This is a genomic window from Geodermatophilus sabuli, from assembly GCF_010686765.1.
Taxonomy (GTDB): Bacteria; Actinomycetota; Actinomycetes; order Mycobacteriales; family Geodermatophilaceae; genus Geodermatophilus; species Geodermatophilus sabuli_A.
Genome location: NZ_JAAGWF010000012.1, coordinates 1 through 56,785 on the forward strand (window position 1 = coordinate 1; position 56,785 = coordinate 56,785).

Below are 56,785 nucleotides of genomic sequence, written 5' to 3' on the forward strand. Positions count from 1 at the left end.
CCGTGGCCGCTGCACCGGAGGCACCTCCGGCGGTCGCCGGCACGGTGGACGACGACGGCACCGCCGACCAGGGCAGCGGGGACGCACCGGCAGTCCCGGACGACACCGCCGTCCCCGGCGCGGTGGACGACGACGGCACCGCCGACCAGGGCAGCGGGGACGCACCAGCGGTCCCCGACGACAGCACTCCTCCGGCGTCGGAGGACGGGGCCGCGGCGGGCGCCCTGCCGGCTGACCGCTCGACCGGCGACATCGCCGGCAACGACATCTGCGACGGGTACACCGGCGGCATCTCGGCGATCGAGCGGCCGTGGCGCACCGGGGACGGCGAGGCCGAGCGCGTCGTCGACCGGCTCTACTCCGTGGAGAGCGCCGAGGGCACCGTCGGCTCCGACGGCGTCGCGGCGACGGGCTTCCCCGGCGTCTACCTCATCGCCCAGGGCGAGGGCACGCCGGACGCGCTCGCGGCCCCCGGTGTGGAGCCCGAGCCCGAGACCCAGGAGCACCTGCTCATCAGCGTCGACGGCGAGGTCTACCCCTGGGTCGACCTCGGTGCCGCAGAGACGGACGAGGACCCCGACGAGAACGGGGTCGCCGACAGCAACCCGAACGCGGTGATCGTCGTCGACCCGACGCCGTGGAGCGAGCCGGGTGACGACGAGTACGCCCTCGTCGCCGACGCCGGAGCCAACACCGTGTGGAAGGTCGACCCGGACTTCGCCGAGATGGACGAGGACGGCCTGCCCGGGTACGAGGTCTCCGTCTTCGCCGCCTTCCCGACCACGGAGGGAGAGCCCCAGTTCGTGCCCAGTTCCCTCGCCGTCGACCACCGCGGCCACGTCTACGTCGGCGGGGTCGGCGGCCTGGCCCCCGGCGGCGCCTCGGTGGCGCGCTTCGACCCCGAGGGTGGCGAGCCGACCGCGCAGTGGGACGGCTTCACCGGGATCAACGGCCTGGCCGTCGAGCCGGACGGCTCGCACGTGTACGTCTCGCAGATCTTCGGGAGCGAGGGTCCGCCCGCCGGCACCGGCAACGTGGTGCGGGTCGACACCGAGGAGGAGACCTGGACCTCCGTCGACGTGCCCTTCCCCTCGGGGCTGGCGCTGGGCAAGTACGGATCGGTCTACGTGTCCGCGTTCAGCCTGCTCCCGGCCGACGCCGACGACCCGACCACGACGGACGTGGTGGAGGGCGGCCAGGTGTGGCGCTTCTCCTTCGCCGAGGACGCCGAGGAGACCCCGCTCCCGGTGACCGAGGCGACGGCACCCGAGACCCCGGCGGCACCCGAGACCCCGGCGGCACCCGAGACCCCGGCGGCACCTGAGGTGCCGGCCGCGCCGGAGGGCGGGACGGGCACCGACGCCGGGACGACCGATCCCGGGACGGTCGCGCCGGCCCCCGCTGCAGGCGACGGCGGCACGGGAGCCGCTCCGCCTGCGCTGGCGCCCTCGGCCTGACCGGCCCGGCGCCGGCAGCACGGACCGGTCGTGCGGTGCCGCGGGAAGCCCCCGCCCGCGGCACCGCACGACCACGTGCGGACCACTCAGCCCCCGCGGAGCTCCTGCAGGATCGGCTGGGCCACCTTGAACGCGTGGTTCGCCGACGGCACCCCCGCGTAGACGGCGGCGTGCTGGATCACCTCCGCGATCTCGTCGTCGGTCAGCCCGTTGTTCACCGCGGCCCGCACGTGCAGGGCGAACTCGTCCCAGTGCCGCAGCGCGATGGTGATCGACAGCGTCATCAGACTGCGGTCGCGGCGGGCGAGGCCCGGCCGCTGCCAGACGTCGCCCCAGGCCACCCGGGTGATGAAGTCCTGGAAGTCGGCGGTGAACGGCGTCGTGCCGGCCACCGCGCGGTCGACCCAGGCGTCGCCGAGCACCTGCCGGCGGGTGGTCATGCCGGCGTCGCGGCGTTCCTGGTCGGTCGAGGGGAGATCGGTCATCGGGCGCCTCCGGCGTGATCGAGGTGGGGAGGAGCGGTCACGCCGTCCCCTCGGTGAGGCGGGCGTGCTCGGCGAGAGCCGCGTCCACCTGGGCGCCGGCCTCTCCCAGGTCCGGTGTCGCGGCGGCGAGGACGGCCGACGGATCGACGTCGGTCCGCGCGGCCACCAGCTCGGTGAGCGGGCGGCCGGTCTCCCGGGCCTCCCGCACCACCGCCGCCGCGGCGTCGTGCGCGGCCCCCTTGCCCAGTGCCGGGACGAGCGCCTCGGCCAGGGCACCGGCCAGCGGGCCCTCGGCGGCGGCCGCCGCGGTGGCCGCCATGCGGGCGACGTCGGGCCGCAGCCCGCGCAGGCTCTCCGCCAGCCAGGCGGCGGCCGAGCCGACGGTGCTCAGCAGCTCGGTCAGCGTCGGCCACTCGCTGTGCCAGGCGCCGGCGGCCCGCTCGTGCTCCTGCTCCATGGCGGCGAACAGCGTGCCCACCAGCCCGGGCGCACGCCGAGCGCAGGCCCGGGCCGAGATCGCGGCGACCGGGTTGCGTTTGTGCGGCATCGCCGACGAGCCGCCCCGCCCCTCGCCGACCTCGGCCACCTCGGCGACCTCGGACTGGGCCAGCAGGACGACGTCGACCGCGACCGTGGCCACCGCCCCGGCGGCGGCACCGAGCGCGCCGGCGAGGTCGGCGACCGGCAGCCGGACGGTGTGCCACGGGACGGCGGTGGTCACGAGACCCAGCTCGTCGGCCAGCGCGTCCCGCAGCGCCGCCCCGGCACCAGAGCTGGCCGCCAGGGTGCCGACCGCGCCGCCGTACTGCACCGGCAGCGCGGCCACGACCTCGGCCAGCCGCAGCCGCGCGCCGTCCAGGCCCGCCAGCCAGCCGGCCGCCTTGAGCCCGAACGTCGTCGGCAGCGCCTGCTGCATCAGCGTGCGGCCCATCAGCACGTCGTCCCGGTGCGCGCGGGCGAGGCCTGCGGCGGTCTCGGCCGCCGCCGCCAGGTCGGCGTCGATCGCGCCGATCGCGGCTCGGGCCAGCAGGACCAGCGCGGTGTCCAGGACGTCCTGGCTGGTCGCGCCCACGTGGACGGCGACCGCGTCGCGCTCCCCCACCGCGTCCTGCAGGACCCGCACCAGCGGCGGCACCGGGTTGCCCGCGTCGGCCGCCTTGGCGACCACCGTCGCGAGGTCGAGCCGGGTCGGGTCGGCGCACGCGGCGGTCACCGCGTCGGCCGCGGTCATCGGCACCAGCCCGGCGCGCGCCGCCGCACGGGCGAGGGCGGCCTCGACCTCCAGCAGCGCCCGGAGCCAGGCGTCGTCGGAGACCGCGGCCGCCGCCGCGCCCCGGGCGAACGTGCCGGCGAAGAGGGTCACAGGTCGAAGAAGACCGTCTCCTGGTCCCCCTGCAGGTGGATGTCCAACCGGTAGCCGTCGTCGGTCTTCTCCGCGATCAGCGTCCGCCGCTGGTCCTCGGACAGGCCGCGGAGGACGACGTCCTCGGCGTTGGCCTCGGCCTCGTCGGCGAAGTAGATGCGGGTGACCACCCGGTCGAGCAGACCGCGCGCGAACACCGAGACGTCGATGTGCGGCGCCTGCAGGCCACCCTCGCCGTCGGGCACGCGGCCCGGCTTCAGCGTGAAGACGGCGAACTCACCGGGGGGCTCCACCGTCTGCGCCCGGGCGTAGCCGCGGAAGCCCGGGTAGGAGGCCGCCCCGCGGGGGTCCTCCGGCGAGGGGAAGCCGCCGTCCGGGTCGGCCTGCCAGGTCTCGACCATCGCGTCGGGGACGAGCTGGTCGGCGCCGTCGAAGATCCGGCCACGGATCCAGATGCCGCCCTCGGTGCCCTCGTCGGCGGCCCAGATGCCGTCGGGCCAGCTCAGGCCGATCGCCAGGTAGGGCCCCACGGTCGCGCTCGGGCTCAGGCCGTACCGCACCGGTCCGTCCAGGAACCCGGTGTTGCGCGACCGGCCGGGGAGCGGCTGGTAGGGCTCGGTGACAGCAGGGACGTCCAGCGGGTTCAGGGTCACACCATGTCCTCTCGCGCGGTTCCGGTCTCGGTCCGCTCCTCGCTCGTGCCTCGCTGCGGTGCTCCCGCGACCGTCATCACGCGACGTCCCCGTCGTCCTCGGTCTCGAAGGGGGTCTCGTCCTTGCCGCGGAGCACGATGTTCCACTCGAACGCCAGCGCCCAGTTGTCCACGGTCCGCTCGAGGCTGAACGAGCTGATCGCGCGGTGCCGGGCCGCGGGCGGGATCGAGTTGAAGATCGGGTCCTGGCCGAACAGCGGGTCGTCCGGGAAGTACATCTGGGTGACCAGTCGCTGGGTGAACGCCCGGCCGAACAGCGAGAAGTGGATGTGGGCCGGCCGCCACGCGTTGTGGTGGTTGCCCCAGGGGTAGGCGCCCGGCTTGATCGTCATGAACTCGTAGCGGCCCAGGCTGTCGGTGACCACCCGGCCGAGCCCGTCGAAGTGCGGGTCCAGCGGTGCCGGGAAGACGTCGACGACGTGCCGGTAGCGGCCGCCGGCGTTGGCCTGCCACACCTCCACGAGGGCGTCGGGCACCGGGCGGCCGTCGCTGTCGAGCACCCGCCCGTACACGAGGATGCGCTGCCCCACGGCCTCGCCGCCGTTGCGCAGGGTCAGGTCCGCGTCCTGCGCCGTGATGCGGTCCTCCCCGAGGACCGGGCCGGTGAGCTCGGTGAGCCGGTGCGGCAGGTCGACCGGCGTGCGCAGCGGAGCGCGCAGGCCCGTGCTCTTGTAGTCGGGGAAGCCGACGGGGGTGCGCAGCGAGGCGTCCTCGCGCAGGTAGCGCGGCAGGTGCAGCCCGCTCTCGGATGTGGTCCCGGTCATGCTGGGACCGTACGGCCGGTCCCCACCCTCTCCAACAGCACCCTTCCACTGGGTGGCAGGCGAGCCGACGGTGAGGCGGCTCACGCCGCGGTTAGCATGGGCGCCCCGGCCTTCCGCTGGGTGGGAGGAGCTCCGGTGGCCGGTGGCAGTACGACGCCCGGGCGGTCCGTGACCTCCCGCGCGCTCGCCGTCCTCGACGCCTTCGACAGCAACTCCCCGCGCCTGTCGCTGTCGGAGATCGCCGAGCGGGCGGGCCTGCCGCTCTCGACGGCGCACCGCCTGCTGGGCGAGCTGACCGACTGGGGCGGGCTCGAGCGCCGCGCCGACGGCCGGTACGAGATCGGCCGCAAGCTGTGGGACCTCGGCCTGCTCGCCCCGGTGCAGCTGGAGCTGCGCCAGGTGGCCACGCCCTTCCTCCTGGACGTGCACACCGCGACCCGCGACACCGTCCACCTCGCCGTCCGGGAGGGGCGCTCGGCGCTCTACGTCGAGCGGATCTCCGGGCGGGAGTCGGTGCCCGTGGTCAGCCAGGTGGGCAGCCGGTTGCCGCTGCACGCCACGGGCGTGGGCAAGGTGCTGCTCGCGTCCGCGCCCGACGACGTGGTCGAGGGCATGCTGCGCGGCCTCACCCGCGAGACGCGCCACACGGTGGTCGATCCGGCCCGGCTGCGGCGCGAGCTGACCGAGGTGCGCCGGCGGGGCTACGCGCGGACGGCCGAGGAGATGTCGCTGGGCACGCTGTCGGTCGCCGTCCCGGTGCGGGCGGAGCGGGGCGGCGCCGCGGTCGTCGTCGCCGCCCTGGGCATCGTCGTCCCCAGTCACCGGCGGGACGTCGCGCGGCTCGTGCCGGTCCTCGAGGTGGCCGCCCGGGGCATCGGCCGTCAGGTGTCCCGCGTACAGCACTTCCACTGAGCGGCAGCACGCGGTTCCCCAGGTCACGTCCTGCCGGTCACACTCAGCGGCGTGCGTACTCAGGTGGGGATCATCGGCGCCGGCCCGGCCGGCCTGCTGCTGTCGCGGCTGCTGCACCTCCGGGGCATCGACTCGGTCGTCCTGGAGAACCGGTCGCGCGACTACGTGGAGGCCCGCATCCGGGCCGGCATCCTCGAGCAGCACACGGTCGACACGCTGACCGACGCCGGTGTCGGCGACCGGCTGCAGCGCGAGGGCCTGGAGCACCGCGGCATCTACCTGCAGTACCCCGGCACCCGCCACAAGTTGGACTTCCCCGAGCTCTGCGGCCGGACCGTCTGGGTCTACGGCCAGACCGAGGTCACCAAGGACCTCATCAAGGCACAGCTCGACGGTGGCCCGCCCCTGCTCTTCGACGTCTCCGACGTCAGCGTCGAGGACGTCGACGGGGACAGCCCGCGGATCCGCTTCACCGGCGCCGACGGCACTCCGCAGGTGCTCGAGTGCGACGCGATCGCCGGCACCGACGGCTTCCACGGCGTCTCCCGGCCGGTCGTGCAGGCCGGCTCGGGCCGGGTGTGGGAGCGCACCTACCCCTACGCGTGGCTGGGCATCCTGGCCGACGCCGCTCCCGCCACCGACGAGCTGATCTACGCCTGGCACCCCGACGGCTTCGCCCTCTACTCGATGCGCTCGCCGAAGGTCTCGCGGCTGTACCTGCAGGTCGATCCCGGCGAGAAGATCGAGGACTGGTCCGACGACCGCATCTGGGAGAACCTCGCCACCCGGTTCGCCCTCGACGGCTGGGAGGTCAACACCGGCACGATCACCGAGAAGTCGGTGCTGCCGATGCGGTCGTTCGTCAGCGCCCCGTTGCGCCGCGGGCGGCTCTTCCTCGCCGGGGACGCCGCGCACATCGTGCCGCCGACCGGCGCCAAGGGCCTCAACCTGGCGGTCGCCGACGTCACACTGCTCGCCTCGGCCCTGGTGCGGCTGCTCCAGGAGAAGCAGACCGACCTGGTCGACAGCTACTCCGACCGGGCCCTGGCCCGCGTCTGGCGGTGCACCCACTTCTCCTGGTTCATGACCTCGATGCTGCACCGCTCGGGCGACGACTTCGACGCCGAGCTGCAGCTCTCCCAGCTCCGCCGCATCGCGCAGTCCGAACCGGCCGCCCGCGAGCTCGCCGAGAACTACACCGGGCTGCCGCTGGAGTACTGACCCGCTGGTCAGCCGCCGGCGGCGAGCAGCGCGAGCACCGCGGCGGCGGTGCCGGCGGCCAGCGGCAGGTGCGGCAGGACGGCGGGCAGCTCCTCGGGCTCGAGCCCCTCCTCGAGCAGCGCGACGAGCAGCCGGTCGGCCATCCCCGGGGGCACCGGCTCGGCCACCCCCGCCGCGGCCACCGCGGCCCGCGCGAGGAACACCGCGCCGGAGGCCGTCGGGTCCTCCGCCGGCGGAGCCGCGGGGACCACGGCCTCGCGGGTGAGCGCCTCAGCGGCCCGGACCAGCGACAGGGGCAGCCCCTCCCCCTCGACCTCCATGAGCGGGACGTCGCCCAGGGCGGCCAGGACCAGGTGCTCGGCCTCGGTCCGCAGCGGCGTCTCCCACTCCCCCGCGCGGACCACCTCGACCAGGTCGGAGCCGTCCGCGCCGACGTCGTCGAGCAACTCGGCCCAGGCACCGGCATGGGCGGTCCGGGCCCGCTCGGCGGCCAGCAGGCAGGTGGCCAGCGCGAAGGGCTCGAGCACCTCCCGGTCGAACCGGTCGGCGACCAGCCCTCCCCCGGCGTCCACGGCGCCGAGCGCGTCGCGGAAGCTGCCGGGCCGGGCGTCGCCGAGGTCGAGCCGGGCGTCCTCCTCGCCGGTCAGCGGCTGCCCGCGGACGGCGCGGTCGCCCAGGGTGCTCCCGGTGTCCACCAGCCGGCCGCGGCGCCGCTCGGCATGCGGCCGGTCGGAGAGCCCGACGCTCCACGCGCAGGCCTCGGCGATGAGGGCGGGCAGCCGCTCGCGCAGCACCTCGCGGGTCAGCCGGCCCATCCAGTCGACGTCGAACACGCCGTCGAGGGTGCCCCGACCCGTGCGCCGCCGCACGGGCGCGGGGCTCAGCCGAACAGGTCGCCCAGGAAGGACTGCTTGCGCTTGGACCCGTGACCGTAGGAGGAGGAGTGCTTCTTGCCCTGCACCTGGTTGAGCACCTCGCCGACGACGGCACCGAGCCCGCCCGCACCTGCCGCGGCCGGACCGCCCGGTGTCCCGTGCGCCGCGGCCCCCTGTCCGCCCGACGAGCGGCCGTGCCATGCGGTCTCGGCGTCGACCAGTCGCTCGAGCTCGCCCCGGTCGAGGAAGATGCCGCGGCAGTCGGAGCACTGGTCGAGGTGCACGCCGTTGCGCTCGTAGGTCCGCATCGACCCCTGGCACTTCGGGCAGATCAAGTCCATGGCCGGGCCAACGCACGGCCGGCCGGGAACGGTTCCCGGCGCCGTCCCTCCCGGATCTACCGGCCGGTAGCTCGTGTGGGATGGTCGGGGCCCACCCTGCGAGACGGTGTCGCCACCACGAGGGCCGCCGTCAGGAGAGAGGTCCGATGCGGTTGCAGCTGTCCCCGGAGCTCGAGGCCTTCCGGGAGGAGATGCGCACCTTCTTCACGACCCAGGTGCCGCAGCACATCCGGGACTCCGTGGCCGCCCGGCGGCACGTGAGCAAGGAGCACTACGTCGAGACCCAGCGGGTGCTGCACGCCGCCGGGCTGGCCGTGCCGCACTGGCCGGTGGAGTGGGGCGGCCGGGACTGGACGCCGCTGCAGCGGCACATCTGGCGCGAGGAGATGCAGCTGGCCTGCGTGCCCGAGCCGCTGGCCTTCAACGCCAGCATGATCGGGCCGGTCATCGCGGCGTTCGGGGACCAGGAGCAGAAGGAGAGGTTCCTGCCCGGGACGGCCAACCTCGACATCTGGTGGTGCCAGGGCTTCTCCGAACCCGACGCCGGCTCCGACCTCGCGTCGCTCCGCACCGCCGCGGTGCGGGACGGCGACGACTGGGTGGTCAACGGGCAGAAGACGTGGACGACGCTGGGCCAGCACGCCGACTGGATCTTCTGCCTCGTGCGCACCGACCCGACCGCGGAGAAGAAGCAGCGCGGCATCTCGCTGCTGGTCTTCCCGATGGACTCCCCCGGGGTCACCCTCCGGCCGATCGAGCTGATCGACGGCAGCTTCGAGGTCAACGAGGTCTTCTTCGAAGACGTCCGCGTCCCGGCCGAGAACCTCATCGGCGAGGAGAACCGGGGGTGGGACTACGCGAAGTTCCTGCTCGGCAACGAGCGGGTGGGCATCGCCCGCGTCGGGAGCACGAAGCGACTGCTGGCCCAGGCCAAGGAGCACGCCCGCGAGATCACCGCCGACGGCCGCCCGCTGAGCGAGGACCCCCGCATGGCCGCCCGCATCGCGGAGGTCGAGAACGAGCTGCTCGCCCTGGAGCTCACCGCCCTGCGGGTGGTCGCCAACTCCGCCGACGGGAAGCCGCACCCGGCGTCGTCGGTGCTCAAGCTGCGCGGCTCCGAGCTGCAGCAGGCGGCCACCGAGCTGATCGTCGACATCGCCGGCCCGCTCTCGCTGGCCTCCTCCGCCGGCGAGGGCTCCGACGTGCCCGACTGGGCCCGGGTGGCCACGCCGGAGTACCTCAACCACCGCAAGGTCTCCATCTACGGAGGCTCCAACGAGGTGCAGCGCACCATCATCGCCGGCTCGATCCTGGGGTTGTGAGACAGACGTGGACTTCGACTTCGACAGCGAGCAGAACGACCTCCGCGAGGCCGTCCGCGGCCTGTTGACCCGGGTCTACGGCGACTCCGAGTCGCGCCGGCGCGTGACCACCGCCGAGCCGGGCTTCGACGACAAGACGTGGTCGCGGCTGGCCGAGATGGGCATCCTCGGCTTGCCGTTCGCCGAGGAGGACGGCGGCATGGGCGCCGGCCCGGTGGAGGTCGCCGTCGTGGCGGAGGAGATCGGCTGCGTGCTGGCCCCGGAGCCCTTCGTCGAGGCCGTCGTGCTCGCCGGTGGGCTGGTGGCGGCCCGGGGCAGCGCAGCGCAGCGCAGCGAGCTCCTCGGGGCGCTGGCCGAGGGCAGCCTGCTGCCCGCCTTCGCGCACGCCGAGCCGGGCACCCGCTGGACCGCCTCGGCGGCCGCGGTCACCGCCACCCCCGACGGCGACGGCTGGTCGCTCACCGGGGTCAAGGAGCCGGTGCCGCACGGCGCCCGGGCCGACGTCCTGCTGGTCAGCGCGGTCGTCGAGGGCGGCACCGGCCTGTTCCTCGTCCGCGGCGACGCGGCCGGCCTGACCCGGACCGGCTACCGCACCCACGACGGCGGGCGGGCCGCCTCGGTGCGGTTCGCCGGCACCCCGGCCGAGGCCCTCGGGGAGGGCGGCGACGCCACGGCCGCGATCGAGCGCGCCCTGGCCGAGGCCCGGATCGCCTACGGCCACGAGGCGATCGGCGCGATGGACACCGCGCTCCGGACCACGGCGGCGTACCTGAAGACGCGCAAGCAGTTCGGCGTCCCGCTCAGCAAGTTCCAGGCGCTGACCTTCCGGGCGGCGGACATGTACGTGTCCCTGGAGCTGGCCCGCAGCGTGGCGCTCTGGGCGTCGATGGTGGCCGACGCCGGCGGCGACGTCGTCTCGGCCGCGGACCGCTCCCGGCTGCAGGTGAGCCGCGCGAGCCGGCACGTCGGCAAGGAGGCCATCCAGCTGCACGGCGGCATCGGCGTGACCGCGGAGTACTCCATCGGCCACTACACGAGCCGGCTGACCGCGATCGACCACGTGCTGGGAGACGGCGACTGGGCGCTGTCCCGGCTGGCCGAGCGGGTGTCGGACCACGAGACGGTCGACCCGCTGGGCGCGCCCTACGCCGGCTGACGGCACCAGCGACCCAGCCCAGGAGCGGGGTCGGCCCCGGAGCTCAGCCGCCGTGGCCCCGTCCCGGGTCCCGCCCTGAGCTCGCGAAGGGTGGGGAGGACGGGGTCCTCCCTCAGTCGCCGAGCATCGCCAGGCGCAGTTCGTCGGCCTCCGCCGCCACCCGGTCCAGCACCGGCGGGACGGCGTCCTCGCGCAGCACACCGCCGGTCAGCTCCTCGACCGGCACCGGCACGTAGTCGACGACGGTGAGCCGGGAGGCCAGCTCGAGGGCGGCCCGCAGCAGGGCCCCCTCGTGCGCGGCGAGGTCGTCGACGGCGGAGAGCGGGGCGATCATGCTCGACGGGAAGCCCCACTGCTCGAGGGCCACCGCGGTGAGCCGCAGCGCGTGGATGCCGTAGCGGCGGACCTCCGCGGTCCGCCGGCCGAGGCAGGTGCTCTCGGCGGCGGTGAGCTCGCGGTGGCCCTCCGGGTCGTTGTGGTGCAGCAGCGCGATGCCGACCGGCGCGAGCAGGCCCAGGCACAGGGCGTCCTGCGGCCGCTCGCCGAAGCGCGGTGCCAAGAGTGACGCCGCGAGCGCGGCCCCGGTGCTCATGCGCCAGAAGTCCGCGGGCAGCCGGGACTCGTCGTCGAGGTCGGTCAGGGCGACGGTGGCCATCGTGCGGACGGTCGTGAAGCCGATGACGGTGACCGCGAACTGCAGCGAGGTGACCCGCCCCCGCATGCCGAAGTAGGCCGAGTTGGCCAGCTTCATCACCCGGCTGGCCAGCGCGACGTCGAGGGCGAGGGTCTGCGACAGCGCCTTGGCGTCGGTGTCCTCGGCGTTGGCGACCGACACGACCTGCGCGGCCACCGGCTTCTGCGCGGCCATCGTGTCGATGCTCGCGAGCACCGCGTCGAGGTCGAAGGTCGGCGCAGCGGCCAGGCTGGGGGTCATGTCGGCTCCCGGGCGGACGAGGTGGGTGGTCATCGGACGCGGTCGGCGAACCAGGCGGCGGTGGCCGCGCCGGTCATGGGCTGGGCGAGCCGGAAGCCCTGCAGGAAACCGGCGCCGAGCCGGGCGAGCTCCGCCGCCTGCTCGGCGGTCTCGACGCCCTCGGCGACCGTGCTCAGGCCGAGGTTCTTGGCCAGTGCGATGACCGCCGAGGCGATCTCGGTGTGCCCGTCGGCGAGCTCGGCGACGAAGGAGCGGTCGACCTTGAGGCAGTCCACCGGCAGGTGCCGCAGGTAGGCCAGCGACGAGTAGCCGGTGCCGAAGTCGTCGATGGCCAGCTGCACGCCGAGCGCACGGAGCTCGGTGAGCACCTCGCGTGCCGACGCGGGGTCCTTCATCAGCGCCGACTCGGTGATCTCGACCGACAGCCGCGAGGCGTGCAGCCCGTGCCGGGCCAGGGCGTCGGCGACCTGCTGGGCGAGGTTGCCGTCCAGCTGCAGGGCCGAGACGTTGACGTTGGCCCTCCCCGGTGCCGAGACGCCCAGGGCGGCGTCCCACTCGGCCAGCTGACGGCAGGTCTCGTCGAGCACCAGGAGGCCCAGCCCGCTGATCAGGCCGCTGTCCTCGGCGAGGGCGACGAACGTGGCCGGGCTGATCGCGCCCCGCTCGGCGTGCTGCCAGCGGGCCAGGGACTCGACGGCGACGGGCGTGCCGTCGGCGGTGCTGAAGATCGGCTGGTAGAGCAGCGTGATCGCGCGGTCCTCGATGGCCTGCCGCAGCTCGGTCACCAGCCGCAGCTTGTCGCGGGCCTCCGCGCGGGCCTGCTGGTCGAGCACCGTGATCCGGCCCTTGCCCCCGGCCTTGGCCTGGTACATGGCGATGTCGCAGTCGCGGATCAGCTCCTCGGCGTCCGTGTGCTCCGCGGTCTGCACGGTGACCCCGACGCTGGCGTGCGGGCGGACGTCGACGCCGCCCAGCCGCAGCGGCCGGGCCAGCGCGGCGCCGATGCGCTCGGCGAGGGTGACCGCGTCGGCCTCGTCCACGCCCTCGCAGATGACGACGAACTCGTCGCCGCCGAAGCGGGCCACCAGGTCGCCGGGTCGCACCGTGGCACGCAGCCGCGCGGCGACCTCGACGAGCAGCTCGTCGCCGGCCGCGTGGCCGAGGGAGTCGTTGACCACCTTGAAGTTGTCCAGGTCGAGGAACAGGCAGGCCAGGCCGCTGCTGCCGGGCCGGAACCGCCCGGCCACGTGGCCGGCCAGCAGCGTCCGGTTGGGCAGGCCGGTCAGCGGGTCGTGGTTTGCCTGGTGGGCCAGCCGGGCCTCGAAGGCGAGCCGGTCGGTGATGTCCTCGATCGTGCCGACGAACCCGGCGCCGACCCCGGGGGTGAACAGGTGGGCGAACCGGATGACCGTCGTCCGCTCGGTGCCGTCGTCCCGGACCAGGCGGGCCTGGGCCTCGCCGTCCCCGCCGCCCAGGACGGCGACCACCTGCTCGATCACCCCGTCGAGGTCGTCGGGGTGGACGACGGCCATCCAGCCGGTGCCCAGCAGCTGCTCGGCCTGCAGGCCGGTGAGGCTGCAGAAGGCGTCGTTGACGTGCGCGAGGCGCATGCCCTGCTCGGACAGCAGGGTCGGGATCGGGGAGCGCTCGGTCAGCGTGGCGAACCGCCGCTCGTGGGCGTCGGCGGTCGCCCGCAGGGCACGCTCCTGCTCGTTGGCGGCCGGCACCAGGCGCAGCGTCCACATCCGGCCGGACGGAGAGGGCGTGCACAGCACCACCGTCTCGACCAGGGCGCCGCTCGCGGTCCGGACCGGCAGGCTCATCCGCGCGGAGCGCTCCCGCCGGAGCAGCAGCTTGATCTCCCCACCGCGCAGGGTCGGCACCAGCGCGGAGACCGGCAGCGCGCACAGGTCGCTCAACGCGTACCCGAGCAGCTGGACGGCGCCCTCGTTGCCCCAGGTGAGCCGGGGGGTGCCGGCCACCATCTCGGCGACGAGGAGGACGAGGGCGTCGCTGACGGCGGCCCCGTAGAAGATCGACGAGACGATCTCCGGGCTGACGAGCGGTTCGGCCGGCACGGTGCTCGCGGACACGGTCCTCCTCCGTTGCCGTACCGGTCGCGGCCGGTGCCTCGCCGGGGCTTCCCGGGTCAGGGACCAGAACGGCACCGACGGGGCCGCCCTTCAGCCGCAGCGCGGGCCGCCTCACCCCTTCGAGCGGGGTCGTCAGTCCCGGTCGGGGCCGCGGCACTGCGGAGGGTGAGCGGGGACGGGCCAGGAGACGGCATGATCAGGCGCTGCACCGCCCCGCACGCCGTCCGGCCAGGAGGAGAGTGGACGTGCTCATCGGAGTGCCCAGGGAGTCCCGGCCCGGAGAGACCCGCGTCGCCGCGACACCGGTCACCGTGCGGCAGCTCATCGCGCTCGGCTACGCGGTGGTGGTGGAGAGCGGGGCGGGGGTGGGCAGCAGCCTGCCCGACGAGGCCTACGCCGAGGCCGGCGCCCGGGTGGGGACGGCGGCCGAGGCGTGGAGCGCCGACGTCGTGCTGCACGTGGCCCGGCCGACGGCGGAGGAGATCGGGCGGCTCCGGGACGGCGCGCTGCTGGTCAGCTCGCTCGCGCCGGCGCTGGACCCCGGGCTGGTCGAGGCGCTCGCGGCGCGGCCGGTGACGGCGCTGGCGATCGACGCCGTGCCCCGGATCTCCCGCGCCCAGTCGCTCGACGTGCTCAGCTCCATGGCCAACATCGCCGGCTACCGCGCGGTGATCGAGGCGGCGCACGCCTTCGGCCGGTTCTTCACCGGCCAGGTGACCGCCGCCGGGAAGGTGCCGCCCGCCAAGGTGCTGGTGGTCGGCGCGGGCGTGGCCGGGCTCGCCGCGATCGGCGCGGCCAGCAGTCTCGGCGCCGTCGTCCGCGCGACCGACGTCCGCCCCGAGGTGGCCGAGCAGATCGCCTCGCTCGGCGGCGAGTACGTCGGCGTCCCGGCCGACGAGCAGCAGGGCGGCGGCACCGGCTACGCCAGCGTGACCTCCGCGGACTACGACCGGCGCGCGGCGCAGCTCTACGCCGAGCAGGCGCGGGACGTCGACATCATCATCACCACCGCGCTGATCCCCGGCCGGCCCGCGCCGCGGCTGATCACCGAGGAGATGGTGGCGAGCATGCGACCGGGCAGCGTGGTCGTCGACATGGCCGCCGCCCAGGGCGGCAACGTCGCGGGTTCGGTGCCCGACCAGCTGGTGGTCACGCCGAACGGGGTGTCGATCATCGGCTACACCGACCTGCCCGGCCGGCTGCCGGGGCAGGCCTCCCAGCTGTTCGGCACCAACCTGGTCAACCTGCTCAAGCTGCTGACGCCGGGCAAGGACGGCGAGGTCGTGCTGGACCTCGACGACGTGGTGCAGCGCTCGATGACCGTCGTCCGGGACGGTGAGACGCTCTGGCCGCCCCCACCGGTGCCGGTGTCCGCGGCCCCGGCCGCCGCGCCCGCCGTCCGGCCGGCCGCCGCACCGGCCCCGCGGCGGACGGCGTCACCCACGCGCGCGGCAGCGGTCGTGGGGATCGGCGCGGCACTGCTCTTCCTGGTCACCGCCGTCTCACCGAACCGGCTGATCGAGAACCTCACCGTGTTCGCGCTGGCGATCGTGGTGGGCTTCTACGTGATCGGCCACGTGCACCACGCCTTGCACACCCCGCTGATGTCGGTGACCAACGCGATCTCCGGGATCATCGTGGTCGGGGCGCTGCTCCAGCTGGGGCACACCAGCACGCTGGTCACCGTGCTCGCCTTCGTCGCGGTGCTGGTCGCCTCCATCAACGTCTTCGGCGGCTTCGCCGTGACCCGCCGCATGCTCGGCATGTTCACGAGGAGCTGACCGGTGAGCGCTGTCTCCGCCGCAGCGGCGGCCTACATCGTCGCCGGGCTGCTGTTCGTGCTCAGCCTCGCCGGGTTGTCCCGCCACGAGACGGCACGCTCGGGCAACACCTACGGCATCGCCGGCATGGCGATCGCGCTGGTCGCCACCATCGGTCTGGCCGCGCGCGACCTCGACGCCACCGCCGTCGTCCTGATCGTCGTCGCCATGGTCCTCGGCGCCGGCATCGGCCTGTGGCGGGCGGCCCGGGTCGAGATGACCGGGATGCCGGAGCTGATCGCGATCCTGCACAGCTTCGTCGGCCTGGCCGCCGTCCTGGTCGGCTGGAACGGCTACCTCTCCGTCGAGCGGGAGGGCGCCGAGCAGACCGAGGTGCCCGCGGAGCTGCTGGGCATCCACTCCGCCGAGGTGGCCATCGGCGTCTTCATCGGCGCGGTCACCTTCACCGGGTCGATCGTCGCCTTCCTGAAGCTGTCCGCGCGGATCAAGAGCAACCCCCTGATGCTGCCGGGGCACAACTGGCTCAACCTCGGCGCGCTGGTCGCCTTCGTCGCGCTCACGGTGTGGTTCGTGGCCTCGCCCGCCCTCGGCGCGCTGGCGGCGGTCACCGTGCTGGCCCTGGCGCTGGGCTGGCACCTGGTCGCTTCCATCGGCGGTGGCGACATGCCGGTCGTGGTGTCCATGCTCAACAGCTACTCGGGCTGGGCGGCCGCGGCCTCGGGCTTCCTGCTCGACAACAACCTGCTGATCATCACCGGCGCGCTGGTCGGCTCCTCGGGTGCCTACCTGTCCTACATCATGTGCGCGGCGATGAACCGCTCGTTCCTGTCGGTGATCGCCGGCGGCTTCGGCAACGAGGGCAGCACCGCGGCGGCCGGCGTGGACGGCGAGCACACCGAGATCACCGCCGAGGAGACCGCCGAGCTGCTGCGCGGGGCGAAGTCCGTCGTCATCACCCCCGGCTACGGCATGGCGGTGGCGCACGCGCAGGGCCCGGTCGCCGACCTGACCCGCAAGCTGACCGAGGCCGGCGTCGAGGTCCGGTTCGGCATCCACCCCGTCGCCGGCCGGCTCCCGGGACACATGAACGTGCTGCTGGCCGAGGCGAAGGTCCCCTACGACGTCGTCCTGGAGATGGACGAGATCAACGACGACCTCGCCGGCACCTCCGTCGTCCTGGTCATCGGCGCCAACGACACCGTCAACCCGGCCGCGATGGACGACCCCGGCAGCCCGATCGCCGGCATGCCGGTGTTGCGCGTCTGGGAGGCCGAGCACGTCGTGGTGTTCAAGCGGTCGATGAACACCGGCTACGCCGGCGTCCAGAACCCGCTGTTCTTCCGGGAGAACACCCGGATGCTCTTCGGCGACGCGCGGGAGCGGGTCGAGGACATCCTCCGGGCACTGTGACCGGAACGCTCCGAACCGGCCCTGTCGCCCCGGGTGAGGACGGCCTACGGTTCGTCCATGCGTGCCCACGGGGTGGTGACCGAGCCGGTGGCGACCGGATCGGCCGACCACGTGTGCTGGGTGCACGACGACGCCGGCTCCTTCGCCACGGTCGCCGCCCGGTTCCTCGCCGGCGGCCTCGCCCGCGGGGAACGGTTGCTGTACGTGGGCGACGACGCCGGCATCGAGCGACTGCGCCGCACCCCCGGACCGCTCGGGACCCTGGCCGACCTCGAGGCCCGGGGCACCCTCACGCTCCTCTCGATCCCCCGCGCCCACGACACCGACGACGGCTCCACCCCCGACCGGCGGCAGCTCGAGTTCTACGGCGCCGCCACCCGCCGCGCACTCGACGAGGGCGCCGAGGGGCTGCGGGTCGTCGCCGAGCTGACCCCGCTCGCGGCCGACCCCGCCCGCCGCGAGCAGCTGGTCCGCTGGGAGCAGCTGGCCGACGGCTCCATGGCCCGCGGCTCCGGCATGTCCGCCCTCTGCGCCTACCGGCGCGGCGCCCTCGAGGACGACGTCCTGGCCGACGTGGCGGCGGTGCACCCGCAGGTGCACGTCCCAGCCGGCACCCCGGCTGACGACGTCGCGCCCTTCCGCGTCTACGTCGACGACGACGGCATCGCGCTCACCGGCAGCGTCGACGCCTTCGGCGCCGACCGGCTGCGCCGGGTGCTGACCGCCGCCCCCGTCGACCCGCGGCGGCCGGTCGTGCTGGACCTGCGACGGCTGGAGTTCACCGACGCGGCCGGCTGCCGGGCCGTCGCCGGCTGGGCCGAGGAGGTCGTGCGTGGCGGCGGGGACGTGCGGCTGACCGGCGCCGGACCGCTGTTCCGCCGCGTGTGGCGGCTGCTCGGCTACGACCGGGTCGTCGCTGCGGCTCCGCGCGGCGAGCCCGGGTGAGCGCCGGGCACCTCGCCGGCGGGACGACGGTCCGCATCACCACCGGGCTCTCACCCGACCGGCGGTTGCGGCCACGCCCGGCGTCGCCGACGGTAGCCGCATGGACCCCTTCCGCGGCCTGGGCATGCCCCGAATCCCCGGCCTCTCCGACCTCCTCGCCCAGCTGCAGGCCCAGACCGAGGCCCTGGCGGGGTTGCCGCGGACGCTGACCGACCTCAACTCCGCCGTCCGGGAGCTGATCGCCGCCACCACCGTGGCCACCGAGACGATCGCCTCCGCGCAGCGGACCGCCGAGCGGCTGGAGACGCTGGTCGAGGAGCTCGAGGAGCCGGTGCGGGCCCTGCGGCCGGGGCTGGAGCGCGTCGGCAAGGTGCTCGACGACCCGGTGATCGACACGGTGCCGGACACCCTGCGGCACGTCACCGAGGACCTGGTGCCGCTGATCCACGGGCTGCGGCAGGCGACCACGCGCCTCGGCTCGGTCACCGGGGCGCTGCGCCGCCGCGGCCGGCCCGGCGCCCCCGACGAGGGTGCCCCCTGAGCGGGCTCAGCCGCCGTCCCGCTCCAGCAGGAAGGCGAACGGGCCCGGCAGGCCGCGCATGTCCATGAGCCCCAGCAGCAGGTCAGGGGTCACCGGCCGGAAGACGTCCACGATCGGCAACCGGTCGTAGACCAGCGCCGCCGTGGTGACCCCGCGGTGCTCCAGGCGCCGCAGCCGGGCCGCCGGGCGCCGGGTGCGCAGCAGGGGACGGACGGCGGCGAACGCGGCCCGGGCAGGGCGGCCGCGGGCCAGGCCGGGTGTGCGGCGCAGCAGCGTCAACGGCGCGAGCGCGGGGTCCACCGCGCGCGGCACCCCGGCGCGGTCGCGGAACAGCAGCGGGTGCACGGTCTCGGCGTCGACGAACTCCTTGCCGTACCAGCGGTGCGCGGTCAGCAGCCCGTCCAGCGGAGAGCCGGTGGGCAGCTCGGCACCGCGCCAGCGGCCGACCAGCAGGTCCGGGTCCGCCGGGAGCAACCGGTCGGCGAACGCGAGCAGGTCGACGGGGGCGGCACCGCCGCGGTGGCGCGCCAGCCAGCGGACGGCGTCGCTCACGGCGCGCCCCAGTGCGCCGGGTGCTCGAGCACCGCGGGGAGGATGGTGCCGGCGTCCCCGCGGGCGGCGGCCACCTGCGGGCGGGTGAGGAACAGCGCGCCGGTGAGGTCGGCGCCGCGGAGGTCCGCCGCCCGCAGGTCCGCGCCGAGCAGGTCGGCCCGGCGCAGGTCGGCGCCCCGCAGGTCGGCGGCGATCAGGTACGCGCCGCGCAGGCTCGCGCCGCGCAGGTCGGCTCCCCGCAGGCGGGCGCCCACGAGGTCGGCGCCCCGGCGGTCGCGGTTCCGGCCCGGGAGCCCGGCCCGGGCGAGCTCGCTGACCGCCTGCAGCAGCGTTCCGGCCTCGGCGCGGTACGCCCCGGTGTCGACGGCGGCGAGCTCGTCCCCGCCGGCGGCGGTGAGCTGCTCGGTGCGGTCCCGCAGCGCGGCCAGCTCCGGGTGCAGCGGCGCGGCCACCGGCAGCGCGAGCGCCTCGGCCAGGTACCAGAGCAGCTCGTGCAGCTGCCGGAGCACCCCGAACGCGGTCCCCATCGGTGCGGCGAGCTCCGGGGAGCCGCGCCAGTCCCGCCCGCCGAAGGTGACCTGGACGGTCTGCTGCCCGGCGCCGAAGCAGTCGAACACCGTGCAGCCGGGGAAGCCCCGGTCGCGCAGGTCCGCGTGGATGCCGCAGCGGAAGTCCCCCTGCAGGTGGGTGCACGGCCGGCCGGCGGGCTTGTCCACCGCGAAGTCGGCGGAGGCGGCGAACGCCGGCAGGACGCAGCACAACCCGGCGCAGCGCCCGCAGTCCGCGCGCAGCTGCTCCCGGGGGTCGGGGTGCGGCACCGGCGTCCTCCCCGGCTGTCTCAGGTGGTCGGGCGCTCCAGGGTGACCAGCACGCCCTCGACGCCCCCGGGGCCGATCCGCCCCTTGATCTCCACCGAGGTGATCGACTTCAGCTGCCATCCCTCGCGGGCGTGCTGGTTGAGCACCTTCTCCAGCTTGTCACCCGACATCTTCCCGCCGATGAGCCCCTCCCGGAGCTCCACCACCCGGTACTCGTAGCGCTGCGCCATCGTCGCTCTCCTGTCATCGTCCCCGCGCAGCCCCGATGATGCCGGGATGGACGTGCTGAGCAGCCGGGTCCTGCTGCGGCCCCTCGATCCGGCCCGCTCGCGGGCCTTCTACCGCGACCTGCTCGGCCTGGCGGTGTACCGGGAGTTCGGCCCGCCCGACGACCCCGGGCTGGTGTTCTTCCTCGGCAACGGGCTGCTCGAGGTGGCCGGCCGCGGGAGCCAGCCCCCGCGGGGGCTGGCCCTGTGGCTGCAGGTGCGCGACGTCGCCGCCGAGTGCGAGCGGCTGGCGGCGGCCGGCGTGCCCGTGGACCGGGAGCCGCGGACCGAGCCGTGGGGGCTGGTCGAGGCGTGGGTGGCCGACCCCGACGGCGTCCGCATCGTGCTGGTGGAGGTGCCCGACGACCACCCGCTGCGGCGCGACCAGCGGTGAGGGCTCAGGGGCGCGCGCCGTCGGGCTCCTCAGGGGGACGGCGCACGAGGTCGGCCACGGACTCCTCCAGCCGCGCCCAGGTGCTGCTCCACTCCACCAGCGGCTCGAGGATCCGCTCGAAGACGGCCAACTGCTCGTCGAAGGCCTGCAGCTGCGCGGTCATCGCCGCGATCTGCTTGCGCTGACCCCGCACCGCCTGGTCGATCGCCCGCAGCTGCGCCGCCGACATGGCGCCCGGCGGGCTGGGCAGCTTGGGCAGGGAGAACCCGGACGGGACGGCGCCGGCCGCCAGCCCGAGGGCACGGTCGGTGAACCCGCGCAGCTGGCTGACGAAGTCCTCGACGGACCGCCCCACCCGGGGGCCGGGGTCCCGGCCGGCGTCCTCGTGCTCGCTCATGCGGCTCCTCCTGGTCGTCGCGTGCCGGTGCCCAGTCTCCCGCCCGGAGCCCTCCTCCGCGCGCGCCGTCCGTGCCAGAGTGGCGGCGTGGTCTGGGCATCCGCCGTGGCCGTCGTCCACGCCCTCGCCGTCGGGCTCATGCTGACCGGCGCCCTGGTCGCGCTGCGCCGGCCGCGCGTCCTGCTGGTGCACGCGCCGGTGAGCGCGGCCATCCTCGCGGTGCACCTCGCGGGGGCGCCCTGCCCGCTCACCGAGCTGGAGCTGGCCCTGCGGGCGCGGGCCGGTGCGCCGCCCTACGACGGGGGCTTCCTCGGCCACCACCTGTTCGCCCCGCTGGGCCTGGAGGTCACCAGCCCTGCCGTCCAGGCCGGCATCTACGCGGCGGCGCTGGTGCCCAACGCGGTCGGCTACGGGCTGCTCGCCGTCCGGGCGGTCCGGGGCGGCCGGCGTGCCCGGCTCACGCCGTGACCAGCGCGCGCAGCGTCTCGGCGTTGCGGACGGCGTGCCCGTGGCCGTCGTTGTTGAAGTAGACGAACACGTCGCGACCCGACCCCGACCACTCCCCCACCCGGTCGGCCCACCAGCGCAGGTCCGCGTCCGGATAGGACCCGGCGTACAGGTGCGCCGCGTCGGGGCCGTGCATCCGGACGTAGACGAACGGCGCGGTCGCCCGGAGCACGCACGGCAGGCCGGCTCCGCTCATCACGCAGTAGGCCGCGCCGTGCTGCTCCAGCAGGGCGAACACCTCCTCGGTGTGCCAGCTGGGGTGCCGGAACTCGACCGCGACCCGCATCCACGGGGGCAGCGCGGCGAGGAAGAAGCGCAGCCGCTCGTCGTCCCGCTCGTGGGCCGGGTGCAGCTGGGCCAGCAGCACCGCGCGCCGGTCACCCAGCTCGTGCCAGCAGTCGGTCATGCGCTGCACCCACGTCTCCGGCGCGTACAGCCGCTTGGCGTGGGTCAGCCCGCGCGGTGCCTTGACCGACAGCTGGAAGCCCGGCGGCAGCCGGCGCCGCCAGGAGGCGAAGGTCGCCGTCCGGGGCCACCGGTAGAAGCTCGCGTTGAGCTCCACGGTCCCGAACCGCGCCACGTAGTGCGCCAGGCGGTCGCGCGGCGGGGTGCCCGGCGGGTAGAGGACGCCGTCCCAGTGGTCGTAGCTCCAGCCCGACGTCCCGATGTGCACCGCCACGGCGCGATCCTGCCGGTCAGCGCCCTCGCCGGCCGGTCAGGGCGGTGAGGCCGGCCAGCACCCGTCCGTAGGAGCCGGGTGCCAGCCGGACCAGCAGGTCGGGCACGACGGCGCTCCAGCCGACCAGCAGGCGCCGCCGGCGACGCTGCACCGCGGTGAGGATCTGCTCGGCGGCCACCGCGGGGTCCATCGTGAGCAGCCGGGCGAAGGCCTGCTTGCCCGCCTCGCCCTCGGCGGCCGGCACGCCCGAGCCGACCCGCGCGCTCTCGGCGATGCGGGTGCGGATGCCACCGGGGTGCACGCAGGTGACGCCGACGCCCCGCCCGGCCAGCTCGTGCCGCAGCGCCTCGGTGAAGCCCCGGACGGCGAACTTGCTCGACGCGTAGGCGACCTGCCCCGCCGGCGCGATCAGCCCGAAGACGCTGGAGACGACGACGAGGTGCGCGCCGGGGTTCGCGGTCAGGACCGGCAGCAGCGCGTGGGTGAGCCGGACGACCGCCCGGACGTTCACCGCCATCACCCAGTCGAACTCCTCGAGGGTGACCTCGTCGAAGCGGCCGGCGAGGGCCACGCCGGCGTTGTTGACCAGCAGGGTGATGTCGGGGTGCCCGGCGACCACCCGGGCCGCCACGCGGTCGGTGGCCGCGGCGTCGGCCAGGTCCACCTCGTGGGTGGTGACCGTGCACTGGGGGGCGGCGGTCCGGACGGCGGAGGCGACGGCGGCCAGCCCGTCGGCGTCCCGGTCCAGCAGCACCAGGTCGCTCCCCCGCCGCGCCAGCCCGGCGGCGAGCGCGGCACCGATGCCGCTCGCCGCCCCGGTCACCACCGCGGTACCGGCGGCGAACTCGTACGGGCCGGGCCTCACGCGGCGACCTCCTCGGCGTCGCGGACCGGCTGGCGGCGGGTGAAACGCACCCCGGCGTCGGCGAGCGGGCCCCGGCGCATCAGCAGCAGGTCCCGCACGTAGTTCTGGTGCAGCCGCCACGGCGCGCGGGCGCCCTGCCTGGGCAGCGCGGCCAGGCTGCGCTGGACGTAGCCCGAGGTCAGCCCGATGAACGGCGCGGTGCCCCCCTCGGGCGGTGCGACCGGGGTGCAGGTGTCGGAGCCGGTGGCGGCCATGTGGTCGAGCAGCCGGCACACGTAGCGGGCGACGAGGTCGGCCTTGAGCGTCCAGGAGGCGTTGGTGTAGCCGATCGTCATGGCGAAGTTGGGCACGCCGGAGACCATCATCCCCTTGTAGGACACCCGGTCGGACAGCTGCACCGGCTCCCCGTCGACGGTCAGCGTCATCCCCCCGATCGGCAGCAGCACCAGCCCGGTGGCGCTGACGACGACGTCGGCCGCCAGCTCGGCACCCGACTCCAGCGCGATGCCGGTCTCGGTGAACGACGCGATCCGGTCGGTGACGACGTCGGCCCGGCCGGCCCGGATCGCCGCGAAGAGGTCGCCGTCGGGCACCAGGCACAGCCGCTGGTCCCACGGGTCGTAGGGCGGGCCGAAGTGCGTGGCCACGTCGAAGCCCTCGGGCAGCTGCCGGCGCGCCGCCTGCTGCAGGAACCGCCGCATGGCCGCCGGGCGGCGCCGGCTGAACTGGTAGGAGGCCATGGACACCAGTACGTTCTTCCACCGCACCACCGGGTACACGGCGCGCGCGGGCAGCCGGCGGCGCAGGGCGTCGGCCAGCGGGTCACGGCCGGGCAGCGCGAGCACGTAGCTCGGCGTCCGCTGGAGCATGGTCACGTGCGCGGCGCGCTCGGCCAGCGACGGCACCAGGGTGACCGCCGTGGCGCCGCTGCCGATGACCACGACCCGCTTGCCGGTCCAGTCGAGGTCGTCGGGCCAGTGCTGCGGGTGCACCACGGGGCCGGCGAAGCGCTCCTCGCCGGGGAACTCCGGCCGGAAGCCCTCGTCGTAGCGGTAGTACCCCGAGCACACCGACAGCCAGGAGCAGCTCAGCCGCACGGTCTCCCCGGTGTCGACGCGCTCCGCGGTCACGGTCCACCGGGCCGCCGCGCTGGACCACTCCGCCGCCACGACCCGGTGGGAGAAGCGGATGTGCTCCTCGACGCCGTGCTCGCGGGCGGTGTCCTGCACGTAGCGCCGGATCGAGCCACCGTCGGCGATGGCGCGGGCCTCGGTCCAGGGCTTGAAGGAGTAGCCGAGGGTGAACATGTCGGAGTCCGAGCGGACGCCGGGATAGCGGAACAGGTCCCACGTGCCGCCGATGGCCTCGCGGGCCTCGAGGACGGCGTAGCTGCGGCCCGGGCTCTCCCGCTGGAGGTGGCAGGCCGCGCCGATGCCGGAGAGCCCCGCCCCCACGATGAGGACGTCGACGTGCTCGACGGCGGTGCTCTCGGCGGTCATGGCACTCCCCCAGGCTCGGCCGGTGACCGGCGCCACTGTAGTCGACACGGTGTCGACCACCTCGACGCCGAGTCGACAGGCCCGCACCGGGCTCCCGGCGCCCCCAACGGACTCTCGGCGCCGAGAGTCCGCGGCAGTGGCCGTCGTCAGACGGCGGGCTCGTCGGTGCCGTAGACGGCCCGGAGCCAGACGGTCAGCAGCACGTCGACCAGGCCCTCCTCCGCGATCCCCGGGACCTGTCCGGCCAGCGTCACCTGCAGGACCCGCTCGTTCATCCAGTTCAGCGCCACGGCGAGGTCCCGGGCGGGCGGTCCGGCCGGTGCGGCCCCGCGGGCCCGCTCGGCCTCGATCGCGGCGGCGGTCTCGGTGACGAAGCCCTCCATCACCTGCGACCACAGCTCGCGGACCTCCGCGCTGCCGGCCAGGAGCTGGGTGGCCGCGGCGGTCAGCGACCGGTGCGCGGTGAACGTGTCGCGCACCGCCTCGAGGGCCAGCCGCCAGCTCCCCCGGACGTCGTCGCCCGCGCCGGCCAGCGCCGCCGCCCGCAGCGACCGGGCCTCGGCCACCACCCGGTCGAGCAGCGCAAGGACGACGGCGTCCTTCGAGGCGAAGTAGAAGTAGAAGGTGGGCCGGGAGATGCCGGCGCCGCGGGCCAGGTCGTCGACCGAGATGTCGGCCAGCGGCCGGAGCTCGAGCAGCCGCTCGGCCGTGGCGAGGATCGCCCGTTCGCGGTCGTCTCCAGAGGGCCGGCGCACCCGGCGCCCGCGCTCGGGGCCTGCGGGGGACGGCGCGGCCACGGCAGGACCCTACCGAGCGCGCGCGGGCCGGGCCGGTGTGCTCAGGGCAGCCGCCACACCGTCGTCCGCCGGAGGCCGGGGCCCTCGGTCTCCGGGATCTCCCGGACGGCGACCGCGGTGAGCCGGTCGTGCGGCAGGTAGGGCCGCCCCGGGTCACCGACCAGGACCTCGCAGCCGCCGGCGCGGGCGCGGTCGAGGAAGGGCAGCACCCGCTCGGTCATCTCGCGGTCGTAGCAGACGTCACCGGCCAGGACGACGTCCACGCCGCGCGGCTCACGAGCGAGGACGTCCCCGGTCACGCTGATCCCGGTGACGCCGTTGAGCTCGGCGTTGACCCTCACCGCGGTCCGGCTGAACGGGTCGACGTCGCTGGCCAGCACCCGGCGCGCGCCGGCCAGCCGGGCGGCGATGGCCACCAGCCCGCTGCCGGCGCCCAGGTCGAGCACCGCGCGCCCGGCCACGACGTCCGGGGTGTCGAGGACGTACCGGGCGAGCGCCTGCCCGCCCGGCCAGGCCGCGGCCCAGAACGGCGGCGCGTCCCCGGCGCCACCCGCCTCGGTCTCCATGGCCTCCCACAGGGCCACGACGTCGTCGGCGACGTGCAACGAGACCTCGGGGACGGAGGAGGGCTGCCGGACCCGGGTGTGCGCGCGGACGAACCCGGCGGGCACCACGCGGGGGCTCACGCCCGGTGCGCGCCACCCCGCCCCCGGCACCGCCCCGAGCCTGCGAGGGGTGGGGAGGGCGGGGCCGGGCTCAGTACCAGTTGTTGGCCTGCGAGTGCGCCCAGGCGGCACACGGGCTGCCGTAGCGGTTCTCGATGTAGATCAGGCCGGCGTCGATCTGGCGGTAGCCGTCCGACGTCTTGGCGATGCCGGTGCCCGCCCAGGTCGAGTTGAGGAACTGCGGGATGCCGTAGGCCGTGCTGCTCGGGTTCTGCGCGTTGGGGTTCCAGCCGCTCTCCTTGCCCCACAGGTTCTCCAGGCAGCTGAACTGCTGGGCGCTGCCGACCTTGGCGACCGCGTACTCCTTGAAGGAGCCCTGGGCGGCCGGGGCGGCGGCACCGCTGCTCCCGCTCGACCGGGGCGCGGCGGCGGCGGCCTCGGCGGCCTCCCGCTCGGCCTCCGCACGGGCGGCGGCCTCGGCGGCCTGGCGCTCGGCCTCCTCGCGGGCGGCGGCCTCCGCGGCGGCACGCTCGGCGGCCTCCCGCTCGGCGGCCTGGCGGTCCAGCTCGGCCTGCTCGGCGGCGGCCTGGGCCTGGGCGGCGCTGGCCTCGGCGGCCTCGCGCTCGCTGCGCGAGGCGGCGAGGTCCTCCAGCGGAGCGAGGTCGGGGGCGGGTGGCGGCACCGACTCGGCCGACTCGCCGGCCGGCGGCTGCGCCGGGAGGCCCAGCTGCTCGGCGACGCTCATCGACGCGGTGACGGTGGTGGTCTCCGCGTCCGCCGCGGGCGGTCCGCTGACGAGCAGGTTGACCAGGACGGCGCCCGCCGCGGCGGTGGCGAGGAAGATCGCCGGACGGCGGCCCGCGGCCGGGAGGCGGACCCGCCGGCGGGCGGCCGGCGCACCGGCCAGGGCGGCGGTGTCGAACTCGGCGGTGGGGGCGATCGCGACAGGGCGGGAGGAGTGCGACGAGCGGTGGTCCATCGGGTGTGGGTGCTCCGAGCGAGAGGGCGCGCGCGGGCGGCGTCCTCCCGTGGGAGGGCGGCCCGCGATGCGGCGGCGACGACGGGGGAGCCGGCGGCGTCGGGGAGGACGCGCGACACCGGCTACGCGGTCAGGGGGTCAGCGGGCCGGGGAGGAGGCGCGAGGTGCGCGCGGCCGGGTGACCCTGCGAGCCGCGAGGGCCCGTGGGCGAGGCATGCGGATGCTCTCCGTTCTTCCATGGCCGCCTACCGGGTTAGCTGACGGATTCGGGCGGGAAGACGCCCTACCCGGCCTCCGAGCGGTGCTCGTCGGACGGGATTCACCCCAGGACTGCGGTGGGTCCCCGGCTCGGGTCCACGGTGCGCGGACCCGACTCGGCGGCGTCCGGCCAGGCTCCCCGACTGGGGACGAGACGACCGACCGGACCTGGCCACCGTAAGTGCGTTACCGTCCTGTGACAATCCCAGGCGTCACATCCGTTGCGTGAGCTGTCTCGCGCCGGGTCCGGCCCGGGCGCGCCGGACCGTCAGCCGGCCACCGGCTCCCGCGGCTCGGCGAGCACCACGTTGCCGGTGACGACGACCTCCCGCGGCCGTCCACCGGCGTGGACCTCGTCGGGCACCGGGGCCGCGAAGGCCTGCAGGGCGGCATCGATCTGGCCGGTCAGCCGGCGCAGCGAGCTGCGGGCCTCGTCCCGCTGCCGGCAGAGGTCGTCGATCTCCCGGCGGACGGCGGCCAGCTCCTCGGCGGCGTCCAGGGCGGCCTGCTCGGCCTCGCGCCGCGCGTCCTCCGCCGCCCGGTCCCGGACGGCGGCGGCCTCGGCGTCGAGCCCGGCGCGGTCACCGGCGGCAGCGCGGAGCAGGTCCGCCGCCTGCTGGCGGCCGTGCGCCAGCGCGATCTCGGCCTCGCGCCGGGCGGCCTGCGCCGCGCGCCGCACCTCGGCGACGTTGCCCAGCCGGGCATCGGCCTCCGCCCGCGCCGCGGCCCGTACCCGCTCGGCCTCGGCCTCCGCGTCGGCGACCAGCTCGCCGGCCCGGTCCTCGGCCAGCCGCAGGAGCTCGCGCATCGCGCCGACGACGAGCACCGCGTCGCGGTCGTCCGTCCCGTCGGCCCCACCCAGGAGGGCCGGTGCCGCCGGGGCAGCGGGGAACTCGTCGTTGCAGTGACTGCACCGGCCGGCCGGCGCCTCGAGGGGTGCGGTCTCGAGCCGTTCCCGCTCCACCGCGGCGACGTAGTCGTCCACCTCGGCGCGGTCGTAGCCGCGCAGCACCCGCCGGAACCGGGGGCGCGGCTCGAAGAGCACGGCCAGCCCGGACGGGCCGTCGTCCACGGTGGCAGGGTCGGCGTCGCCGTCGTCGAACGGCTCGGCGCGCGTGCTCCCGACGGCGTCCCCCCGCTTCGCTCGCGCCATCCCCGGGCCCCCTCCGTCGGTGCTCGTACAGCGACTGCACCGTGGCAGACGTTGCCGCCTGCGCGACGGTGGCGCCACGCGGCGTCAGGACGACACGGGTGTAGTTCACCGGCCCGTGCCGGACCCACTACGGACAGCTGCGGAGGGGCCCACTTGCCGAGGGGAGCCCGCCGTCGACGGGGAATACCTCGCCGGCTCGACCGTTGCACGAGGCAGTAGTTGCACTCTCAACCACTGGGAGCACGAGATGCAGTTCGGGGTCTTCACCGTCGGCGACGTCACGCCCGACCCGACGAACGGCCGCACGCCCACCGAGGCGGAGCGGATCCAGGCGATGGTGGCGATCGCGCTCAAGGCGGAGGAGGTCGGCCTCGACGTCTTCGCCACCGGCGAGCACCACAACCCGCCTTTCGTGCCCTCGTCCCCCACGACGATGCTCGGCTACCTCGCGGCCCGGACGCAGCGGTTGCTGCTGTCGACCTCAACGACGCTGATCACCACCAACGACCCGGTGAAGATCGCCGAGGACTACGCGATGCTGCAGCACCTGGCCGGCGGCCGGGTGGACCTGATGATGGGCCGGGGCAACACCGGGCCGGTCTATCCGTGGTTCGGGCAGGACATCCGCAACGGCATCCCGCTGGCGGTCGAGAACTACGCGCTGCTGCGCCGGCTGTGGACCGAGGACGTCGTCGACTGGTCCGGTCAGTACCGCACGCCGCTGCAGGGCTTCACCTCGACGCCGCGGCCGCTCGACGGCGTGGCGCCGTTCGTGTGGCACGGGTCGATCCGCTCGCCGCAGATCGCCGAGCAGGCCGCGTACTACGGCGACGGCTTCTTCCACAACCACATCTTCTGGCCGAAGGAGCACACCGAGCGGATGGTCGAGTTCTACCGCCGCCGGTACGAGCACCACGGCCACGGCACCGCCGACCAGGCGATCGTCGGCCTGGGCGGGCAGGTGTTCATGCGGGCCAACAGCCAGGACGCCGTCCGGGAGTTCCGGCCCTACTTCGACAACGCGCCCGTCTACGGGCACGGCCCGTCACTGGAGGAGTTCACCCGCGAGACGCCGCTGACCGTCGGCAGCCCGCAGCAGGTCGTCGAGCGCACCCTCGGGTTCCGCGACTACGTCGGGGACTACCAGCGGCAGCTGTTCCTCGTGGACCACGCCGGCCTGCCGCTGAAGACGGTGCTCGAGCAGCTGGACATCCTCGGCGAGGAGGTCGTGCCGGTGCTGCGCCGGGAGTTCGCGGCGCTCAAGCCCGCGCACGTGCCCGAGGCCCCCACGCACGCCGACCGGGTCGTGGCCCGCGGCGCCGCTGCCGACGCCACCGTCCACGCCACCGACGACGTCACCGGGCGCACCGCCGAGGAGGTGTCCGCGCGATGAGCACCCGCACGCTCGCCGTGCTCAGCGCCGGGCTGTCCACGCCGTCGTCCACCCGGCTGCTGGCCGACCGGCTCACCACGGCCACCGTCGCCGCGCTGCGCGCGCGGGGCGAGGACGCCACCGTCGAGGTCGTCGAGCTGCGGGCGCACGCCCGCGACCTCGCCGACCACCTGCTCACCGGCTTCGCCAACACCGCGCTGCAGGCCGCGGTGGACACCGTCGTCGGTGCCGACGGGCTGATCGCGGTGACGCCGGTCTTCTCGGCGTCCTACAGCGGCCTGTTCAAGACGTTCTTCGACGTGCTCGACAAGGACGCGCTCACCGGGACGCCGGTGCTGCTGGGCGCCACCGCGGGCACCGCCCGGCACTCCCTGGTCATCGAGCACGCGATGCGGCCGCTGTTCGCCCACCTGCGGGCGGTCGCCGTCCCGACGGGGGTCTTCGCGGCCTCGGAGGACTGGGCCGGCGCCGGGGGCGTCGACCAGCAGCTGGCCGGGCGGATCGAGCGGGCCGCCGGCGAGCTGGCCGACCTGGTCACCGGCCGCCCGGCCAGAGGTGGCCGGGCGGGCCGCCGCCCGGCCGACCCGTTCGCCGACGTCCCGTCCTTCGAGGACCTCCTGAAAGGCCGTTGACGGGGTCCGCTGTCAGCCGACGGCGTCCGCCGACGGCGGGGCCGATCCGCCCTGGGGCCCCCGGGGCACCATCAGCTCGATGACCGCCGCCTGGTCGGCGGCCGACGGCAGTCCCCAGTCGGGCTGGTAGCCGTACACCTCGCGCAGCGGCGTGGAGCTCGTGCGGCCGTCGAGGATCTCGACGGCGTCGCACCCGATGAGGCCGGGGTGCTCCACGCCGCAGGCCTCGGCGACCTTGAACAGGTCGCGGCGCAGCGTCTCCAGGTAGTTGGCCGCACGCACCGACTTCAGCGCCGGGTCCAGGCCGTGCGCCAGCCACGGGTTCTGGGTCGCGACGCCGGTGGGGCAGGTGTCGGTGTGGCACTTCTGCGCCTGGATGCAGCCGATGGCCAGCATCGCCTCGCGGCCGACGTTGACCATGTCGCAGCCGAGGGCGAACGCCACGATCGCGTTGTCGGGCAGGCCGAGCTTGCCGCCGCCGATGAAGGTCACCTGCTCGTGCAGACCCTGCCGGGCGAAGGCCGCGTAGACCCGGGCGAAGCCCAGCTGGAACGGCAGGGACACCGAGTCGGTGAAGATCAGCGGCGCGGCGCCGGTGCCGCCCTCGCCGCCGTCGACGGTCACGAAGTCCACTCCGCGGCCGGTGCGCGCCATGAGGTCGGTCAGCTCGACCCAGAACCCCATGTCACCGACGGCGGACTTGATGCCGACCGGCAGGCCGGTCTCCGCGGCCAGGAGCTCCACCCAGTCGAGCAGGCTGTCGGGGTCGGAGAACTCCGCGTGCCGCGACGGGCTGATGCAGTCCACGCCCTCCCGCACACCGCGGGCGGCGGCGATCTCGGCGGAGACCTTGGCCGCGGGCAGGACCCCGCCCAGCCCCGGCTTGGCGCCCTGGCTGAGCTTGATCTCCAGTGCGCGCACCGGCGCACCGGCCACCAGGTCCTTCAGCCGGTCCAGGTCGAAGCGGCCCTCGTCGTCCCGGCAGCCGAAGTAGGCGGTGCCGATCTGGTAGACCAGCTCGCCGCCGTGCCGGTGGTACGCCGAGACGCCGCCCTCCCCGGTGTTCTGCAGGCAGCCGGCCAGCGCCGCCCCGCGGTTGAGCGCCTCCACCGCGGCGCCGGACAGCGAGCCGAAGCTCATCGCCGAGACGTTGACGACCGACGCCGGCCGGAACGCCTGCGCCCGCCCCCGCGGCCCGCCGAGCACCTTGGCCGACGGCACCTGCACCTCGTGCGCGGACGCCGGGTGCGACGGCGGCACGGCACGGCCGAAGGTCTTGTGGTTGATCACCGGGTACCCGGCGGTGTACTCGAGGTCGTTGTCGGTGCCGAAGCCGAAGTAGTTGTTCTGCTTCTTCGCCGAGGCGTAGACCCAGCGGCGCTGGTCCCGGGTGAACGGCCGTTCCTCGTTGTTCCCGGCGACCAGGTACTGCCGCATCTCCGGGCCGACCGCCTCGAGCAGGTAGCGCGCGTGGCCGATGACCGGGAAGTTCCGCAGCAGCGTGTGCTCCCGCTGCACCAGGTCGCGGGCGGCGACCGCCGCCAGCCCCGCCAGCCCGGCCACCGCGGCGCGTGCCGCACCCCTCATGGTCGTGTCCCTCCGTCGTCGTCGAAGTCCTCGGACATGGCGGCTCCTCTCGATCCGACCGGGCGGGACGGGGTGTCGTCCAGGGCGTCGAGCGTGGTCAGGACGTCGGTGAGCGCCTGGGTCGAGCGGTCGACCAGCGGCCGCATCCGCCGGTAGACGGCCACCGCCTCCGGGTCGGGCTCGACCGGGTCGTGCACGGCGACCAGCGCCGTCGCGGCATCGAGGTCGGGCAGCGCACCGAGGGCGTGCCAGCCCAGCAGGCTGGCGCCCAGCCCGGTGCCCTCCGGCGAGTCGGCGACCCGCACCGGCAGGTCGAGGGCCGCGGCGAGGGTGCGCACCCACAGCGGGGAGGCCACCGCTCCCCCGGTGGCCCGCACCTCGCGCACCGGGAGGCCGGTGTCGGCGAAGGCGTCCCGCACCAGTGCCAGCTGCTGGCAGACGCCCTCGACCGCCGCCCGCACCAGGTGCGGACGGCGGTGCTCCCGGCGCAGCCCGATGAACGCCCCGCGCAGCCCCGACCGCCACCACGGCGCCCGCTCCCCCAGCAGGTAGGGCAGGCACAGCAGCCCGGCGCTGCCCGGGACGACCTGCTCGGCCTCGGCCAGCAGCCGCGCGTCGAGCTCGTCGGCCGCCTCGCCCTCCGGCTCCGTGCCGTCGGGGTCGGCGGCCAGGGCCTGCGCGGCCCAGCGCACCACCGACCCGCCGTTGTTCACCGCTCCCCCGACCACCCAGTGGTCGTCGGTCAGGGCGTAGCAGAACAGCCGGCGGCCCTCGTCGACCGTCGGAGCGGGGACGACGACCCGCATGGCGCCGCTGGTGCCCAGGGAGACGGCAGCGACGTCGGGCCGGACGGCGCCGATGCCCAGGCTGGCCAGCACCCCGTCGGAGGCGCCGATGACCACCGGGAGGTCCGCGGGCAGCCCGGTCGCCGCCGCCACGTCGGCCCGGAGGCCCGGCAGCACCGCCGTCGTCGGCAGCACCTCACCCAGCTGACCCGCCCGCACCCCCGCGATGCCCAGCGCCTCGTCGTCCCAGGTGCCGGCGCGGAGGTCGTAGAGCCCGGTGGCCGATGCGCACGACCGGTCGAGCACGTGCCGGCCACCGCAGAGCCCGGCGACCAGCAGCTCCTTGACCCCGCCCCAGCGCGGGACACGGGCGACCAGGCCGGGGTCCTCCGCCCGCTCCCAGGACAGCTTCACCAGCGGCGACATCGCGTGCACCGGCGTGCCCGTGCGGGCGTGCAGGGCGCCGGCCCGCCCGTCGGCGACCAGGGCCGTCGCCCAAGCGGCCGCGCGGTCGTCGGCCCAGGTGAGCACCGGCCCGAGCGGGTCGCCGTCGTCGTCCATGGGGACCAGGCCGTGCATGGCGGCGCTGAGGCTGATGCCGGCCACGCGGTCGCCGCGCTCGCGGGCCAGCGCCGCCACCGCGCCCAGGGCCTCGACGGCGGCGGCCACCAGCCGGGCGGCGTCGAGCTCGGCCCGCCCCGGCGCCGGCACCAGCAGCGGGTAGCCGACGCTGGCGAGGTCGCGCACCCGGCCGTCGGTGCCCGCGGTGACCGCCTTGGTCGCCGTCGTCCCGGAGTCCAGCCCCACGACGACGTCCACGACACCTCCCTGACCGGCCCATTCTCCTGGCGCGATCGTGCTCGCGGCGCCGATCGCCCGCCACCGGGGGCGTCAGGACACCGGCTGCGGGTGGGCGTCGTCGACCAGCGACCCGGTCAGCCGGCCGAGTGCGTCGTCGAGGTGGGCGGTCAACCGCTGCAGCGCCACGCGGGCGTCGTCCCGCCGGCGCGCCAGGTCGTCGAGTTCGGCCTGCGCGGCCGCCACCTCGGCCGCCCACGCGGCGGCCACCTCGGCGCGGGCCCGCTCCTCCTCGCGGGCGCGCCGCTCGGCCGACTCGCGCGCCAGGCGTGCCCGCTCGGCCGCCGCCTCGGCGAGGAGCCGCTCGGCCGCGACCTCGGCCTCCCGCTGCCGGGCCCGCGCCTCGTCCCGGGCCCGCCGGGCGTCTGCCTCCATCAGCCGGCACTCGGCGACCGCGGCCTCCTTGACCCCGGCGGCGCGGCGCAGCAGCTGGTCGGCCTCGCTGCGGGCCTCCGCGCGGATCCGGTCGGCCTGCACCGTCCCGGCCTCGGTGCGGACGGCCGCCTCGTCGGCGGCCAGCCGGAGGATCTCCCCGACCCGCTCGGAGGTGCGCACCAGGTCCCGGCCCTCCGGCGAGCAGGCCAGCAGCCGGCGGGAGATCTCCAGCTCGGCGGCGCAGGCGCCGTAGCGGCTGAGCAGGTCGTCGGTCTCGCGCCGCGTGGTCAGCAGCTCGGACTCCGTCCAGGCGACGTAGTCGTCCACCTGCAGCCGGTCGTAGCCGCGCAGCGCGGTCCGGAACAGCGGCCGGGGGGCGAGGAGGGCGTCGAGGGCACCGGCGCGGTCGGGGCGACCCGGCAACCCGCCGGTGGACGTCGCCTCGACCGGCCGGCCGTCGGCGGCCACGAGCTCACTGCGTCGGAACATCGCCGGACTCCCTCCCGACCCGACGCGCGACCGTGCCCGCACCGCCCGACGCCGGGGACAGCTGTGGAGTTGCGGAGACTGCCAGAGGGCGGGCGCCCGGCGACGGCACGACACGACGGTGCCCGGGGCGTCCGGCGTCGTCCGCCGTGGCGGTGCCCGGGCGGTCACCCGGGGTGAATCGGCGGCTCAGCGGTAGGCGGAGCCGCCCCGCAGCCGGGCGGTGACGGCGACGCGCAGCGGGGCGAGGACCACGCCGTCGCGGGCCAGCCGTGCCCGGAGCTGGCGCCGGTGCCGCAGCACCCCGACCAGACCGATCGCCCAGAAGACGTACTGGACGGCGAACGCGGCGCGGAAGGCGTCCAGGGAGTAGTCCGTCGAGCCGCCCGGGGTGAGGACGTCGAGGACCGCACCGACGGCGAGGATGGTCAGCAGGGAGGCCACGAAGCCGCCGACGTTGACCACGCCGCTGGCGCTGCCCTGCCGCTCGGCGGGGTTCCAGGTGCGGGCGAAGTCGAAGCCGATCATCGAGCCCGGCCCGTTGGTGCCCAGGACGACGACCAGCAGCACCAGCAGCGGCAGGGGCGCCCGCCCGGGCCACGCCAGCACGACCGTCCAGATGGCGGCGGTGAGCGCCAGGATGGCGAAGACCAGGGCCGACCGGCGCAGTGGCCAGCGCCCGCACAGCCGGCCGACCAGCGGGCCGACGACGATGCCGACCACGACCAGCAGGGTGAGCAGCCCGGCGGCGGTCGCGGGGCTGAGCCCCTGGCCCACGACGAGGAACGGATAGCCCCACAGCAGCGCGAAGACGGTGCCCGAGAACTGGGTGACCAGGTGGGTGTAGAGCCCGATGCGGGTGCCGGACTCCCGCCAGGTGAGCGCCAGGCTGTGCCGGACCTCCGCCAGCCCGGACGGCGTGGCCAGCTCGGTGCCCGGCGGGACGTCGCGCAGCGCCACGACGACGAGGACCGCGACCAGCACCCCGGCTCCCGCGGCACCCAGGAAGGTGCTCTCCCACGAGGTGGAGTGCAGCAGCGCGACCAGCGGATAGGCGGCGACGATCTGCCCGAACTGCCCGAGCATGCCGGTGAGCTGGGTGATCAGCGGCACGGTGGGGCCGGGGAACCAGAACCCGATCACCCGCAGCACGCTGACGAAGGTCATCGCGTCCCCGGCGCCGACCAGCACGCGGGCGGCGATGGCGGTCGGCACGTCGCCGGCGACGGCCAGCAGCGCCTGCCCGGCGGCCATCGTGAGTGCGCCGGCGAGGATGAGGTTCCGCGAGCCGAACCGGTCCAGGGCCACGCCGACCGGTACCTGCATGGCCGCGTAGACGACCAGCTGCAGCACGAGGAAGAGCGAGATCGCCGACGCGCCGGCCGTGAACCGCTCCTGCGCCTCGACGCCGGCCACCCCGAGGGAGGCGCGGTGGAAGACGGCGACCGAGTACGCGGCGAGGGCGACCAACCACACGGTGTAGGCCCGGGCGGTCGGGCGGACGGCGGTCGGCGTGCTCACCCCAGGGACGACGTCCGCCGCTCCCCGGTGCTTCCCCCGGGACGGGTGAGATCGCTCACCGCGCGGATGCGGTCCGATCCCGCCCGACGGCGACGAGCGTGATCACTTCCTCCCCGGGACAGGACTAACCGCGCACGTCGGCGGGCAGGAGGACCGGCATCCGCCGGGGACCCGTGCCCCGGCCGTACCGCTGTGCCCGTCCGACGAGAGGAGCGCCCTCCATGGCGTCCGTCATCCACTACACGATCGCGACCGAGGCCGAGAAGTCCGCCGACTTCCGCCGCGTCCTGTGGACCGGCAAGAACACCCAGCTGGTCATCATGACCATCCCGCCGGGCGGTGAGATCGGCGAGGAGGTGCACGAGGACATCGACCAGATCCTCACCTTCGTCAGCGGCACCGGCGAGGCGCAGATCTCCGGCAGCAAGAAGAAGGTGGCCCAGGGCGACCTGGTCGTCGTCCCGGCCGGCACGAAGCACAACTTCGTCAACACCGGACCCAACCCGCTGGTCCTCTACACGGTCTACGGCCCGCCGGAGCACGCCGACGGCGCGGTGCACAAGACCAAGGAGGAGGCCGACGAGCTCGAGGAGGCCGGCAAGGACGAGCCGCCGACCGAGTGAGCCGGTGCGGGGGATGCGCCGGCCGGCTCATCCCCCGCCCAGCACGGCCAGCACCTCCCGGCGGACCTCCAGGTCCTCCCGGGCGGTGACGACGACGGTCCGGGCCGCCGCTCCGGCCCCGCTGATCTCGGCGTCCCCGGCCGCGGCCCGGTTGGCGGCGGCGTCCACCGCGAGGCCGAGGTGGGCGAGCCGCTCGGCGACCGCCGCCCGCACCGGCCAGGCGTGCTCCCCCACGCCGCCGGTGAACACCAGCAGGTCCAGCCCGCCCGTCGCCGCCGTCATGGCCGCGACCTCCCGGCACAGCCGGTGCAGGTAGACGTCGAGGGCCAGCGCGCAGTCGGCGTCGCCGGCCGCGCGTCCGGCGACCACCTCCCGCAGGTCACCCGTGGTGCCGGACAGCCCCTTGAGCCCGGCGTGGTGCTCCAGGACGTCGGCCACCTCCTCCCGCGGCTCCCCGCCGTGCTCCAGCAGCCACAGCAGCAGCCCGGGGTCGACGCTGCCCGGCCGGGTGTTCATCACCAGCCCGGCCAGCGGGGTGAAGCCCATCGTGGTGTCGACGGACACCCCGTCGCGGACGGCGGCCAGGGAGGCGCCGGCGCCCAGGTGCGCCGACACGATCCGGAGCTCCGCGGCCGGCCGGCCGGCCAGCTCGGCCCCCCGCCGCACGGCGTGGGCGTGGGAGAGCCCGTGGAAGCCGTAGCGTCGCAGGCCGAAGCGGCGGTTCCACTCCCGCGGCAGTGCGTACGTGCGCGCGGCCGCCGGCAACCCGGCGTGGAAGGCGGTGTCGAAGCAGGCCACCGCCGGCACGCCGGGCAGCAGCTCGCCCACCATCGCGACGGCGGCCAGCGCCCTCGGGTTGTGCAGCGGCGCGAGGTGGCTGACCGAGTACAGCGATGCGACCAGCAGGTCGTCGACGACCGCGGGAGCGGTGTGCCGGGGGCCGCCGTGCACCACCCGGTGACCGACCGCGTCGGCACCGTCGCAGCGCTCCAGGAAAGCGGCCAGCGGTTCGAGGTGCCCCTCACCCGCCCAGTGCTGCACGTCCTCGGCGTCCGTCACCGCCCCGTCGGCGTCCAGGAGCGCGAGCTTGAGGCTGCTGGACCCGGCGTTGACGACCAGGACCCTCATGCCTCGGGCTCGTGGAGCGGTCCGCCGCCCGAGGTCCCCGGCCCGGCCGCCCCGGACCACTGCCAGTCCCGGATCTCCGGGAGGTCCTCCCCGTGGGTCCGGACGTACCGGCGGTGCTCGATGACCTGGTCGCGCAGCCGGTCCCGGTGGTGCGCGCCGACCGCCTGCAGCCGGGGCACCCGGTCGATGACGTCGATGGCGAGGTCGTAGCGGTCGATCCCGTTCAGCACGCACATGTCGAACGGCGTGGTGGTCGTCCCCTCCTCCACGTAGCCGCGGACGTGGACGTTGCGGTGGTTGGTCCGCCGGTAGGTCAGCCGGTGGATCAGCCACGGGTAGCCGTGGAAGGCGAAGACCACCGGCCGGTCGACGGTGAACAGCGAGTCGAACTCACGGTCGGACAGCCCGTGCGGGTGCGACCGGTCGTCCTGCAGCCGCATGAGGTCGACGACGTTGACCACCCGGACGGCCAGGTCGGGGAACCAGCCCCGGAGGATCTGCACCGCCGCGAGGGTCTCCATCGTCGGGACGTCGCCGGCGCAGGCCATCACCACGTCGGGCTCCCGGCCCCCGTCGCTGCTGGCCCACCCCCAGATGCCGATGCCCTTGGTGCAGTGCTCGACGGCGTCGTCGATGCCGAGGTACTGCAGGGCCGGCTGCTTGCCCGCGACGATCACGTTCACGTACTGGCGGCTGCGCAGGCAGTGGTCGGCCACCGACAGCAGGGTGTTGGCGTCCGGCGGCAGGTAGACCCGCACGACCTCGGCCTTCTTGTTGACGACGTGGTCGATGAAGCCGGGGTCCTGGTGGCTGAACCCGTTGTGGTCCTGGCGCCACACGTGCGAGGTGAGCAGGTAGTTCAGCGAGGCGATCGGCCGCCGCCAGGGGATGCCGTTGGTGGTCTTCAGCCACTTGGCGTGCTGGTTGACCATCGAGTCGACGACGTGCACGAACGCCTCGTAGCAGGAGAAGAAGCCGTGCCGGCCGGTGAGCAGGTAGCCCTCGAGCCAGCCCTGGCAGGTGTGCTCCGAGAGGATCTCCATGACCCGGCCGCCGGGGGCCAGGTGGTCGTCGTCCGGGTACCGCTGCGCCGTCCAGGCCCGGTCGGTGACCTCGAGGACGGCGCCGAGCCGGTTCGAGTCGTTCTCGTCGGGCGAGAACACCCGGAAGGTCTGCATGTTCTCCCGCATGACGTCCCGGAGGAACGTGCCCAGCACCCGGGTCGCCTCCACGGCACCGGTGCCCGGCTCCGTCACGGGGACGGCGGAGTCGCGGAAGTCGGGCAGCCGCAGCGGCCGCAGCAGCACCCCGCCGTTGGCGTGCGGGCTGGCGCTCATGCGGCGGGACCCGGCCGGGTGCAGGTCCCGGATCGCCGGGACGGGCGCGCCGTCGGAGTCGAAGAGCTCCTCCGGCCGGTAGCTGCGCAGCCACTCCTCGAGCACCCTGCGGTGGCCGTCGTCGCCCCGGGCGTTGCTGAAGGGCACCTGGTGCGAGCGCCACGACCCCTCGACGCGGTGCCCGTCGACCTCCACCGGCCCGGTCCAGCCCTTCGGGGAGCGCAGCACGATCATCGGCCAGCGCGGCCGCTCCCCGTCGTCGCCCTCGCGGGCCCGGCGCTGGATCGCCGCGATCTCGTCGAGGCAGTGGTCGAGCGTGGCGGCGAGGGACTGGTGCACGAGCGCCGGGTCGGAGCCCTCGACGACGTACGGCGCCCAGCCGTACCCGCGGAGCAGCGCGTCCAGCTCGTCGGCGGGGATGCGGGCCAGGACCGTCGGATTGGCGATCTTGTAGCCGTTGAGGTGCAGGATCGGCAGGACGGCGCCGTCCTGGCGGGGATCGAGGAACTTGTTCCCGTGCCACGCGGCCGCCAGCGGGCCGGTCTCGGCCTCGCCGTCCCCGATGACGGCGGCGACCACGAGGCCGGGGTTGTCGAAGGCGGCGCCGAAGGCGTGCGAGAGGGCGTAGCCGAGTTCGCCGCCCTCGTGGACGGAGCCGGGCGTCTCCGGCGCGACGTGACTGGGGATGCCGCCCGGGAAGGAGAACTGGGTGAACAGCCGCGCCATCCCCGCGGCGTCCCGGGACACCTCGGGGTAGACCTCGGAGTAGGTGCCCTCCAGCCAGGCGGCGGCGACCGGGCCCGGGCCGCCGTGCCCGGGGCCCATCACGTAGAGCACGTCGAGGTCGCGCGCGGCGATCACCCGATTGAGGTGGGCGTAGACGAGGTTCAGGCCCGGCGTGGTCCCCCAGTGCCCGAGCAGCCGCGGTTTGACGTGCTCGCTGCGCAGCGGTTCGCGCAGCAGCGGGTTGCCCATCAGGTAGATCTGCCCCACCGACAGGTAGTTGGCCGCCCGCCACCACGCGTGGATCCGCTCCAGCTCGGCCGGCCCGAGCGGCCCCCCGGTCCCCGCGTCCTGCGCTGCACCTGCGTCCACGGTCACCATGCGCCCACCGTGCCGGGTGCGCCGGCCGCACAGCCCGGGGCGGGTGTCCCCGGGAGCAGGGCCGGAGGTCCCTGTGCCCCCGGCGGCACTCCGGTCAGTCGGTGCCGGACTCCATCGCCGCGCGGTCGAGCGCCTCGTCCTCGTCGGAGACCGCGCCGCGGGAGGCGATGACCTCGGCCCCGCCCGCGGGCATCGCGCCGATCAGCCCGGTCGCCGCAGCCTGCGCGGCACCGATCGCGGCCGGCGCCGCCCCGCCGCCGACCATGCCGAGACCGGCGTACTGCTCGAGCTTGGCGCGCGAGTCGGCGATGTCGAGGTTGCGCATCGTCAGCTGACCGATCCGGTCTACCGGCCCGAAGGCCGAGTCCTCGGTCCGCTCCATCGAGAGCTTGTCCGGGTGGTAGCTGAACGCCGGGCCGGAGGTGTCCAGGATCGAGTAGTCCTCACCCCGGCGCAGCCGCAGCGTCACCTCGCCGGTGACCGCCATGCCGACCCACCGCTGCAGCGACTCCCGCAGCATGAGGGCCTGCGGGTCCAGCCAGCGGCCCTCGTACATCAGCCGGCCCAGGCGCCGTCCCTCGCTGTGGTAGCTGGCGAGGGTGTCCTCGTTGTGGATGGCGTTGACCAGCCGCTCGTAGGCCACGTGCAGCAGGGCCATCCCGGGCGCCTCGTAGATGCCGCGGCTCTTGGCCTCGATGATCCGGTTCTCGATCTGGTCGGACATGCCCATGCCGTGCCGGCCGCCGATCGCGTTGGCCGCGAGCACCAGTTCGACCGCGGAGCCGAACTCCCTGCCGTTGATGCTGACCGGGCGGCCCTGGGCGAAGCCGACGGTGACGTCCTCGGGGGCGATCTCGACGGCGGGGTCCCAGAACCGGACGCCCATGATCGGGTCGACGGTCTCGAGGCCCGTGTCGAGGTGCTCGAGCGTCTTGGCCTCGTGGGTCGCGCCCCAGATGTTGGCGTCGGTGGAGTAGGCCTTCTCCGCGCTGTCCCGATAGGGCAGACCGTGCGCGACCAGCCACTCCGACATCTCCGTGCGACCGCCGAGCTCGGTCACGAAGTCGGCGTCCAGCCACGGCTTGTAGATCCGCAGCGACGGGTTGGCCAGCAGCCCGTACCGGTAGAAGCGCTCGATGTCGTTGCCCTTGAAGGTCGACCCGTCGCCCCAGATCTGGACGTCGTCCTCGAGCATCGCCCGGACCAGCAGCGTGCCGGTGACCGCCCGCCCGAGCGGGGTGGTGTTGAAGTAGCTGCGCCCGCCCGAGCGGATGTGGAACGCCCCGCAGGTCAGCGCCGCGAGCCCCTCCTCGACCAGCGCCGCACGGCAGTCGACCAGGCGGGCGATCTCGGCTCCGTAGGCCGTGGCCCGCCCGGGCACCGACGCGATGTCGGGCTCGTCGTACTGGCCGATGTCCGCGGTGTAGGTGCAGGGCACCGCGCCCCGCTCGCGCATCCACGCGACCGCCACCGAGGTGTCGAGACCGCCGGAGAAGGCGATCCCGACGCGTTCGCCGATGGGCAGGGAGGTGAGCACCTTGGACACGAGCAAGAGTATGCACGGCCATGCATGACCATACGAACGCGGGGTCCGGCGCTTGGCCTCGCGCGGTTCCGCGCAGGACACTCGCAGCGACCTGCACCCGAGTCCCCGCCGATCGAGGAGGGCCCGCCGATGTCGTCGACCGCCAGCCACACCCCCGCGAACCCGGAGAGCGTCTTCACCTACGGCGCGCCACAGCTGAAGTTCGGGCCGGGCGCCTCCGACGAGATCGGCTACGACCTCAGCCAGACCGGTGCCCGGCGGGTGCTCGTGGTCACCGATCCGGGCGTGGCCGCCACGGGCCACCCGCAGCGGGTCGCCGACCAGATGACGCGGTTCGGCATCGAGGCCCGTGTCTTCGCCGGCAGCCGCGTCGAGCCGACCGACGAGAGCCTGCAGGTCGCCGTCGACTGGGCCCGCGAGCACGGCCCGTGGGACGCCATCGTCGCCGTCGGCGGCGGGTCGAGCATCGACACCGCCAAGGCGGTCAACCTGCTCACCACCAACCCCGGTGAGCTCATGGACTACGTCAACCAGCCGGTGGGCGAGGGCCGGGCGCCGGTCAACCCGCTCAACCCGCTGGTCGCCGTCCCGACGACCACGGGGACCGGGGCCGAGAGCACCACCATCTGCGTGCTCGACGTCCTGGCCCTCAAGGTCAAGACCGGCATCAGCCACGCCCGCCTGCGGCCCACGATGGCCGTCGTCGACCCGGCGCTCACCCGCACGCAGCCGGCCGGGGTGACCGCCGCTGCGGGGATGGACATCCTCTGCCACGCCCTGGAGAGCTACACCGCCCGGCCCTACACGACCTTCGAGCACAAGACGCCCGAGCAGCGGGTGCCCTACTGCGGCGCCAACCCGATCGCTGACATGTGGTCGGAGAAGGCGATGGGTCTGCTGGCCGGGTCGTTCCGCACCGCCGTCCGCAACGGCGAGGACGTCGACGCCCGCGCCGACATGGCCATGGCCGCGACCTTCGCGGGCATGGGCTTCGGCAACGCCGGGGTGCACATCCCGCACGCCAACGCCTATCCGATCGCCGGGCGGGTCAGGGACTTCCACCCCAAGGACTACCCGGCCGACGAGCCGATGGTCCCGCACGGCATGTCGGTCGCCCTGACCGCGCCCGAGGCCTTCCGGTTCACCTTCGACGCGGCGCCCGAGCGGCACCTGCGCGCCGCCCGGCTCCTGGCCCCCGACGCCGAGCAGACCGACGACCCGGCGGAGTTCCTCCCGGCGGTCCTCACCGCGCTGATGCGCGACATCGACCTCCCCGCGGGCATCGGCGCCGTCGGCTACCACGAGGGCGACGTCCCCGACCTCGTCGAGGGCACCATGAAGCAGCAGCGTCTGCTGGCCACCGCACCCAAGGACGTCAGCGAGGAGGACGTGGCCGGCATCCTCACCCGCTCGCTGACCCTCTGGTGACGGCATCCGCGCAGGTCGGCGCGCAGGAGTCGTAGAACGGCCGTCCAGGTGCGCGGCCGACCGCCGCGGTGGTGGAGTTCCCCCGGGGGGTCGACCGAGGGAGCACGACATGACCGCCGGCGCAACGGCGACCTACCTGCGCTCGTTGCTGTGCGTCTCGCCGCTCGCGCCTCCCGGAGGCGTCGACACGCTGCTGACGGCCTTCGGCCTGCTGGCCGAGGACCGCCCCGAGCTCCGCCTCGAGGTCGTCGGCGGCGGACCGCTGAGCCGGGCGTTGCGACGGCACGCGGACGACCTCGGACTCACCGACCGGGTCGACTTCTGCGGGCCGCTGCCGCCGCCGGCCGTCCGCACGGCCGTGCACCGGTGCACGATGCTGGTGCTCCCGCACCGGGAGGACCGCTGGGCGGGAGCATGCTCCCCGCTCCTCCCGCTGCGGGTCGCGCTGGAGAGCGCCCGGCCGGTGGTGGCGACCCCCGTCGCCGCGCTGCCCGAGGTGGTGCGCCACGGCGAGACCGGCCTGCTGGTCCCGCCCGACGACCCCACCGCGCTCGCGCTCGCCGTCACCGAGCTGCTCGACGACCCCGAGTGGGCCACCGCGCTGGGCCGCGCCGGCCGGCGGGCAGCGGTCTGCCTGCCGGACGACGACGGCGACGACGCGGAGCCCGGCCGCGTGCAGCGCCTGTGGCGCCATCTCATCGGATGACGGACACGCCGGCGAGGTCGTAGGACCTCCGTCCCCTTGCGCACGCGACCATGGAGGTGGCACAACTCCCCGACAGGGCCGTGTCGGAACAGCTGGCGCCGGCCCGGAGTCGTGGGTCGGCCATGATGCGCCGTCGGCGCGACGGGGGTGGGTATGGCCACGGGCCACAGGACGGCTGTCGCAGACGCCGGGGTGCCGGCGCAGGGGACGTCGGGCTGGGTCCCGCTGGTCGACCCCGCGCAAGCCGAGCGCCGGCCGCACTCGCCGTCGGTGCGCCGGGTGGTCGGCCGGTTCGTCCTGGCCAACCTCGCCGCCGTCATCCTGCTGCTGGCCGGCGGCGCGTGGGCCGGGGTCGAGGCGGCGGAGGACGAGGCCCTGGCCGACGCCCGTCGCACCACCGACCTGCTCGCCGTGCTCCTCGTCCAGCCCAACATCGGCGAGCCGCTGCTGGCGGGCGACCCGGCGGCGATCGCCGACCTCGACGCCAAGCTGCCCGACCGGCTGGCCCGCGTCGGCGTCATCCGGGTCAAGATCTGGGACGCCGACGGCACGATCCTGTACTCCGACGAGCCGCGGCTGATCGGCATGTCCTACCCGCTGGACGAGGAGGACAAGCGGGCGCTGGACGACGGCGTCACCCGGGCCGGGGTGAGCGATCTCGGCAGGCCCGAGAACCGGTTCGAGCGCCCGTTCGGACGGCTCCTGGAGGTCTACCGCCACATCGACGGCCCCGGGGGGCAGACCCTGCTCCTGGAGACCTACTCGACCTACGGGCAGGCGACCGCCCGCCAGGTGGAGATCTGGTGGGAGTTCGTCCCGATCTCCGCTGCCGTGGTGCTGACGCTGGTCGCCGTGCAGCTCCCCCTGGGCTTCCGGATGGTCAGCCAGCTGCGGAACACCCAGCGGGAACGGGAGCTGCTCCAGCAGCGGTCGCTGGACGCCTCCACCGAGGAACGCCGCCGGATCGCCGGCAGCCTGCACGACGGGATCGTGCAGGACGTGTCGGCGTCGGCGCTGCTGGTCGCCCGGGCCGCCGACGAGCTGCGCCGGGACCAGGCCGGGGGCTCTCCCCGGCAGGTCGCCGAGGTCCTGGGAGAGGCGGCCTCGGCGCTGCGGGCGTCGGTGGGGTCACTGCGCTCGCTGCTGGTCGAGATCTACCCACCCACCCTCCAGCGGGCCGGGCTGCCGATGGCCCTGGCCGACCTGGCCGGCCGGCTGCGCCCGCGCGGCGTCGACGTCCGGGTGTCGGTGCCCGACGACCTGGACCCGCCGCCGGACGTGGCGGAGCTCGTGCTGCGCACGGTCCAGGAGGCCATGCGCAACGTCGTCAAGCACTCCCGGGCGCACACCGTGGAGGTGACCCTGACGCAGACCCCGGCCGCGCTGGTCCTCGAGGTCACCGACGACGGGGTGGGGTTCGCCGGTGCGCCGGTCGCCGCCGAGACCCGCGACGGTCACCTGGGCCTGCGGCTGCTCGCCGACCTGGCCGCCGCCCACGGCGCCGGCCTCGACCTGCGCACCGCCCCGGGCGCCGGCACCGGCCTGCGGCTGACGGTGCCCCTGCCGTGATCGACGTCCTGGTGGTCGACGACCACGCCCTCATGCGGTCCGGCCTGACCGGCCTGATCGCCGCCGCCGAGGACCTGCGCGTGGTCGGCACGGCCGCCGACGGCGCCGAGGCGGTCGATGCGGTGACCCGGCTGGCTCCGCACGTGGTGCTCATGGACCTGTCCATGCCGGTGATGGACGGCGTCGCCGCCACCCGCCGCATCATGGAGTCCCACCCCGACGTCGAGGTCCTCGTCCTGACCTCGTTCTCCGACCAGCAGCGGGTCATGGAGGCCCTGGACGCCGGCGCCGCCGGGTACGTGCTCAAGGACACCGAGCCGGCCGACCTGCTCGCCGCCATCCGCTCCACCGCTCGCGGCCACTCCCCGCTGGACCCGCGCGTGGCGCGCACGGTCCTGCACGCCCGCCGGAGCCCCGCCCGCGCCGACCTCACCGAGCGCGAGCAGGAGGTGCTCGCGCTCGTCGGGCGCGGCCTGGCGAACAAGCAGATCGCGCGGGCGCTGGGCATCCGCGAGGGCACCGTGAAGGCGCACCTGACCAGCGTCTTCCAGCGGATCGGCGTCCGGGACCGCACGTCGGCTGCGCTGTGGGCGCGCACGCACCTGCCCGACGACCCCTCGGGCCCGGTGGCCTGACCCCCGCGCGGCGCGCTGCGGGGGCCGGGCCGAGACTGGCAGGGTGACCAGGGCCGGTTCCTCCCCCGATGACCTGCTCCCCGCGCTGCGCCGGGCCGGCGTGGGCGACGTGGACGACTCGGGCCTGGCCCGCGCGCTGTACTCCTCCGACGGCTCGCTGTACCGCGTGCTCCCCCGGGCGGTGGTGCGGCCCCGGCACCCGGACGAGATCGAGGCCGTGCTCACCGTCTGCCGCGAGCTCGGCGTGCCCCTCACCGCCCGGGGGGCGGGCACCTCGATCGCGGGCAACGCCGTGGGCCCCGGCGTGGTGCTCGACACCAGCCGGTACCTGACCCGGGTGCACGCGATCGACCCCGAGGCCCGGACGGCGACCGTGGACCCCGGCGTCGTGCAGTCGGCGCTCCAGGCGGCCGCCAAGCCGCACGGGCTGCGGTTCGGGCCCGACCCGAGCACGCACAACCGCTGCACGATCGGCGGGATGATCGGCAACAACGCCTGCGGCTCGCGGGCGCTGGGCTACGGCCGGACGTCGGACAACGTCGTCGGGCTCGACGTCGTCACCGGCGCCGGCGACCGGCTGGCCCTGGGTGCCCCGGCGGCGGCCGGAGCCCCCGACGCCGCCGGAGGAGTGCTCGGGGAGCTGCGGCGACTGGTGGACGTCGAGCTCGCCGCCATCCGGACCGAGCTGGGCCGCTTCGGCCGGCAGGTGTCGGGCTACTCGCTGGAGCACCTGCTGCCCGAGCGCGGCTTCGACGTGACGCGGGCTCTGGTCGGCAGCGAGGGCACCCTCGCCGTGGTGCGGCAGGCCACCGTCCGGCTGGTCACCGACGCCCCGCACCGCGGGCTGGTGGTGCTCGGCTACCCCACGATGGCCGACGCCGCCGACGCCACCCCGGGCCTGCTGCGGCACGAGCCGACCGCCTGCGAGGGCCTGGACCAGCGGATCGTGCAGCGGCTGCGCGACGTGCCCGCCGCGGTCGTGCCGGAGCTGCCCCGCGGCGGGGGCTGGCTGATCGTCGAGCTGACCGGCGACACGGTCGCCGAGGTGGAGGGCAAGGCCGCACGCGTCCTGGCCGACGCCGGGGCGGTGGACTCCCTGGTGGTCACCGACCGGGGAGAGGCCGAGGCGATCTGGCGGATCCGGGAGGACGTCGCCGGCCTGGCGGCCCGGACTCCCGACGGTCGCCCCGCCCACGCCGGCTGGGAGGACGCCGCCGTCCCGGTGGAGCAGCTGGGGGCCTACCTGCGCGGCTTCGAGGAGCTGCTGGCGGGCCACGGGCTGCAGGGCGTGCCCTACGGCCACTTCGGCGACGGCTGCGTGCACGTCCGCATCGACTTCCCGCTCGGGGACCGCTCCCCCGACCGGGGGCGCGCCGCCTACCGCGCGTTCGTCACCGACGCGGCCGCCCTCGTGGCCCGCTTCGGGGGCTCGGTCTCCGGGGAGCACGGCGACGGACGGGCCCGCAGCGAGCTGCTGGCCAGCATGTACTCCCCCGGCGTCCTGGCGCTCTTCGAGCGGGTGAAGGGGCTGTTCGACCCCGCCGACGTGCTCAACCCCGGCGTGCTGGTCCGCCCGGCGCGGGTCGAGGACGACATCCGCGTGGCCGCCGCCCCCCGTGCGACCGCCGGCCTCGCGCTGGCCTACCGGCACGACGGCGGTGACTTCAGCACGGCGGTGCACCGCTGCACCGGCGTCGGCAAGTGCCGGGCCGACCTGCAGGCCTCGGGCGGGGTGATGTGCCCCTCCTGGCCGGCCACCCGCGAGGAGAAGGACACCACCCGGGGCCGGGCGCGGGTGCTGCAGGAGATGCTCGCCCCGGGCGGGCCGGTGCGGGACTGGCGGTCCCCGGAGGTGCACGCGGCCCTGGACCTCTGCCTGTCCTGCAAGGGCTGCTCCCGCGACTGCCCGACCGGGGTGGACATGGCCTCCTACAAGGCGGAGGTGCTGCACCAGTCCTACCGGCGCCGGATCAGGCCGCGCTCGCACTACACCCTCGGCCGGCTGCCGCGGTGGTCCGATCTCGCCGCCCGCGCGCCGCGCCTGGTCAACGCGGTGATGACCTCCCGGGTCGGCGGCCGGCTGGCGCGGTGGGGTGCCGGCGTCGACCAGCGGCGCAGCCTGCCACCCTTCGCCGAGCGCACCTTCCGGCAGTGGTGGGCCGACCGCCCCGCCCGCGACGGCGACGGGCGGCCGGTCGCCCTCTGGGTGGACTCGTTCACCGACCACTTCGCGCCGGAGGTCGCCGAGGCGACCGTCGCCGTGCTGGAGGACGCCGGTTACCGGGTCCAGGTGCCACCGGCGGAGGCCTGCTGCGGCCTGACGTGGATCACCACCGGCCAGCTGGACGCCGCACGGCGCACCCTGTCGCGCACCGTCGGCCTGCTCGCCCCGCTGGCCGAGGCCGGGATCCCGGTGGTCGGCGTCGAGCCGTCGTGCACGGCGGTGCTGCGGGGTGAGGCCCAGGACCTGGTGCCCGGACCGGCCGCGGCCGCGCTGGCCGCCGGCACCCGCACCCTCGCCGAGCTGCTCCGGGAGACGCCGGGCTGGTCGCCGCCGTCGCTGGCCGGCGTCGAGGTCGTCGCCCAGCCGCACTGCCACCACGCCGCCGTCCTCGGCTGGGCGGCCGACGAGCGCCTGCTGCGGGAGGCGGGCGCGAGCGTGCGCCGGCTGGGCGGCTGCTGCGGCCTGGCCGGCAACTGGGGTGTCGAGCGGGGACACCACGACGTGTCGGTGACGATCGCCGAGCAGCAGCTGCTGCCCGCCGTCCGGGCAGCGGGGCCGGACGCCGTCGTCCTCGCCGACGGGTTCTCCTGCCGCACGCAGCTCGACCAGCTGGCCGGCCGGTCCGGGGTGCACCTCGCCCAGCTGCTGGCCGGCGCCTCCTGACCCGACGGCACGGGGCGTGCGGCCCCTTGCCACGTGTGACCTCCGCCACCCACCCTGGGCGGTGCGACCCCTGCCCCGCCGCAGGGAGCCCGCGGTCTGCTGCACCCGACCGTCCCCGCACCGCCGCTGGAGGCAGGGCATGACCCAGACGATCGACCGTCCCGCCGGCTCCACGTCACCGGCCGCCGACCGCGCGCAGGTGTGGCTGACGGCGTTCTCCGACGCACTCACCGCACGCGACGTCGACCGCGCCGCGGGCCTGTTCGCGGCCACCAGCTTCTGGCGCGACCTCGTCTCCTTCTCGTGGAACCTCACCACCGTGGAGGACCCGGCCGGCGCCCGGGACCTGCTCGAGCACACCCTGGAGGCCACCGACCCGCGCGACTGGGCGCTCCAGGAGCTCCCCGAGGAGGCCGACGGGGTGACCACCGCCTGGTTCACCTTCGAGACCGCCGTGGGGCGAGGGCGCGGGCTGGTCCGGCTCGTCGACGAGGGTGGGCAGCCGCGGGCGTGGACGCTGCTGACCACGCTCGTCGAGCTGACCGGCCACGAGGAGCCACGCGGGCGGGCCCGGCCGATGGGCGCCGAGCACGGCGCCAACAGGCAGCGCACGACGTGGGCCGAACGCCGGGAGGCGGAGGACGCCACCCTCGGCGTCACCACCCAGCCGTACGTCCTGGTCGTCGGCGGTGGCCAGGGCGGCATCGCGCTCGGCGCCCGGCTGCGGCAGCTCGGCGTCCCCAGCGTGGTCATCGACGCGCACCCCCGTCCCGGCGACCAGTGGCGCAACCGCTACAAGTCGCTGTGCCTGCACGACCCCGTCTGGTACGACCACCTGCCGTACCTCCCCTTCCCGGACACCTGGCCGGTGTTCTCCCCCAAGGACAAGATCGGCGACTGGCTCGAGTCGTACGTGCGGGTCATGGAGGTCCCGTACTGGTCGAGCACCGTGGCGACGTCGGCCACCTACTCACCGGAGGCCGGCGAGTGGACCGTCCAGGTCGAGCGCGAGGGCCGGCCGATGACGCTGCGCCCGAGGCACCTGGTGCTGGCCACCGGCATGTCGGGCAAGCCGAACGTGCCGGAGCTGCCCGGCCAGGACGTCTTCCGCGGCGAGCAGCACCACTCCTCGGCGCACCCCGGCCCCGACGCGTACGCGGGCCGGGAGGTCGTGGTGGTCGGCAGCAACAACTCGGCGTTCGACATCTGCGGGGCGCTGTGGGAGGTCGGCGCCCACGTGACCATGGTGCAGCGGACGTCGACCCACATCGTCCGCAGCGACAGCCTCATGGAGATCGGCCTGGGCGCGCTCTACAGCGAGGAGGCGGTGGCCGCCGGCGTCACCACCGAGAAGGCGGACCTGGTCTTCGCGTCGCTGCCCTACCGGATCATGCACGAGTTCCAGATCCCGCTGTACGAGCAGATGAAGGAGCGCGACGCCGAGTTCTACCGACGGATGGAGGCGGCCGGCTTCGAGCTCGACTGGGGCGACGACGGCTCCGGGCTGTTCATGAAGTACCTGCGCCGCGGCTCGGGCTACTACATCGACGTGGGGGCCGCCGACCTGGTGGCCAACGGTGACGTGCGGCTGGCGCACAGCCAGGTCGACCACCTCACCGAGGACGCCGTCGTCCTCGCCGACGGGACCGAGCTGCCGGCCGACCTGGTCGTCTACGCCACCGGCTACGGGTCGATGAACGGCTGGGCGGCCGACCTCATCTCCCAGGCGGTGGCCGACCGGGTCGGGAAGGTGTGGGGCCACGGCTCGGACACGACCAAGGACCCCGGCCCGTGGGAGGGCGAGCAGCGCAACATGTGGAAGCCCACCCGGCAGGAGGCGCTGTGGTTCCACGGCGGCAACCTGCACCAGTCACGGCACTACTCGCTGTACCTGGCGTTGCAGCTGAAGGCCCGCCAGGTGGGCATCCCGACGCCGGTGTACGGCCTGCCGGAGGTGCACCACCTGGCCTGATCGAGCCGTCTCCCTCAGGGAGGCCTCAGGCGGCGGCGCCGTCCCGGCGGGCGTGCGCGGCGGCGACCACGTGCGGCGTCAGGCTCTGCGCGATCAGCGCGTAGCCGGCCGAGGAGGGGTGGAAGCGGTCCCCGGAGAACAGCGCGGGGTCGGTGCCGAACGCCGTCCCCACGGCCTCGGACACCTCGGCGACCACCGCCCCGGCGGCCCGGGCGAGTGCTGCCTGCGAACGCTGCAGCTGCACCGACGCCGCCTGCACGGCCGGGCGGAGCGCCGGCGGCACGAACGGAACCGCCGACATGTCCGGCGCGGGGACGACGACCACGTCGATCCCCGCCGCGCGCAGCCCGGTCACCGCCTCGCCGAGGGCGGTGGCCGCCTGCGCCGGCGGCACGAGGCGGGCGAGGTCGTTGGCTCCGACCACGACGACCGCCAGGTCGGCCGCCAGCGGGACGGCACGGCGGACCTGGGCGGCCAGGTCGCGCGACACCGCGCCGGGGACGGCGAGGACGTGCAGGTCGACGTCGTACCCCGCGGCCGCCAGCTCGGCGGCCAGCCGCGGCCCGAGCGTGTCCGTCGCCCGGGCCGCGCCGGAGCCGTACGCGATCGAGTCACCGAGGAGGGCCAGGCGGAGGGGCGAGGAGGTCACACTCCGTACAACCGCCCCTCCAGCCCGGCTATGCCGATCCGCTCAGTGCGCCGCCGCCTGCTCCTCGGCCAGCCGCTGCGCCCCGGACGTGGTCTTCAGCGCCTTCTCCCGGATGAAGAGGACGGTGACCAGCGCGAGCGCGGCCAGCGGTGTGGCGACGAGGAACAGCTCTGCGGTCGCGTCGGCGTAGGCGTGCTGGACCAGCGCGACCACCTCCGGCGGGAGCACCGAGATGTCGGGCACCGCGGCCTCGCCGCCCTCGCCCGTGCCGCCGAGGACGCTCAGGTCCGCGGCGACCCGGCCGGCCAGCACAGCGCCCAGCACGCTGACGCCGATGGTGCCGCCGAGGCTGCGGAAGAACGAGACCACCGACGTCGTCGTGCCCAGCTCCGCGGCCGGGACGTCGTTCTGCGCGGCGAGGACGAGGTTCTGCATCAGCATGCCGACACCCGCGCCGAGCACCAGCATGTAGAGGCCGAGCAGCCAGGTCGAGGTCGCGGCGTCGATCGTGGCGAGCAGACCGAAGCCGAGGGTCATCAGCGCGCCGCCGGCGACCAGGAACCGCTTCCAGCGCCCGGTCTTGGTGATCAGCGCACCGGCGACGGTCGAGGACACCAGCAGCCCGGCCACCAGAGGCAGCGAGAGCAGGCCGGCCGCGGTCGGCGAGTAGCCCAGCGCCACCTGGAAGTACTGCGAGAGGAACACCGTCCCGCCGAACATCGCGATGCCGACCAGCGCGCTGGCCACGATGGCGAGGGCGACGGTGCGGTTGCCGAACAGGTGCAGCGGGATGATCGGCTCGGGCGAGCGCGCCTCCACCACCAGGGCGAGCGCGAGCAGGACGACGCTGGCGCCGACCAGGACGGCGGTCTCGACCGAGAGCCAGTCGTAGCGGTTGCCCGCCAGCGTGACCCAGACCAGGAGCGTGCAGACGCCGGCGGTGAGCAGCAGTGCCCCGAGCCAGTCGACGTGCACCCGGCGGCGGGTGACGGCGGGCAGGTGCAGGGTCTTCTGGATCAGCAGCATCGCCAGCAGGGTGAACGGGACACCGAGGAAGAAGCACCAGCGCCAGCCCAGCCACGAGGTGTCGACCATGACGCCGCCGATGAGCGGCCCGGACACCGTCGCCACCGCGAAGATCGCGCCGAAGACGCCGGCGTACCGGCCCAGCTCGCGCGGCGGGATCATCGCCGCCATCACGATCTGCACGAGCGCGGTCAGGCCACCGGCACCCGCGCCCTGCAGCACCCGGGCGACGATGAGCGTGGTGGTGTCCTGCGCCGCCCCGGCGAGGACCGAACCCACGACGAACAGGCCGAACGAGAGCTGGATCAGCAGCTTCTGGCTGACCAGGTCGGCGAGCTTGCCCCACAGCGGCACGGTGGCGGTCATCGCCAGCAGCTCCGCCGTGACGATCCAGGTGTAGACCGACTGGCTGCCGCCGAGGTCCGGGATGATCGTGGGCAGCGCGTTGGACACCACGGTCGCGGCCAGGATGGCCACGAACATGCCCATGAACAGGCCCGAGAGTGCCTGCAGCACCTCCCGGCGGCTCATGGGCGCCGGAGCCGACGGCTCCGGGGTCCCCGCCGGGACGGCGGGCTCGGTGATCGCGGACACGCAGAACTCCTCGAGGGTGGGGCGGGCGGGCGGGGGCCGGCACCGCAGGCGGACCCGCGGCGACGGAGAGGTCAGTGGTCCCGTGAGGGGGCGGGCAGGCCGGCGGCGAGCAGGCTCAGGGCCTCGTCGAACTGGTCGGGCAGGTCCGGTGATCCGCCGGCGCATTGCCAGCGGACGAGGGTGACGCGCAGCGCGGCACCGAGGACGGCGGCCAGCAGCGTGGGGTACAGGTCGCGCTGGACGTCCTGACCGGTGCGCTGGGCCAGGGCGCCGGCCATCTCGCGCTCGTTGGCCGTGCCCACCTCGACCGCCCGCGCGAGCAGCGTCGGCTCGGCGGCCAGGACCGACAGGCGCTGCCGCCAGGCCTCCCGGTCGTCGTCGAGGGTCGCCAGCTCCGCGCGCAGCGCCGTGCGGGCGGCGGCCAGCGGCGGCAGGGCGGGGTCCTGCTCGGCGAGGAGGACGGCGAAGCGGCCGGTCCCGGCGCCGCGCGGTTGGAGCAGCGCCTCCTCCTTGGAGGAGAAGTGGTTGAAGAACGTGCGGTAGGAGACCCCGGCCTCCGCGGCGATCTGCTCCACGGTCACCGCCGACCAGCCGTGCTCCGCGGCCAGGCGCAGGGTCGCTGCGGCCAGCGCCGTCCGGGTGTCCTGCTTCTTGCGCTCACGCAGGCCGGGTCCGGTCACGCCGAGCAGTACACCAGCTCGCTGCACAGTGTGCAACTTTGCACGGTGTGCAGCGTGTCACGCGGATCCGAGGACGCGTCAGGGCCCGGCCGCGACGCGGCCGGGCCCCGTGCGACGGCCCCCTGCCGGGACGCGTCGCGAGCGTGCGAGTGGCGGGGAGGGGCCTCTCTCAGGCCTTCGGACCGCCCGCGGCGTAGACGACCTGGCCGGACACGAAGCCGGCACCCTCGCTCACGAAGAAGGACACCAGGTGGGCGATGTCCTCGGGCTGACCCACGCGCTGGACCGGGATCTCCTTGGCGGCGTGCGCGATGAAGTCCTCGAAGGCCACGCCGACCCGGTCGGCGGTGGCCTTGGTCATCTCTGTCTGGATGAAGCCGGGCGCGATGGCGTTGGCCGTGACGCCGAACTTGCCCAGCTCGATCGCGACGGTCTTGGTGAAGCCCTGCAGACCGGCCTTCGCCGTCGAGTAGTTGGCCTGGCCGCGGTTGCCCAGCGCCGAGGTGCTCGACAGGTTGACGATCCGGCCCCACCGGGCGTCGATCATGTGCTTCTGCACCGCGCGGGTCATCAGGAAGGCGCCGCGCAGGTGCACGTTCATGACCGTGTCCCAGTCGGACTCGGTCATCTTGAACAGCATGTTGTCGCGGATGACGCCGGCGTTGTTCACCAGCACCGTCGGCGCACCGAGCTCGGCGGCGACGCGCGCGACCGCGGCCTCGACCTGCTCGGCGTCGCTGACGTCGGCACCCACCGCCAGCGCCCGTCCGCCGGCGGCCTCGATGGCCTGCACGGTGTCCTTGCCGGCGTTGTCGTCCAGGTCCAGGACGCCGACGGCGAACCCGTCCTTCGCCAGCCGGAGGGCGGTCGCCGCCCCGATGCCGCGAGCGGCTCCGGTCACGATGGCCACGCGGGTGGCGGTGCTGTTCGAGTCGCTCATGGATCGTCCCTCTCGTGTCCGCGCCGTCCGGCGCCCCCGACACGGTACGGCCGCGCAGCGCCCCAGCTACCCACCGGTAGGGCCCGGCGGGTCGCCGCGCGGAGCCCGCGCGGAGTCCGCGCAGGTGAGCGCCGCGAGGGTGTCGTCAGGGCCAGATGCTGGCGACCACGATGGCGGCCACCGACAACTGGACGGCGGCGAGCACCAGGCTGGACGGGTGGAACGCCGCCTCGGTCACGTGGCTGCCGAGCTTGCCCGGGATGAGCACGTCGAGCACGAGGAAGGCCAGCCCCTGCAGCAGGACGCCGAGCACGCCGAACACGACGGTCCAGAGCAGCGCGTCCCCGAAGCCGTTGGTGGCGTTGGTCCAGATCGCGGCGAAGACGACCGCGCCCTGCCCGAGGAACCCGGTGCCCAGCACCAGACCCGCGTTGACCGACCCCTGCTCGATGTGCCGGCCGAGCCGGCCGGGGGTGAGCAGGTCCAGGGCGAGGAAGCCCAGGACCAGCAGCGCGATGCCGACCCCGGTGTAGGCGACGGCGTATCCGATGCTGGCCAGCACGGGCGGGACCTCCGGGGGACGACGACAGGGCTGAGCATGGTCTACCAGCACGGCCGCCCCCGGCCCGACCCGGCGTGCCGGTCAGCCCGAGCGGACCACGTCGACCCGGTCGAACCCCTCGCCCACCGCCGGCGGCACGAAGCGGGCGGCCGTCCCGTACAACCCTGCCGGCGGCACCCGCAGCCGGCCCGCCCGAGCGTCGTTGCGGATCACGCAGACGGCCAGCGGGGTGTCCAGCCAGACCGCGCGCACGGGGACGCCGGCCGCCCGTGCGGCGGCCACCAGCGGCGCACGGTCGGCGGGGGTGGGGTGGGTGTTGTCGACGACGACGCCGCGCCCCTCCGCCAGCAGTTCCGCCACGACCCGCCGCTGCCGGGCCTCCCGCCGTCGGGCGTTCGGCCAGTGGTCCTTGCTCACCACCGTGTGCGTGCCGGCCAGGTGCTCCCCCACCCAGGTCGACTTCCCGCTGCCCTGCAGGCCGGCCATCACGACCAGCTCCGCGACGCTCCCCCGATCGTCGTCAGTCGTGCGGGGCCGCCCGGTCCCCGGCATGCCTCCGGCCGGGCAGGTGCGGGTGCATCGCCCGGACCGAGGCCAGCGCCGCGCGACGGGCGTTGGCCCGCTGCCGGGCCCGGCTGGTCCGCGGCGCCCGGGGTTCCTCCCGCAGCAGGGCGTCGAGCCAGTGCCCGCGCGGATCGACGTCCACCAGCATCGCCTTCACGAGCAGGGTCAGCGGGATGGCCAGCAGCGCGCCCAGAGCACCGAGCACCCAGCCCCAGAACAGCAGCGCGACGAACGTGACGGTCATCGACAGCCCCACCGAGTCGCCGACGAACCGGGGCTGGATCAGCGTCTGGACGACGAAGTTCAGCGCCGCGTAGACGGCGACGACGGCCCAGAACTCGCCCCAGCCCCCGCCGAGCAGCCCCAGGATCGCCGGCGGCACCAGGCCGAGGACGAAGCCGATGTTGGGCACGTAGTTGGTGATGAACGACAGCAGCCCCCACACCACCGGGAGCGGGATGCCGATGATGGCCAGGGCGACCGTGTCGCACACCGCGACGATCGCCCCGAACACCGTGCTGACCAGCAGGTAGCTGCGGGTGCCGCGGGCGAAGAGCCCCAGCGCGATGGGCAGGTGCGGACGCTCGGCGGCGATCAGGGCCAGCCGCCGGCCGAACCCACCGGACTCGATGGCCAGGAAGACCAGCGCGGACAGCAGCAGCACCAGCGTGGTCGCGGCGTCACTGAGCCGGGCGAGCAGGCCGGTGGCCACCCCGACCAGCTGGCTGTAGTCGAACTGGGCGACCAGGTCGGACAGCTGGCCGGAGACGATCCCGCGGTCGTTGAGGTCGACGACCACCGAGGCGAGGAGCGCCTCCGCCGAGGCGGTGTAGTTGGGCAGCAGGTTCGCGAACTGGGCTATCGAGACCACCAGCAGCGCCACGAACGCCAGCAGGATGGTCCAGACGAGGACGAGCAGGACCGTCGCGCTCGCCCAGCGGGGCCAGCCGTGCCGCTGCAGGAACCGCTGCACCGGCATGAGGGCGATGACCACGACCAGGGCCAGCAGCACCGGCCCGACCAGCCAGGCGATGGACCGGACGCCGGCGATCGCGAC

Annotated in this window: 53 protein-coding genes and 1 riboswitch (1 of these 54 cut by a window edge); of the genes, 20 read left to right on the forward strand and 33 right to left on the reverse strand. The window is 75.0% G+C overall.

Features of this window, described 5'->3' with window-relative positions:
* Positions 1-1,457 (forward strand): ScyD/ScyE family protein (locus GCU56_RS12285; RefSeq protein ID WP_163482031.1); only part of this gene is annotated, 1,457 nt, incomplete at its 5' end.
* An 86-nt stretch (positions 1,458-1,543) separates the two neighbouring features.
* Here GCU56_RS12285 and pcaC read toward each other — a convergent pair.
* The 4 genes from pcaC to pcaH all read right to left on the reverse strand — a co-directional run bounded on the left by pcaC (position 1,544) and on the right by pcaH (position 4,781).
* Positions 1,544-1,942 carry a 4-carboxymuconolactone decarboxylase gene (pcaC, locus tag GCU56_RS12290; protein WP_163482032.1) on the reverse strand — a complete coding sequence of 133 codons (399 nt, stop codon included), beginning with the start codon at positions 1,940-1,942 and terminating at the stop codon, positions 1,544-1,546.
* A 37-nt stretch (positions 1,943-1,979) separates the two neighbouring features.
* A complete protein-coding gene (gene pcaB / locus GCU56_RS12295) occupies positions 1,980-3,305 on the reverse strand; it encodes a 3-carboxy-cis,cis-muconate cycloisomerase (protein ID WP_163482033.1) in 1,326 nt (441 codons plus the stop codon).
* On the reverse strand, positions 3,302-3,958 hold the full coding sequence (gene pcaG, locus GCU56_RS12300; protein WP_163482034.1) for a protocatechuate 3,4-dioxygenase subunit alpha: 657 nt from the start codon (positions 3,956-3,958) through the stop codon (positions 3,302-3,304). The genes pcaB and pcaG overlap by 4 nt, the downstream gene beginning before the upstream one ends.
* A gap of 76 nt (positions 3,959-4,034) precedes the next feature.
* Positions 4,035-4,781, reverse strand: coding sequence for a protocatechuate 3,4-dioxygenase subunit beta (gene pcaH, locus GCU56_RS12305; RefSeq protein WP_163482035.1), 747 nt, complete (start codon positions 4,779-4,781; stop codon positions 4,035-4,037).
* Positions 4,782-4,916: 135 nt separating this feature from the next.
* On the opposite strand from pcaH, the gene GCU56_RS12310 reads away from it, so the two are divergent.
* Both GCU56_RS12310 and GCU56_RS12315 read left to right on the forward strand, forming a co-directional pair.
* Positions 4,917-5,693, forward strand: coding sequence for an IclR family transcriptional regulator domain-containing protein (locus tag GCU56_RS12310; protein ID WP_163482036.1), 777 nt, complete (start codon positions 4,917-4,919; stop codon positions 5,691-5,693).
* A 51-nt stretch (positions 5,694-5,744) separates the two neighbouring features.
* A complete protein-coding gene (locus tag GCU56_RS12315) occupies positions 5,745-6,914 on the forward strand; it encodes a 4-hydroxybenzoate 3-monooxygenase (RefSeq protein WP_163482037.1) in 1,170 nt (389 codons plus the stop codon).
* 8 nt (positions 6,915-6,922) lie between these two features.
* Here the strand turns inward: GCU56_RS12315 and GCU56_RS12320 are convergent, their stop codons facing one another.
* Both GCU56_RS12320 and GCU56_RS12325 read right to left on the reverse strand, forming a co-directional pair.
* A complete protein-coding gene (locus GCU56_RS12320; RefSeq protein WP_163482038.1) occupies positions 6,923-7,747 on the reverse strand; it encodes a hypothetical protein in 825 nt (274 codons plus the stop codon).
* A gap of 47 nt (positions 7,748-7,794) precedes the next feature.
* Positions 7,795-8,130: a zf-TFIIB domain-containing protein gene (locus tag GCU56_RS12325; protein ID WP_163482039.1), complete on the reverse strand. Its 336-nt coding sequence runs from the start codon at positions 8,128-8,130 to the stop codon at positions 7,795-7,797.
* 146 nt (positions 8,131-8,276) lie between these two features.
* Between GCU56_RS12325 and GCU56_RS12330 the strand changes: the two genes are divergently transcribed.
* Entirely contained in the window at positions 8,277-9,452 is a 1,176-nt protein-coding gene (locus tag GCU56_RS12330) for an acyl-CoA dehydrogenase family protein (protein ID WP_163482040.1), read from the forward strand.
* Positions 9,453-9,459: 7 nt separating this feature from the next.
* Positions 9,460-10,608: an acyl-CoA dehydrogenase family protein gene (locus GCU56_RS25195; RefSeq protein WP_163482041.1), complete on the forward strand. Its 1,149-nt coding sequence runs from the start codon at positions 9,460-9,462 to the stop codon at positions 10,606-10,608.
* Positions 10,609-10,720: 112 nt separating this feature from the next.
* Here GCU56_RS25195 and GCU56_RS12340 read toward each other — a convergent pair whose 3' ends face one another.
* Together GCU56_RS12340 and GCU56_RS12345 are read right to left on the reverse strand one after the other, a co-directional pair.
* The gene (locus tag GCU56_RS12340) at positions 10,721-11,542 is read right to left on the reverse strand and encodes an HDOD domain-containing protein (RefSeq protein WP_239522185.1); all 822 of its coding nucleotides are present in this window, start codon (positions 11,540-11,542) and stop codon (positions 10,721-10,723) included.
* A gap of 29 nt (positions 11,543-11,571) precedes the next feature.
* Complete coding sequence (locus tag GCU56_RS12345) at positions 11,572-13,635, reverse strand: EAL domain-containing protein (RefSeq protein WP_163482043.1); 2,064 nt, start codon at positions 13,633-13,635, stop codon at positions 11,572-11,574.
* A 245-nt stretch (positions 13,636-13,880) separates the two neighbouring features.
* Here GCU56_RS12345 and GCU56_RS12350 point away from each other — a divergent pair, with 245 nt between their 5' ends.
* From GCU56_RS12350 to GCU56_RS12365, 4 genes are all read left to right on the forward strand, one after another.
* The gene (locus GCU56_RS12350; RefSeq protein ID WP_163482044.1) at positions 13,881-15,416 is read left to right on the forward strand and encodes a Re/Si-specific NAD(P)(+) transhydrogenase subunit alpha; all 1,536 of its coding nucleotides are present in this window, start codon (positions 13,881-13,883) and stop codon (positions 15,414-15,416) included.
* Positions 15,417-15,419: 3 nt separating this feature from the next.
* A complete protein-coding gene (gene pntB, locus GCU56_RS12355) occupies positions 15,420-16,826 on the forward strand; it encodes a Re/Si-specific NAD(P)(+) transhydrogenase subunit beta (protein WP_163482045.1) in 1,407 nt (468 codons plus the stop codon).
* 57 nt (positions 16,827-16,883) lie between these two features.
* A complete protein-coding gene (locus GCU56_RS12360; protein WP_163482046.1) occupies positions 16,884-17,771 on the forward strand; it encodes an MEDS domain-containing protein in 888 nt (295 codons plus the stop codon).
* A 100-nt stretch (positions 17,772-17,871) separates the two neighbouring features.
* A complete protein-coding gene (locus GCU56_RS12365) occupies positions 17,872-18,312 on the forward strand; it encodes a hypothetical protein (protein WP_163482047.1) in 441 nt (146 codons plus the stop codon).
* A 6-nt stretch (positions 18,313-18,318) separates the two neighbouring features.
* Here GCU56_RS12365 and GCU56_RS12370 read toward each other — a convergent pair whose 3' ends face one another.
* From GCU56_RS12370 to GCU56_RS12380, 3 genes are read right to left on the reverse strand one after another with little or no spacing between them, the layout of a single operon-like run.
* On the reverse strand, positions 18,319-18,864 hold the full coding sequence (locus GCU56_RS12370) for a GXWXG domain-containing protein (RefSeq protein WP_163482048.1): 546 nt from the start codon (positions 18,862-18,864) through the stop codon (positions 18,319-18,321).
* Positions 18,861-19,682: a pentapeptide repeat-containing protein gene (locus tag GCU56_RS12375; protein WP_345771804.1), complete on the reverse strand. Its 822-nt coding sequence runs from the start codon at positions 19,680-19,682 to the stop codon at positions 18,861-18,863. Before GCU56_RS12375 ends, GCU56_RS12370 begins: the two co-directional genes overlap by 4 nt.
* Before the next feature lie 20 nt (positions 19,683-19,702).
* On the reverse strand, positions 19,703-19,912 hold the full coding sequence (locus GCU56_RS12380) for a DUF4177 domain-containing protein (RefSeq protein ID WP_163482050.1): 210 nt from the start codon (positions 19,910-19,912) through the stop codon (positions 19,703-19,705).
* A 46-nt stretch (positions 19,913-19,958) separates the two neighbouring features.
* On the opposite strand from GCU56_RS12380, the gene GCU56_RS12385 reads away from it, so the two are divergent.
* Positions 19,959-20,342 (forward strand): VOC family protein, encoded by a 384-nt coding sequence (locus GCU56_RS12385; RefSeq protein WP_163482051.1) that lies wholly within the window; start codon positions 19,959-19,961, stop codon positions 20,340-20,342.
* Positions 20,343-20,346: 4 nt separating this feature from the next.
* Here GCU56_RS12385 and GCU56_RS12390 read toward each other — a convergent pair whose 3' ends face one another.
* A complete protein-coding gene (locus GCU56_RS12390; RefSeq protein ID WP_163482052.1) occupies positions 20,347-20,739 on the reverse strand; it encodes a hypothetical protein in 393 nt (130 codons plus the stop codon).
* A gap of 87 nt (positions 20,740-20,826) precedes the next feature.
* On the opposite strand from GCU56_RS12390, the gene GCU56_RS24640 reads away from it, so the two are divergent.
* Positions 20,827-21,207, forward strand: a complete 381-nt coding sequence (locus tag GCU56_RS24640) for a DUF2784 family protein (protein ID WP_163482053.1) — start codon at positions 20,827-20,829, stop codon at positions 21,205-21,207.
* Here the strand turns inward: GCU56_RS24640 and GCU56_RS12400 are convergent.
* From GCU56_RS12400 to GCU56_RS12430, 7 genes are all read right to left on the reverse strand, one after another.
* Positions 21,197-21,925: a DUF72 domain-containing protein gene (locus tag GCU56_RS12400; protein ID WP_163482054.1), complete on the reverse strand. Its 729-nt coding sequence runs from the start codon at positions 21,923-21,925 to the stop codon at positions 21,197-21,199. The genes GCU56_RS24640 and GCU56_RS12400 overlap by 11 nt on opposite strands.
* 16 nt (positions 21,926-21,941) lie before the next feature.
* Entirely contained in the window at positions 21,942-22,790 is an 849-nt protein-coding gene (locus tag GCU56_RS12405; protein WP_163482055.1) for an SDR family NAD(P)-dependent oxidoreductase, read from the reverse strand.
* Positions 22,787-24,289 carry a flavin-containing monooxygenase gene (locus GCU56_RS12410; protein WP_163482056.1) on the reverse strand — a complete coding sequence of 501 codons (1,503 nt, stop codon included), beginning with the start codon at positions 24,287-24,289 and terminating at the stop codon, positions 22,787-22,789. The genes GCU56_RS12405 and GCU56_RS12410 overlap by 4 nt, the downstream gene beginning before the upstream one ends.
* A gap of 146 nt (positions 24,290-24,435) precedes the next feature.
* Positions 24,436-25,086, reverse strand: coding sequence for a TetR family transcriptional regulator (locus tag GCU56_RS12415; protein WP_163482057.1), 651 nt, complete (start codon positions 25,084-25,086; stop codon positions 24,436-24,438).
* 41 nt (positions 25,087-25,127) lie between these two features.
* The gene (locus GCU56_RS12420) at positions 25,128-25,772 is read right to left on the reverse strand and encodes a 50S ribosomal protein L11 methyltransferase (RefSeq protein ID WP_163482058.1); all 645 of its coding nucleotides are present in this window, start codon (positions 25,770-25,772) and stop codon (positions 25,128-25,130) included.
* Positions 25,773-25,842: 70 nt separating this feature from the next.
* On the reverse strand, positions 25,843-26,730 hold the full coding sequence (locus GCU56_RS24645) for a lytic transglycosylase domain-containing protein (RefSeq protein ID WP_275585860.1): 888 nt from the start codon (positions 26,728-26,730) through the stop codon (positions 25,843-25,845).
* A 227-nt stretch (positions 26,731-26,957) separates the two neighbouring features.
* A riboswitch (cyclic di-AMP (ydaO/yuaA leader) is annotated at positions 26,958-27,120 on the reverse strand.
* A gap of 136 nt (positions 27,121-27,256) precedes the next feature.
* Complete coding sequence (locus GCU56_RS12430) at positions 27,257-28,141, reverse strand: DivIVA domain-containing protein (protein ID WP_163482059.1); 885 nt, start codon at positions 28,139-28,141, stop codon at positions 27,257-27,259.
* A 247-nt stretch (positions 28,142-28,388) separates the two neighbouring features.
* Here GCU56_RS12430 and GCU56_RS12435 point away from each other — a divergent pair, with 247 nt between their 5' ends.
* Positions 28,389-29,534 (forward strand): LLM class flavin-dependent oxidoreductase, encoded by a 1,146-nt coding sequence (locus tag GCU56_RS12435; protein WP_163482060.1) that lies wholly within the window; start codon positions 28,389-28,391, stop codon positions 29,532-29,534.
* A complete protein-coding gene (locus GCU56_RS12440) occupies positions 29,531-30,166 on the forward strand; it encodes an FMN reductase (protein ID WP_163482061.1) in 636 nt (211 codons plus the stop codon). The genes GCU56_RS12435 and GCU56_RS12440 overlap by 4 nt, the downstream gene beginning before the upstream one ends.
* Before the next feature lie 12 nt (positions 30,167-30,178).
* On the opposite strand, the gene GCU56_RS12445 is transcribed toward GCU56_RS12440, so the two are convergent.
* The 4 genes from GCU56_RS12445 to GCU56_RS12460 all read right to left on the reverse strand — a co-directional run bounded on the left by GCU56_RS12445 (position 30,179) and on the right by GCU56_RS12460 (position 35,778).
* Positions 30,179-31,753, reverse strand: coding sequence for an FMN-binding glutamate synthase family protein (locus tag GCU56_RS12445; protein WP_163482062.1), 1,575 nt, complete (start codon positions 31,751-31,753; stop codon positions 30,179-30,181).
* Positions 31,750-33,357, reverse strand: a complete 1,608-nt coding sequence (locus tag GCU56_RS12450; RefSeq protein ID WP_163482063.1) for an FGGY family carbohydrate kinase — start codon at positions 33,355-33,357, stop codon at positions 31,750-31,752. Before GCU56_RS12450 ends, GCU56_RS12445 begins: the two co-directional genes overlap by 4 nt.
* Positions 33,358-33,429: 72 nt before the next feature.
* Positions 33,430-34,260 carry a DivIVA domain-containing protein gene (locus tag GCU56_RS12455; protein WP_163482064.1) on the reverse strand — a complete coding sequence of 277 codons (831 nt, stop codon included), beginning with the start codon at positions 34,258-34,260 and terminating at the stop codon, positions 33,430-33,432.
* Between the two features lie 186 nt (positions 34,261-34,446).
* Positions 34,447-35,778: an MFS transporter gene (locus GCU56_RS12460; protein ID WP_163482065.1), complete on the reverse strand. Its 1,332-nt coding sequence runs from the start codon at positions 35,776-35,778 to the stop codon at positions 34,447-34,449.
* A gap of 221 nt (positions 35,779-35,999) precedes the next feature.
* On the opposite strand from GCU56_RS12460, the gene GCU56_RS12465 reads away from it, so the two are divergent.
* Positions 36,000-36,401: a cupin domain-containing protein gene (locus GCU56_RS12465; protein ID WP_163482066.1), complete on the forward strand. Its 402-nt coding sequence runs from the start codon at positions 36,000-36,002 to the stop codon at positions 36,399-36,401.
* 27 nt (positions 36,402-36,428) lie between these two features.
* Here the strand turns inward: GCU56_RS12465 and GCU56_RS12470 are convergent, their stop codons facing one another.
* The 3 genes from GCU56_RS12470 to argG all read right to left on the reverse strand — a co-directional run bounded on the left by GCU56_RS12470 (position 36,429) and on the right by argG (position 41,516).
* On the reverse strand, positions 36,429-37,529 hold the full coding sequence (locus tag GCU56_RS12470) for an acetate/propionate family kinase (protein ID WP_163482067.1): 1,101 nt from the start codon (positions 37,527-37,529) through the stop codon (positions 36,429-36,431).
* The gene (locus GCU56_RS12475; RefSeq protein ID WP_163482068.1) at positions 37,526-39,970 is read right to left on the reverse strand and encodes a phosphoketolase family protein; all 2,445 of its coding nucleotides are present in this window, start codon (positions 39,968-39,970) and stop codon (positions 37,526-37,528) included. Before GCU56_RS12475 ends, GCU56_RS12470 begins: the two co-directional genes overlap by 4 nt.
* A gap of 94 nt (positions 39,971-40,064) precedes the next feature.
* A complete protein-coding gene (argG, locus tag GCU56_RS12480) occupies positions 40,065-41,516 on the reverse strand; it encodes an argininosuccinate synthase (RefSeq protein ID WP_163482069.1) in 1,452 nt (483 codons plus the stop codon).
* Between the two features lie 129 nt (positions 41,517-41,645).
* On the opposite strand from argG, the gene GCU56_RS12485 reads away from it, so the two are divergent.
* From GCU56_RS12485 to GCU56_RS12510, 6 genes are all read left to right on the forward strand, one after another.
* A complete protein-coding gene (locus GCU56_RS12485; protein WP_163482070.1) occupies positions 41,646-42,944 on the forward strand; it encodes a hydroxyacid-oxoacid transhydrogenase in 1,299 nt (432 codons plus the stop codon).
* Between the two features lie 109 nt (positions 42,945-43,053).
* Positions 43,054-43,650, forward strand: a complete 597-nt coding sequence (locus tag GCU56_RS12490) for a glycosyltransferase (protein WP_163482071.1) — start codon at positions 43,054-43,056, stop codon at positions 43,648-43,650.
* Between the two features lie 192 nt (positions 43,651-43,842).
* A complete protein-coding gene (locus tag GCU56_RS25200) occupies positions 43,843-45,219 on the forward strand; it encodes an ATP-binding protein (RefSeq protein ID WP_163482072.1) in 1,377 nt (458 codons plus the stop codon).
* Positions 45,216-45,854, forward strand: coding sequence for a response regulator (locus GCU56_RS12500; protein ID WP_163482073.1), 639 nt, complete (start codon positions 45,216-45,218; stop codon positions 45,852-45,854). The genes GCU56_RS25200 and GCU56_RS12500 overlap by 4 nt, the downstream gene beginning before the upstream one ends.
* A 43-nt stretch (positions 45,855-45,897) precedes the next feature.
* The gene (locus tag GCU56_RS12505; RefSeq protein ID WP_163482074.1) at positions 45,898-48,741 is read left to right on the forward strand and encodes an FAD-linked oxidase C-terminal domain-containing protein; all 2,844 of its coding nucleotides are present in this window, start codon (positions 45,898-45,900) and stop codon (positions 48,739-48,741) included.
* 139 nt (positions 48,742-48,880) lie between these two features.
* Positions 48,881-50,713: a flavin-containing monooxygenase gene (locus GCU56_RS12510; RefSeq protein WP_163482075.1), complete on the forward strand. Its 1,833-nt coding sequence runs from the start codon at positions 48,881-48,883 to the stop codon at positions 50,711-50,713.
* A gap of 25 nt (positions 50,714-50,738) precedes the next feature.
* On the opposite strand, the gene GCU56_RS12515 is transcribed toward GCU56_RS12510, so the two are convergent.
* From GCU56_RS12515 to GCU56_RS12545, 7 genes are all read right to left on the reverse strand, one after another.
* Positions 50,739-51,362, reverse strand: a complete 624-nt coding sequence (locus GCU56_RS12515) for a GDSL-type esterase/lipase family protein (RefSeq protein ID WP_163482076.1) — start codon at positions 51,360-51,362, stop codon at positions 50,739-50,741.
* A 42-nt stretch (positions 51,363-51,404) separates the two neighbouring features.
* Positions 51,405-52,982: an MDR family MFS transporter gene (locus GCU56_RS12520; protein WP_345771806.1), complete on the reverse strand. Its 1,578-nt coding sequence runs from the start codon at positions 52,980-52,982 to the stop codon at positions 51,405-51,407.
* Positions 52,983-53,053: 71 nt separating this feature from the next.
* A complete protein-coding gene (locus GCU56_RS12525) occupies positions 53,054-53,662 on the reverse strand; it encodes an acyl-CoA-like ligand-binding transcription factor (RefSeq protein ID WP_163482077.1) in 609 nt (202 codons plus the stop codon).
* Positions 53,663-53,831: 169 nt separating this feature from the next.
* Positions 53,832-54,602, reverse strand: coding sequence for a 3-oxoacyl-ACP reductase FabG (fabG, locus tag GCU56_RS12530; RefSeq protein WP_163482078.1), 771 nt, complete (start codon positions 54,600-54,602; stop codon positions 53,832-53,834).
* A gap of 145 nt (positions 54,603-54,747) precedes the next feature.
* Complete coding sequence (locus GCU56_RS12535) at positions 54,748-55,164, reverse strand: DUF350 domain-containing protein (protein WP_163482079.1); 417 nt, start codon at positions 55,162-55,164, stop codon at positions 54,748-54,750.
* A gap of 81 nt (positions 55,165-55,245) precedes the next feature.
* On the reverse strand, positions 55,246-55,650 hold the full coding sequence (locus GCU56_RS12540; RefSeq protein ID WP_163482080.1) for an ATP-binding protein: 405 nt from the start codon (positions 55,648-55,650) through the stop codon (positions 55,246-55,248).
* 34 nt (positions 55,651-55,684) lie between these two features.
* Positions 55,685-56,785, reverse strand: the 3' portion of a protein-coding gene (locus GCU56_RS12545) for an AI-2E family transporter (protein ID WP_163482081.1). It continues 243 nt past the right edge of the window; 1,101 of the gene's 1,344 nt are visible here — the last part of the coding sequence; the start codon falls outside the window, past its right edge — the gene reads right to left on this strand; its stop codon occupies positions 55,685-55,687.

What these genes read in the sequence shown, in the direction of transcription:
- pcaC (WP_163482032.1), bottom strand. Translation starts at nt 1,942, where the DNA reads ATGACCGATCTCCCCTCGACCGACCAGGAACGCCGCGACGCCGGCATG.
- pcaH (WP_163482035.1), bottom strand. Translation starts at nt 4,781, where the DNA reads ATGACCGGGACCACATCCGAGAGCGGGCTGCACCTGCCGCGCTACCTG.
- GCU56_RS12325 (WP_163482039.1), bottom strand. Translation starts at nt 8,130, where the DNA reads ATGGACTTGATCTGCCCGAAGTGCCAGGGGTCGATGCGGACCTACGAG.
- GCU56_RS12330 (WP_163482040.1), top strand. Translation starts at nt 8,277, where the DNA reads ATGCGGTTGCAGCTGTCCCCGGAGCTCGAGGCCTTCCGGGAGGAGATG.
- GCU56_RS12340 (WP_239522185.1), bottom strand. Translation starts at nt 11,542, where the DNA reads ATGACCCCCAGCCTGGCCGCTGCGCCGACCTTCGACCTCGACGCGGTG.
- GCU56_RS12360 (WP_163482046.1), top strand. Translation starts at nt 16,884, where the DNA reads ATGCGTGCCCACGGGGTGGTGACCGAGCCGGTGGCGACCGGATCGGCC.
- GCU56_RS12365 (WP_163482047.1), top strand. Translation starts at nt 17,872, where the DNA reads ATGGACCCCTTCCGCGGCCTGGGCATGCCCCGAATCCCCGGCCTCTCC.
- GCU56_RS12380 (WP_163482050.1), bottom strand. Translation starts at nt 19,912, where the DNA reads ATGGCGCAGCGCTACGAGTACCGGGTGGTGGAGCTCCGGGAGGGGCTC.
- GCU56_RS12385 (WP_163482051.1), top strand. Translation starts at nt 19,959, where the DNA reads ATGGACGTGCTGAGCAGCCGGGTCCTGCTGCGGCCCCTCGATCCGGCC.
- GCU56_RS12390 (WP_163482052.1), bottom strand. Translation starts at nt 20,739, where the DNA reads ATGAGCGAGCACGAGGACGCCGGCCGGGACCCCGGCCCCCGGGTGGGG.
- GCU56_RS12410 (WP_163482056.1), bottom strand. Translation starts at nt 24,289, where the DNA reads ATGACCGCCGAGAGCACCGCCGTCGAGCACGTCGACGTCCTCATCGTG.
- GCU56_RS24645 (WP_275585860.1), bottom strand. Translation starts at nt 26,730, where the DNA reads ATGGACCACCGCTCGTCGCACTCCTCCCGCCCTGTCGCGATCGCCCCC.
- GCU56_RS12430 (WP_163482059.1), bottom strand. Translation starts at nt 28,141, where the DNA reads ATGGCGCGAGCGAAGCGGGGGGACGCCGTCGGGAGCACGCGCGCCGAG.
- GCU56_RS12435 (WP_163482060.1), top strand. Translation starts at nt 28,389, where the DNA reads ATGCAGTTCGGGGTCTTCACCGTCGGCGACGTCACGCCCGACCCGACG.
- GCU56_RS12440 (WP_163482061.1), top strand. Translation starts at nt 29,531, where the DNA reads ATGAGCACCCGCACGCTCGCCGTGCTCAGCGCCGGGCTGTCCACGCCG.
- GCU56_RS12445 (WP_163482062.1), bottom strand. Translation starts at nt 31,753, where the DNA reads ATGAGGGGTGCGGCACGCGCCGCGGTGGCCGGGCTGGCGGGGCTGGCG.
- GCU56_RS12455 (WP_163482064.1), bottom strand. Translation starts at nt 34,260, where the DNA reads ATGTTCCGACGCAGTGAGCTCGTGGCCGCCGACGGCCGGCCGGTCGAG.
- GCU56_RS12465 (WP_163482066.1), top strand. Translation starts at nt 36,000, where the DNA reads ATGGCGTCCGTCATCCACTACACGATCGCGACCGAGGCCGAGAAGTCC.
- GCU56_RS12470 (WP_163482067.1), bottom strand. Translation starts at nt 37,529, where the DNA reads ATGAGGGTCCTGGTCGTCAACGCCGGGTCCAGCAGCCTCAAGCTCGCG.
- GCU56_RS12475 (WP_163482068.1), bottom strand. Translation starts at nt 39,970, where the DNA reads ATGGTGACCGTGGACGCAGGTGCAGCGCAGGACGCGGGGACCGGGGGG.
- GCU56_RS12485 (WP_163482070.1), top strand. Translation starts at nt 41,646, where the DNA reads ATGTCGTCGACCGCCAGCCACACCCCCGCGAACCCGGAGAGCGTCTTC.
- GCU56_RS12490 (WP_163482071.1), top strand. Translation starts at nt 43,054, where the DNA reads ATGACCGCCGGCGCAACGGCGACCTACCTGCGCTCGTTGCTGTGCGTC.
- GCU56_RS12510 (WP_163482075.1), top strand. Translation starts at nt 48,881, where the DNA reads ATGACCCAGACGATCGACCGTCCCGCCGGCTCCACGTCACCGGCCGCC.
- fabG (WP_163482078.1), bottom strand. Translation starts at nt 54,602, where the DNA reads ATGAGCGACTCGAACAGCACCGCCACCCGCGTGGCCATCGTGACCGGA.
- GCU56_RS12540 (WP_163482080.1), bottom strand. Translation starts at nt 55,650, where the DNA reads ATGGCCGGCCTGCAGGGCAGCGGGAAGTCGACCTGGGTGGGGGAGCAC.